We start from the raw sequence: 56796 nt of genomic DNA on the forward strand, positions 1-56796 counted from the left end.
AGCTGTAGACCATACCGACATTCGCGCCGGTAAAATCCAGAGTGTTGATCATGTAAGAGCCCAGGGTAACCAGCCAGCTCCCCCAGATAAAATATTGCAAGAACGACATGACTTTTAAGCGGGACGTAATACCCATTTTTTATTCCTTGCCGTGAGATAAAGCCCCAATACGGGGCCGTAGTCATTGTGTTTAGGCCAGCTTACGTAAAAAGCCGCAAATCAGATTGATAAAGTTCTGCCGGGAAAGTTCAGCCGCCGCCAGCGTTTGCGCATGGGAGAGTTTTACATCGCCCAGCCCTTCCGCCAGATTGGTGATCGCTGAGACGGCAACAACTTTGAGACCACAATGACGTGCGCTAATCACCTCAGGGACAACGGACATTCCGACCACATCGCCGCCAATAATCTGCATCATGCGGATTTCTGCCGCCGTTTCGAAGTTCGGACCCGGATAAGAAACAAATACGCCTTCAGTGAGGGGGAATCCCTCCTCTGCCGCAACGGACTGAAGCATGGCGCGATAATCTGCGTCATAAGCATTAGCCAGCGAGAAGAAGCGATCGCCATAACGATCATCGTTTGGCCCCACCATCGGCGTACCGGGCATCGTATTAATGTGATCGCTAAGCGCAACCAGGCTACCCGGCCCCACTTCCGGACGCAGAGATCCTGCCGCATTGGTGCAGAACAACACTTCACAGCCCAGTAATTTCAACGTGCGAATGGCATCGGTCATCACCGCCATTCCACGCCCTTCATAAAAATGTCCGCGGCCTTTCATACAGGCCACCGGAACACCCGCCAGATGGCCGAGCACCAGTTCACCAGCATGGCCGTGTACGGTGCTGACGGGAAATCCCGGCAATTTCTCGTAAGAAATGGCTACCGCATCTTCGATTTGATCCGCCAGAGCACCCAACCCGGAGCCTAAAATAAACGCGACTCGCGGGGTAAATGCCGGTTTATGTGCATGAATAATATCAATACAATACTCAGGATTATGAGAAAAAAGAGCGTGAGGCATAAGTTTCCTTGTTCTATCGGATTTAATTTGACTCCTTTTTATAACGACCATCGCCCCTTGCTGACCAATACACTTTTCACGTGTCATCAATAGCCATTTAATATCGATAGATTTAGATCGCTTCTGTATTAATACAGAGGGAAAACAGTATTGGTTTTTGCTTGCACTTCATATTAACAATATGCCGCTTTCATATTTATAAATTGCCTCTTTTTAATTAACCCATTAATAATTATCGGCATAGGGAAATATGCTATGAAAAAAATTCTTACTCTGACGCTTTCTTCTTTACTCATTATTCCCGCACTCACCCATGCGGAATTTAAAGGCGGGTTCGCCGATATCGGCCTCCATTACCTCGACTGGACATCAGACACCACGGAAAAAACCAGTAAAAAATCCCATAAAGATGATTTTGGGTACCTGGAACTGGAAGGCGGAGCGAATTTTAGCTGGGGAGAAATGTACGGGTTCTTCGACTGGGAAAATTTTTACAATGGCCGCCACGCTAAACCAGGCAGCGAACAGCGTTACACCTTTAAAAATACCAACCGTATTTATCTGGGCGATACAGGATTAAACCTCTATCTCCATGCCTACGGGACGTACGGTTCACCTCATCGCGCTAATTTCCATGATGACATGTTTCTCTATGGTTTAGGCTATAACTTCACGGGTAACGGTTACTGGTTTAAACCCTTCTTTGCCAAACGTTATACCGATCAGACCTACTACACAGGCGATAATGGTTATGTACTAGGTTGGGTGGCCGGTTATAGCTTCTCGTTGGGTAGTGAGAAATTCAGCGTAACGAACTGGAATGAGTATGAGTTTGACCGCGATGCGTCCTACGCTGCGGGCAATGGCGGGAAAGATGGCATTAATGGCGCAGTAGCGCTGTGGTGGAATGCGACTCCTCACCTGACCGCAGGAGTACAATATCGTTACGCTGATAATAAGTTAGGAGAATCCTTCCTGCAGGATGGCATTATTTATTCCATCAAATACCTGTTTTAACACACTGTCCTGTCAAAAATGGCAGGGCAAGACCGCACCTCACACACGGACAGATAGATATTTATAGCTGATACAGCGGATCTTTCGCCCTCGCGGCGGTTAATTCGCTGGCCTGGGTACGCACCACGTCCCATAACGCCTGCGCCGCCGTGGAGAGCGATCGGTTTTTTCGCCGCGCCAGCATGAGCTGCCTTTCAACTACGGGCGTCAGCCGTTTAACCTGCAAGTGGCTGCCCTGCGGGAGCGGTAACGCCAGCGCGGGCAGCACGCTGATGCCGATTCCCGCTTCCACCATTGGAAAAAGCGTGGCCGGGTGACCAATCTCCTGCACGATATCCGCCTCAATAGCAAAATGGGCCAGCGCCGCATCAATCAGCGGTCGACTGCCGGAAGCATAATCCTGTAAAACCAGCGACGCCTGTTTAAGATCCTGCCAGTTCACCCATTCCTGATGCGCCAACGGATGATCCTGGCGACACAACAGTAAAAAAGGCTCTGATAAGATGGCTTCACACTGTAAATCCACCGCTGCGCCGGGATCGATAACGATGCCAAAATCCACTTCACCCTGGCGGATGCTCTCCAGCACCCACTGCTGCGGACGATCGTGCAATACAAAATCAATAGCGGGATAAAGTGAATTACTTTGGGCAATGCATTGCGGAATAAGATGCGCAGAAATGGTTTGGCTCGCGGCAACGCGCACGGTGCCGGTTAATTGTGTCCCTACTCTGCCTGCATCGCGCAGTATGCTGTTCAGTTCATCAAGCACCCGCTCCAGACGCGTCGCCAGTTGTTGCCCCGCCTCGGTCAGCACCACCTCACGCGTGGTGCGATCCAGCAGTCTGACGCCGGTTTGCCGCTCCAGCTCTTTTACGCTATGACTGACCGCAGACTGGCTCAGTCCAATCCTGTCCCCTGCCCGACTGAAACTTTTGGCCTGGGCGACGGTAATAAAAATACGCAGTTGACGCAGTGAATAGTTCATCGACTAGATTCATATATAGATGCAATAAATCAATTTTATTTCTCAAAGCGAAAAACGCAAAATAGCTGCACCGACTTTCAGGAGTTTTTATGAAACTTTTTCGTATCCTTGACCCTTTCACGCTGACACTTATCACCGTGGTACTACTGGCCTCTTTTTTCCCGGCGGAAGGCAGCTTTGTGCCTGTCGTTGAAGGCATTACGACAGCGGCCATCGCTCTGCTGTTTTTTATGCATGGCGCGAAGCTTTCACGTGAAGCGATCATCGCTGGCGGCAGCCACTGGCGGTTGCATCTTTGGGTCATGTGCAGCACTTTTGTGCTCTTTCCTGTCCTCGGCGTACTGTTTGCCTGGTGGGCGCCTGTCAATGTCGACCCTATGCTCTACAGCGGCTTTCTGTATCTGTGCATTTTGCCCGCCACCGTGCAGTCGGCGATTGCATTTACTTCACTCGCGGGCGGTAACGTCGCGGCCGCGGTGTGCTCAGCGTCTGCGTCCAGTCTGCTGGGCATTTTCCTGTCGCCGCTGCTGGTCGGTCTGGTAATGAATATTCATGGCGCGCAGGGCAGTCTGGAAGAGGTGGGCAAAATTATGCTGCAACTGCTGCTGCCTTTTGTGCTGGGACACCTGTCTCGCCCGTGGATCGGCAACTGGGTCGCGCGCAACAAAAAGTGGATCGCGAAAACAGATCAGACCTCTATTTTGCTGGTGGTCTACTCGGCGTTCAGCGAAGCGGTGGTCAACGGCATCTGGCACAAAGTCGGCTGGGGATCGCTGCTGTTTATCGTCGTGGTCAGCCTCATACTGTTGGCGATCGTCATCGCCATTAACGTCTTTGTCGCCCGTAAATGCGGCTTCAATAAAGCCGACGAAATCACTATTGTTTTCTGCGGTTCGAAAAAAAGCCTGGCCAACGGGATCCCGATGGCCAATATTCTGTTTCCGACGTCAGTGCTGGGTATGATGGTATTACCGCTGATGATCTTCCACCAGATCCAACTGATGGTCTGCGCAGGGCTTGCGCGGCGCTACAAACGCCAGACCGAGAAGTTACAGGCGCAGCAGGAAAGCCGCGCCGCGAAAGCTTAAAGCGGGCGTTTCAGGGGCTGCACCAGTTGCGTCAGCCCCTCGGTTTTAATCAGCAGCGTGATTTGCATCAATTCCCCCAGTTTACCCGCTGGAAACTGATCTTTACGGGCAAACCACAGCAAATACTCTTCCGGAAGGTCGATCAATCGACGTCCCTGATATTTGCCGAACGGCATCACGGTGTTGGCGATTTCAACCAGCTGCTCTTTTTCCATCTCAGGCATCCAGTAAGCGGATCATTTCCGCTTCATCAATGACATTGATGCCCAGTTCCTGCGCTTTGGCAAGTTTGGAACCCGCCGCTTCACCGGCAATCACCAGATCGGTTTTCTTCGATACGCTGCCTGCCACTTTCGCGCCCAGCGCCACTAAACGCGCTTTAGCGTCATCGCGGGACATCTGGCTCAGGCTACCGGTTAGTACCACGGTTTTACCGGCAAACGGGCTATCGATCTCTTGCACATTAATGACTACCGGCGCGGGCCAGTGAACCCCTTCCGCCAGTAGCTGCCCAATCACATCACGATTACTCTCTTCGGCAAAAAAGTTAAAGACGTGCGTAGCGACCACAATTCCCACGTCAGGTACTTTCTGCAACTCGTCAATCGTGGCGGCCTGCAGCGCCTCCAGCGTGCCGAAATAAGCCGCCAGCCCCGCTGCCGTCGCCTCACCCACTTCACGGATGCCCAGCGCATAGAGAAAACGCGCAAAGGTCGTCGCTTTGGCTTTTTCCAGCGCGTTAACAACATTTTGCGCGGACTTTGGCCCCATTCGGTCCAGGCCGGTCAGTTTACCCGCCGTCAGACGGAACAGATCCGCTGGCGTATGGACATACTCCCTTTCCACCAGTTGGTCGATGATCTTATCGCCCATCCCGTCTACATCCATTGCCCGGCGCGACACAAAATGTTTCAGCGACTCTTTACGCTGCGCGCCGCAAATCAGCCCGCCGGTACAACGGGTAACGGCTTCGCCTTCGACGCGCTCTACGTCCGATCCGCACACCGGACAGTGCGTTGGAAACACAATCGGACGCGTCTCTTCAGGGCGTTCGGACAGAACCACGTTGACCACCTGAGGGATCACATCGCCTGCCCGACGGATAACCACCTTATCGCCAATGCGCAAGCCAAGCCGCTCAATTTCATCGGCATTATGCAACGTGGCATTGCTGACCAGCACACCAGCCACCTGAACCGGTTCCAGACGCGCCACCGGCGTAATCGCCCCGGTGCGCCCGACCTGAAACTCAACATCGCGCACAAAAGTCATCTGCTCCTGAGCAGGAAATTTAAACGCCACCGCCCAGCGCGGCGCGCGGGCCACAAAGCCCAGCTGTTCCTGCAAAGCCAGCGAGTTGACCTTAATCACCACGCCGTCGATATCAAAACCGAGCGTGGGGCGATCTTTTTCGACGTTGCGATAAAAATCCAGTACCGCCTGGGGAGAATCGCACAGCGTCACGCGATCGCTGACCGGTAACCCCCACGCTTTAAATTGCAGCAACCGTCCCAGATGCGTATCCGGCAACTCGCCGCCTTCCAGAATACCGACGCCGTAGCAGAAAAATGTTAGCGGTCGCTTCGCCGTAATACGCGGATCAAGCTGACGCAGCGAGCCCGCCGCCGCGTTACGCGGGTTAGCAAACACTTTGCCGCCAGTGCGGCGCGCGTCTTCATTGATCTTTTCAAACCCGGCCTGCGGTAAAAATACCTCTCCGCGAACTTCAAGACGCGCCGGAATGTTATCGCCGTGCAGCTTTAACGGAATGGCGCGAATCGTGCGCACGTTTGAAGTGATATCTTCACCGGTGGTGCCGTCGCCACGCGTCGCAGCGCTCACCAGCACGCCGTTTTCATACAGAATGCTGACCGCCAGGCCATCCAGTTTTAGCTCGCAGCACCAGATGACATTTTCCGTGCTTTTTAGACGATCCTGCACTCGCTTGTTAAACGCCAGGAAGCTTTCTTCATCAAATACGTTATCGAGCGACAGCATCGGTACTTCATGGCGAATCTGGTTGAATGCCGTCAGCGGCGCCGCGCCAACGCGCTGCGTGGGCGAATCCGGCGTGATAAGGTCCGGACGTTGCGCCTCCAGCTCTCGCAGTTCCCGCATCAGGCGGTCATATTCGGCGTCGGGAATCTCCGGCGCATCCATCACATGATACAGATATTCATGATGGCGAAGCGTGGTTCGCAGTTCTGTCAGTTGTTGTTCGATTGGTTCCATATCACACCATCAATGATAAAAAACCCCCGACAGGCGGGGGTTACGTTAAAAATGTCACACCTGCGTTAACCTCAGGCGTTAGCGTCCATCACCTCGCGGATGCGGTCCTGGTATTCGCGCAGTTTCTGCGGCGTCATCATCCGACGCTGGTCATCCAGCACGACGCCGCCGACCTCATCAGCGATATGCTGCGCAGATTGCAGCATCAGCTTGAAGTTCTGCAGCGCATCGCCGTAAGACGGTACCTGCATAAAGATAGTGACGCCAGGCGTAGTGAAGTCCGTCATTTCAGGATCGAACGTTCCCGGATTGACCATATTCGCGAGACTGAACAAGGCCGGGCCGCTGCCGTCCGGGCTCAAATGACGATGGAAAATATTCATATCGCCAAATTTAAAGCCTGACTGCTGAATACTGTTCAGTAACACTTCACCATTAAGCTCGCTGCCATGATGGGCCGCGACGTTCATAATGATGACCGCCTCTTTACGCTGCGGTTTTTCCACAACCGGCGCTTCTTCCACTACCGGTTCCGCCTCAACCACAGGTTCCGCAGGCTGGAAGGTTTGCGCTGATGGCGGCGGCGCGGGCTGCGCAACAGGCTGCGGCGCTTGCGACGGCGGTGCAGGCTGCTGTTGCGGCGGCTGTACCGGCGGCGCAGATGGCTGAACCTGCTGAGGCTGCGGCGCAGGTTGGACCGGTTGCTGAACCGGCTGTTGCATCGGCGCTTGCGGCTGCGGCGGCGCCGCTGGACGCGGTTGCGCAGACGCATAAGGCGGCTGGTACTGGTGTTGCGGCGACTGACGAGGGGCATCATGCTCCTGCGACTGGCCGGGGGCATGATTTACGCGGTGAACACGAACTTCACCCACGCCTTCGTCTTCTTCGACATCGTCGTCATACGAGTCGTCGTCGCGTTTCGATTTCATGCGTTTTAGTGGACGATCGCGGAACATAGAAGATCGTTCTTTACGGCTGGTCCAGAAACCATGTACCAGTAAAGCGATTATGGCGATCGCGCCAACAATGATTAATATCAGACGCAAATCCTGCATCATTATATTCTCTGTTGTTCTAACACCTTGCCACCACGGCAAACATTTACTCACTAAGAGTATTTGCCGATTACGTCAAGTGCAAGTGTACTGTTGGCTTTCGCAGCATAAAGATGAAGGAAAATGTGCTTTTTGCTGTTTTTTCGAACATTTCCGAACTATCCACCGTCTGATAACCGGGTAAGATATCCCACGTTTACCCAGGGCTTTAAGAAAAAGGAGTATGTCCTGAATATGGTTTCATCATCCACAACCGTACCACGTAGCGGCGTCTATTATTTCTCGCAAGGATGGAAGTTAGTCACCCTACCGGGAATCCGCCGCTTTGTTATTTTACCTTTGCTGGTCAACATTGTGCTGATGGGCGGCGCATTTTGGTGGCTGTTTACCCAGCTTGACGCCTGGATACCTTCGTTGATGAGTCATGTGCCGGACTGGCTGCAATGGCTGAGCTATCTGCTGTGGCCGATTGCGGTTATCTCTGTTCTGCTGGTCTTTGGCTATTTTTTCTCTACCCTCGCCAACTGGATCGCCGCGCCGTTTAACGGCCTTTTAGCCGAACAGCTTGAGGCGCGGTTAACCGGCGCCACGCCGCCAGATACCGGCATACTCGGCATCATGAAAGATGTACCGCGCATTATGAAACGTGAATGGCAAAAGCTGGCGTGGTATCTGCCGCGCGCTATTGTGCTGCTGGTTCTCTATTTTATTCCTGGCATTGGCCAAACCATCGCGCCGGTACTGTGGTTTTTGTTCAGCGCCTGGATGCTGGCGATCCAGTATTGCGACTACCCGTTTGATAACCACAAAGTGCCGTTTAAAACGATGCGCGCCGCGTTGCGCACGCAGAAGGTCGCGAATATGCAATTTGGCGCGCTCACCAGCCTCTTTACGATGATTCCAGTGCTTAACCTTTTCATTATGCCTGTCGCCGTCTGTGGCGCGACGGCAATGTGGGTTGATTGCTGGCGTGCTAAACACGCGTTATGGAAATAACGTAAAAATGTATAAATAAGAGATGGCTTATGCTGTCTCTTATTCCATACTGATAACCATTATTTCCCATCAGCATATAGATATGCGAAATCCTTACTTCCCCATATCTGGCTGGAAGGTATGCTGGGAAGGTATCCCAATTTCATACAGTTAAGGACAGGCCATGAGTAAGATTTATGAAGATAACTCGCTGACTATCGGTCATACGCCGCTGGTTCGACTGAACCGTATCGGTAATGGACGCATTCTGGCGAAGGTGGAGTCGCGCAACCCGAGCTTCAGCGTCAAGTGCCGTATCGGCGCCAATATGATTTGGGATGCCGAAAAGCGTGGCGTACTGAAACCTGGCGTGGAACTGGTCGAGCCGACCAGCGGCAACACCGGTATTGCGCTGGCGTATGTCGCCGCCGCGCGCGGTTACAAACTCACCCTGACCATGCCGGAGACCATGAGCATTGAACGCCGCAAGCTACTCAAAGCATTAGGCGCGAATCTGGTGCTGACCGAAGGGGCGAAAGGGATGAAAGGCGCTATTCAGAAAGCCGAAGAAATTGTCGCCAGCGATCCGCAAAAATATCTCCTGCTCCAGCAGTTCAGTAACCCTGCCAACCCGGAAATCCATGAAAAAACCACCGGCCCGGAAATCTGGGAAGACACCGATGGTCAGGTGGATGTGTTTATCTCCGGCGTCGGCACTGGCGGTACGTTAACCGGCGTCACGCGTTATATCAAAGGGACGAAGGGTAAAACCGATCTTATCACCGTTGCGGTAGAACCCACTGACTCCCCGGTTATCGCCCAGGCGCTGGCTGGTGAAGAGATCAAACCGGGCCCGCATAAAATTCAGGGCATCGGCGCAGGCTTCATCCCGGGCAACCTGGATCTGAAACTGATTGATAAAGTGGTTGGCATCACCAATGAAGAAGCCATTTCTACCGCGCGCCGTCTGATGGAAGAGGAAGGTATTCTGGCGGGAATTTCTTCCGGCGCCGCGGTTGCTGCAGCGCTTAAGCTGCAGGAAGATGAAAGCTTTACCAATAAGAATATTGTGGTTATCCTACCTTCATCAGGTGAGCGTTATCTGAGCACCGCGTTGTTCGCCGATCTCTTTACTGAGAAAGAACTGCAACAGTGATGCCAGCATGTTAAAAACGCGTAAAAAAGCACCTTTTTGGGTGCTTTTTTGTGGCCTGCTTCAAACTTTCACCTCACCTGGCATTGATTCACCCTGCCGGAACTGGTATTTAACCAGACTAATTATTTTGATGCGCGAAATTAATCGTTACAGGAAAAGCGTTAGCTGAATCGATTTTATGATTTGGTTCAACTCTTCCTTTCGCGGCATAATGTTTAATGACGAGCGAAACGTCAGCGGCCATAAGTTGCCAGCAACGGATTGCGTAGAACACCTTTTGTGTCGCGTCCCGTTTACGCCGGCGCTAACAATACAGGCTAAAGTTGAGCCGCCAGGCTAGACTTTAGTTCCACAACACTAAACCTATAAGTTGGGGAAATACAATGTTCCAGCAAGAAGTTACCATTACCGCTCCGAACGGTCTGCACACCCGCCCTGCTGCTCAGTTTGTTAAAGAAGCAAAAGGCTTCACTTCTGAGATTACTGTGACTTCCAACGGCAAAAGCGCCAGCGCGAAAAGCCTGTTTAAACTGCAGACTCTGGGCCTGACTCAAGGCACCGTCGTCACCATCTCCGCAGAAGGTGAAGATGAGCAGAAAGCGGTTGAACATCTGGTCAAACTGATGGCGGAACTCGAGTAAGTTTTTTTCCGGGTTCTTTTAAAAATCAGTCACAAGTAAGGTAGGGTTATGATTTCAGGCATTTTAGCATCCCCGGGTATCGCTTTCGGCAAAGCACTGCTGCTGAAAGAAGACGAAATCGTCATTGACCGGAAAAAAATTTCTGCCGACAAGGTTGATCAGGAAGTTGAACGTTTTCTGAGCGGTCGTGCCAAGGCATCTGCGCAACTGGAAGCGATCAAGACAAAAGCTGGTGAAACGTTCGGTGAAGAAAAAGAAGCCATCTTTGAAGGGCATATTATGCTGCTCGAAGATGAGGAGCTGGAGCAGGAAATCATAGCCCTGATTAAAGATAAGCACATGACGGCTGACGCAGCCGCGCATGAAGTTATCGAAGGTCAGGCCACTGCCCTGGAAGAACTGGATGACGAATACCTGAAAGAGCGTGCGGCTGACGTACGTGATATTGGTAAGCGCCTGCTGCGCAACATCCTGGGTCTGGCCATTATCGATCTGAGCGCGATTCAGGAAGAAGTTATCCTGGTTGCCGCTGACCTGACGCCGTCAGAAACCGCGCAGCTGAACCTGCAGAAAGTGCTGGGCTTCATCACCGACGCGGGCGGACGCACGTCTCATACCTCCATCATGGCGCGTTCTCTGGAACTGCCGGCGATCGTAGGTACCGGTAGCGTCACCTCTCAGGTGAAAAACGGCGACTATCTGATTCTGGATGCCGTAAACAACCAGGTTTACGTCAACCCGACCAACGATGTTATTGAGCAACTGCGCGCCGTCCAGGAGCAGGTTGCGACCGAGAAAGCGGAACTCGCAAAACTGAAAGATCTGCCGGCAATCACGCTGGATGGACATCAGGTTGAAGTTTGCGCCAACATCGGAACCGTTCGCGACGTTGAAGGCGCTGAGCGTAACGGCGCGGAAGGCGTTGGTCTGTATCGTACTGAATTCCTGTTCATGGATCGCGACGCGCTGCCGACGGAAGAAGAGCAGTTTGCCGCCTATAAAGCGGTCGCTGAAGCGTGCGGCTCGCAGGCGGTTATCGTCCGTACCATGGACATTGGCGGCGACAAAGAGCTGCCGTACATGAACTTCCCGAAAGAAGAGAACCCGTTCCTGGGCTGGCGCGCCGTGCGTATCGCCATGGATCGCAAAGAGATCCTGCGTGACCAGGTTCGCGCGATTCTGCGTGCCTCCGCTTTCGGTAAATTGCGCATTATGTTCCCGATGATCATCTCTGTTGAAGAAGTTCGCGCGCTGCGCAAAGAGATTGAAATCTACAAACAGGAACTGCGTGACGAAGGTAAAGCATTTGACGAAAGCATTGAGATTGGCGTGATGGTGGAAACACCGGCTGCGGCGACAATTGCGCGTCATTTAGCCAAAGAAGTTGATTTCTTTAGTATCGGCACCAATGATTTAACGCAGTACACCCTGGCAGTTGACCGTGGTAATGATATGATTTCACACCTTTACCAGCCAATGTCACCGTCCGTACTGAACTTGATCAAGCAAGTTATTGATGCTTCTCATGCAGAAGGTAAATGGACTGGCATGTGTGGTGAGCTTGCAGGCGACGAACGTGCTACACTTCTGTTGCTGGGGATGGGTCTGGACGAATTCTCTATGAGCGCCATTTCTATCCCGCGCATTAAGAAGATTATCCGTAACACGAACTTCGAAGATGCGAAGGTGTTAGCAGAGCAGGCTCTTGCTCAACCGACAACGGACGAGTTAATGACGCTGGTTAACAAGTTCATTGAAGAAAAAACAATCTGCTAATCCACGAGATGCGGCCCAATTTACTGCTTAGGAGAAGATCATGGGTTTGTTCGATAAACTAAAATCTCTGGTTTCTGATGATAAGAAAGACACCGGAACTATTGAGATTGTTGCCCCGCTCTCTGGCGAGATCGTCAACATCGAAGACGTGCCGGATGTAGTTTTTGCTGAAAAAATCGTTGGTGATGGCATCGCTATCAAACCAACCGGTAACAAAATGGTCGCCCCTGTTGACGGTACCATCGGCAAAATCTTTGAAACCAACCATGCGTTCTCTATCGAATCCGATAGCGGCATTGAGCTGTTCGTTCACTTCGGTATCGACACCGTTGAGCTGAAAGGCGAAGGCTTCAAGCGTATTGCTGAAGAAGGTCAGCGCGTGAAAGTTGGCGATCCGGTCATCGAGTTCGATCTGCCGTTGCTGGAAGAAAAAGCCAAGTCTACCCTGACTCCGGTTGTTATCTCCAACATGGATGAAATCAAAGAACTGATCAAACTGTCCGGTAGCGTGACCGTGGGTGAAACTCCGGTTATCCGCATTAAGAAGTAATTCTTGCCGCAGTGAAGAATGGCGCCTTTGGGCGCCATTTTTTTTGCCTGTACTTGCGCCGCCATCCGGCGGTGGTGCGGCGCACTGCCTGATGGCGCTACGCTTATCAGGCCTACAAGGTTGCGAACATTTCAGCGCCAATCCACGGGTTACAACTGCGAGGTCACCGGGCGAAAGCACTTCTCGCGCATCAGGATCTTCATCCCATCCGGGCCACTCTCCAGCATCCTGCGTTCGGAATCGGACACTTGCAACTCGCACTGATAGCCGCCAGTGATGCCAAACATCGCTCGCGCCACGCAGATATCTTCCAGCGCGTCCAGCCCGCTCGTTTCAAAATGCCCCACGATACGTCCCTGCTGGCGAACTACCAGCCGATAACTCTTCATCGCGCCTCCCGTGCCGGCGGCAGAATTAACTCATCACAGCCACACTGCTGTGTCCAGGTCATCACCTCCAGCACGCGCTGCGCCGCATCTTTTGCCGCGGTCGTCAGTTTTTTTCCCTGCACAATACCGCTGACCAGCTCGGCGCAGAAAAGATCTCCCGTCCCTTTTAACTCCGTCGCCACCCGCGGATGAGCAAAGACCTCCACGACCTGCGCGGTAACGACGGCAACCGTTATGGTCTCCAGAGATTCGCCCGGCGCGCTGGTGATAACCACCCATTTCAGCGTATCGGAAAGCAGCGATTGCGCCGCCGCCACCGCCTCTTCCAGCGTGCGACACGGTTTACCACTCAGCATCTCCAGCTCAAATACGTTCGGCGTTAGCCCCTGCGCCTGCGGCAACAAATGTGTGCGATAAGCCTGCGGAATCTCCGCCTGCACATACATTCCACTGTCGGTATCGCCAATGACCGGATCGACAAGAATACACACCTCCGGATGCGAAGCCCGGATCGCCATTAGCCACTTCGAAAGCAAGACAATTTGGTCTGCGCTGCCCATGTAACCGGTGGTAATCGCTTTTAATTCACGTAGCGCATCGCGCTCATTCAACGCCGTAAGGTAGCCTGCAAACCACTCGGCGGGAATAATGCCGCCATAAAAGGTTTTATAGTGCGGCGTATTGCTGAACAGCACCGTCGGGACCGCCGTCACGCGTAATCCCTGCGCTTTAATGGCCGGAACAGCGATACTGTTGCCTACGCTGCCGTACACGACCTGTGACTGGACGGCGACGATATCGGTCTGTAATGCCCGATGGTTGTCGTCGAAGAGCACTGACTGAATATCACTCTCTTGTCCCATAAAATTTTCCTCTCGCTGGACAGCAGGCTACCGCCTCATTATCATTGTCATATGCTAAAATTCATTTTGTCATAGGTCAATAATGATCGACGGAAAAACCGCTAACGAAATTTTTGACAGTATCCGTCAACACATTATCGCCGGCACGTTACGGGCGGAGGATTCGCTCCCGCCGGTACGGGAGCTGGCAAGCGAATTAAAGGTGAACCGCAATACCGTCGCAGCGGCGTATAAACGGCTGATAACGGCGGGACTGGCGCAAAGTTTAGGCCGCAATGGGACGGTGATTAAAGGCAGTCCGTCTCCCGTAGCGCTGGAAGGCGGCGATCCGCATACGCCTCTGCACGACCTTTCCGGCGGCAATCCCGATCCGCAGCGTCTGCCTGACCTTAGCCGTTATTTTGCCCGTCTCAGCCGCACGCCGCATCTCTACGGCGATGCGCCCGTTTCCCCTGAACTACACGCCTGGGCGGCGCGCTGGCTACGGGATGCCACCCCCGTCGCAGGCGAAATTGATATCACCAGCGGAGCTATCGACGCCATTGAAAGACTGCTTTGCGCGCATCTGCTGCCGGGCGACAGCGTCGCGGTGGAAGATCCCTGTTTTTTAAGCAGTATCAATATGCTGCGCTATGCCGGTTTTAGCGCCAGCCCGGTCAGTGTGGATAGCGAAGGAATGCAGCCTGAAAAGCTGGAACAGGCGCTAAACCAGGGCGCGCGGGCAGTGATCTTAACGCCGCGCGCGCACAACCCTACCGGCTGTAGCCTGAGCGCTCGCCGTGCCGCTGCGCTGCAAAATATACTGGCGCGTTACCCTCAGGTAGTGGTCATTATCGACGATCACTTCGCCCTGCTTTCTTCGTCGCCCTGGCAGCCGGTTATTGCGCAGACAACGCAACACTGGGCGGTGATACGCTCCGTTTCCAAAACCCTCGGCCCCGATTTACGTCTTGCTATTGTCGCCAGCGACAGCGCGACCTCGGCAAAACTTCGGCTGCGGCTAAATGCCGGTAGTCAGTGGGTCAGCCATCTGTTACAGGATCTGGTCTACGCCTGCCTGACCGACCCTGAGTATCAGCACAGGCTGGCGCAAACGCGGCTGTTTTACGCCACCCGGCAACAAAAACTGGCCCGCGCCCTACAGCAATATGGCATCGCCATTTCTCCCGGCGACGGCGTGAATGCCTGGCTCCCGCTGGACACCCATAGCCAGGCTACCGCGTTTACGCTGGCAAAATCCGGCTGGCTGGTACGTGAGGGAGAAGCCTTTGGCGTAAGCGCGCCGTCTCACGGTCTACGTATCACGCTGTCGACATTAAATGACAGCGAGATCAACACGCTGGCGGCTGATATCCATCAGGCGCTAAATCGCTAACAGGAGAAAATAACGTGCGAGTTCACTTTGTTGTCCATGAGTCGTTTGAATCCGCTGGCGCTTATCTGAAATGGGCTGAAGATCGCGGTTATACCATTTCATGGTCGCGCGTCTATGCCGGAGAAGCGCTACCGCCCAATGCCGATGAGTTCGATATGCTCGTGGTATTTGGCGGTCCGCAGTCGCCGCGCACCACCCGCGAAGAGTGCCCGTACTTTGACTCTCGCGCCGAACAGCACTTAATTAATCAGGCGATTACGGCCCGGCGAATGGTTATCGGCATTTGTCTTGGTTCGCAGCTCATTGGCGAGGCGCTGGGCGCCGCTGTGTGCCAAAGTCCGGAAAAAGAGATTGGCCACTACCCTATTACGCTCACTGAAGCCGGTCTGCGGCATCCGCTTATCGCCCATTTTGGCTCCCCGTTAACCGTCGGCCACTGGCACAACGATATGCCAGGACTCACCGATCAGGCGACCGTGCTGGCCGAAAGCGAAGGCTGTCCACGTCAGATAGTGCAGTACGGCAATTTTGTCTACGGCTTCCAGTGTCATATGGAATTTACCGTCGAGGCGGTTGAAGGATTAATCCAACATTCGCAGCAGGAGCTGGCTGACGCGCAAGGGAAGCGTTTTATCCGCTCGGTTGCCGAGATGCGCGCATGGGATTACCAGCAAATGAATGAAAAGCTGTGGCGTTTTCTGGATGAACTCACGCTGGCGCACTCACAGAAATAACCACACCAGGAGTGCAACTTATTACCCGGCTAACGGTCTGAGGTGCAGTGATTATCGCATGAAAAAGGATTTTACCATGAAGAAAATTGTCTGCGCCGTCGTTGCGCTCCTGCTGACCCTACCCGCCTGGGCGAAGCTAAACGCCCATGAAGAAGCGCGCATTAACGCCATGCTGAATGCGCTGGCGCAGAAAAAGGATCTGACATTCGTTCGTAACGGTGATGCGCATAACTGCGAGGAAGCCGTATCGCACCTGCGCTTAAAACTGGGTAACACGCGCAATCGTATCGACACCGCCGAACAGTTTATCGATAAAGTCGCGTCGTCGTCGTCCATCACCGGAAAGCCCTATATCGTTAAAATTCCCGGTAAAGCGGATGAAAATGCACAGCCTTATTTACATGCGCTTATTGCGGAAACGGATAAAACGCTATAACACACGGGTGCCATACGACGATGGCACCTCGTTTAAATCCCTGCCCCCTGGCTGAAATGCTCTTCACCAAACACGCCGGTAGACAAGTAACGATCGCCGCGATCGCAGATAATCGCCACCACTACCGCGCCGGGCGTGGCTTGTGCGACGCGTAACGCGCCCGCTACCGCGCCGCCAGAGCTGACGCCGCAGAAAATGCCTTCACGAACGGCCAGTTCACGCATGGTGTTTTCGGCATCATTCTGATGAATATCCAGCACCTCATCTACCAGCGAGGCGTTAAAAATGCCTGGCATGTATTCCGCAGGCCAGCGGCGAATGCCCGGAATACTGCTGCCCTCTTCCGGCTGCAGGCCAACGATAGTGACCGGCTTTTCCTGCTCGCGCAGAAAACGCGACACGCCGGTAATGGTGCCGGTCGTGCCCATGCTGGAGACAAAATGGGTGATGCGACCTGACGTTTGCCGCCAGATTTCCGGGCCGGTGGTGGTGTAGTGGGCGTAGGGATTATCAGGATTATTAAACTGATCGAGCAGTTTGCCCTCGCCTCGTTCAGACATAGCGAGCGCTAAATCGCGCGCCCCTTCCATTCCCTGCTCTTTAGTGACCAGAATCAGTTCCGCGCCATAGGCCCGCATTGCCGCCCGACGCTCCTGACTCATGTTGTCCGGCATCAACAGCTTCATGCGATAACCTTTCAGCGCGGCAATCATCGCCAGCGCAATGCCAGTGTTGCCGCTGGTCGCTTCAATCAGGACATCGCCCGGTTTAATTTCCCCGCGCTTTTCCGCCTCGACAATCATCGATAGCGCCGCGCGATCTTTCACCGATCCTGCCGGATTATTGCCTTCCAGCTTGACCCAGATTTCACTGCCGTTATCCGGCCCCAGCCGTTGTAATTTGACCAGCGGCGTATTGCCGATGGTTTGTTCTAATGTATTCACGTTTTCAGCTCGTAAAAAAGCCCGGTATGCGTAGCGCCACCGGGCGATAACTATACAAATTAACCTATCAGGCCGATTGCGCCAGAGCAAGTTCCTCTTCACGCGTTTCAATACGCTGGTCGCCGTTATACAGACGCGCTTTTTGCAGTCCAACAAACAAACGCTCGCCGCGAACCGGAACATCCTCACCCGCCATCACCACCGTCAGCGGATCGTGATACCACCCCAGCGGCTGCACCACTAGCTGTGTATAGTGACCTTTCGGGCTGGCCTCAATGACCTGTACTGGTAGCGGAGAATCCAGGCTGGTGCGGCGGCTAATATCCACCTCCCACGGACGCAGGAACAGATCGACCGGCCCCTGGTACGCGGGCGTATAACCCAGCGGCCAGCGATGCGCGCCAACGTGAAACTGCCCGCCGCGGACGGTGCCTGTCAGGCGGTTCACCTCGCCCATAAACTCCAGTACGAAGCGGGTTGCCGGTTCACGCCACACCCGATCCGGCGCATCAGCCTGTTCGATATTGCCCTGACTCATCACCACTACCCGATCCGCCACTTCCGTCGCCTCTTCCTGATCGTGGGTGACAAAGACGCTGGTGAATTTCAGTTCTTCATGTAGCTGGCGCAACCAGCGACGTAACTCTTTACGTACCTGGGCATCCAGCGCGCCAAAGGGTTCATCCAGCAGTAGAATTTGCGGTTCCACGGCAAGCGCGCGCGCCAGCGCCACGCGCTGTTTTTGTCCGCCGGAAAGCTGGGCGGGGAAGCGATCCGCGAGGTGCGCCAGTTGCACCATCTCCAGCAATTGCGTCACTTTCGTTTTAATCGCCGCCGCAGTTGGGCGGTCGCGTCGCGGCAGCACCGTCAGGCCAAAAGCGATGTTGTCAAACACCGTCATATGGCGAAACAGCGCATAGTGCTGAAACACAAAACCGACTTTACGCTCACGCGCGTGCAGGCGGCTAACGTCCGTACCGTGGAAACGAATATGACCGCTGGACTGATGCTCCAACCCGGCAATAATGCGCAGCAGCGTCGTTTTGCCGGAACCTGACGGCCCCAACAAGGCAACCATCTGGCCGGAAGGAATATCCAGCGAGATATCATTCAGTACCTGAGTGCGACCAAAGGATTTCTTAATTCTGGCGATCTCAATGCTCATGATTTTCCTCCTGTTGCGCGCGTTTTTCCTGATTCTCCAGACGCCATTGCAACATGCTCTTCAAAAACAGGGTAATAATCGCCATTAGCGTCAACAATGCGGCGGCGGTAAAGGAGCCGACGGTGTTGTAGTCCTGCTCCAGTAATTCAATCTGTAACGGTAGCGATAACGTTTCGCCGCGAATCGAGCCGGACACCACCGACACCGCGCCAAACTCGCCAATCGCGCGGGCGTTGGTTAATACCACGCCGTAGAGTAGCGCCCAGCGAATATTCGGCAACGTCACGCGGCGAAACATTTGCCAGCCGGATGCGCCCAGTAAAATCGCCGCCTCATCTTCCTGGCTGCCCTGGCTGAGCATCACTGGCACCAGTTCGCGCACCACAAACGGGCAGGTGACAAAAATAGTGACCAGTACCATCCCCGGCCAGGAGAACATCATTTGCAAATTATGCTCATCCAGCCAGCCGCCCAACGGGCCGTTGGAACCATAAAACAACAGATAAACCAGACCGGCCACCACCGGTGAGACGGCAAAGGGAATATCCAGCAGGGTCAGCAGTAGCTGACGTCCGGGGAAGTTAAAGCGCGTCACCAGCCACGCCAGCAGAATACCGAACACCAGATTCACCGGCACTGCGATCAAGGCAATCAACACCGTCAGCCAGATGGCGTGCAGCATGTCCGGATCGGCCAGATTTTGCAGTACCGGCATTAACCCTTTGCTGAACGCCTGCACGAAGATGTAAATCATCGGCACCAGCAGGATAAAGGCCGAAACGAGCATCCCGACGCCAATCAAAAACCATTTTCCCCAGTTAATACGGGGGACGTCGTATCGCTTCAATTGAGTCACTTCCGCCATTAATGACCTACCACACGTCGACCAAAGCGACTTTGCAGAGTGTTAATTGAGAACAGCAGCAGCAGTGATGCCGCAAGGATCACCGAGGCAATGGCGCTGGCAGCTGGGTAATCAAACTCCTGCAAACGCACAAAAATCATCAGCGAGGTCACTTCTGTTTTCCAGGCGATATTTCCGGCGATAAAAATCACCGCGCCAAACTCGCCCAGGCTACGGGTAAAAGAGAGCGCCACGCCGGCAATCAGCGCAGGCGACAGCTCAGGCAGCACGACTTTGCGAAAACTTTGCAGCCGGGTGGCCCCCAGCGTTTGTGCCGCTTCTTCATATTCCGGCCCCAGCTCTTCCAGTACCGGCTGGACGGTGCGCACCACAAATGGAATGCTGGTAAAGGCCATCGCCACCGCAATACCGAGCCAGGTATAGGTCACTTTGATATCAAACTGCGCAAGAAACTGACCGTAGAAACCGTTCACTGAGAACAGCGAGGCCAGCGTTAACCCCGCCACCGCTGTCGGCAGCGCAAATGGCAGATCCATCAGCGCATCCAGTAACGTGCGCCCTGGAAAACGGTAGCGGGTTAAAATCCACGCCATCAGCAGGCCAAACACGCCATTAAAAATCGACGCCACAAATGCCGCCAGCAGCGTCACTTTATAAGCAGCCACCACCTGTGGGTTGGTCACGACATCCCAGTATTGCGACCAGCTCATCTGTGAGAGCTGCATCACCAGCGCGCTCAACGGCAACAGCAGGATCAGGCAGACAAACAGCAAACTGGTGCCGAGGCTTAACGTAAAGCCGGGCAGCACGCGTCGGGAAGAAACGGCAAGCATTACTTACGCCCCGCCGCCAACAGTTTGTCCAGCTCGCCGCCGCTGGCAAAGTGCGTTTTCATCACCTCAGGCCACGTGCCAAACTTGTCTTCCACGCGGAACAGTTCGGTTTGCGGGAATTTATCTGCTTGCTTGCCCATGATTTCCGGGTTATTCACGCGGTAGTAGTAATTGGTAATGATGGTCTGCGCCTGCGGGCTATACAGCCAGTTCAGGTAAGCTTTGGCGGCTTTTTCTGTGCCGTTGGCCTGCACGTTTTTATCCACCCAGGCAACCGGGAATTCAGCAAGAATGTTCGTTTTCGGGATCACCACTTCAAATCCCTGGGCTTCATATTGTTTGCGGATGTTGTTCACTTCCGATTCAAAACTAATCAACACATCGCCCAGACCACGCTCGGCAAACGTAGTCGTAGCGCCGCGACCGCCGGTATCAAACACTTCGACGTTTTTCAGGAACTGGGTCATAAACTGTTCGGTTTTGGCTTTATCGCCGCCGTCAGCGTTATCCGCCGCGCCCCATGCCGCCAGATACGTGTAACGGGCGTTGCCGGAGGTTTTCGGGTTAGGGAAAATCAGCTTCACGTCTGAACGTACAAGATCGCTCCAGTCGTGAATATTTTTCGGGTTCCCCTTGCGCACCAGGAAGCCCATAGTGGAATAGAATGGCGAACTGTTGTTCGGCAGACGGCTTTGCCAGTCGGCAGGGATCAGTTTGCCTTTATCATGAAGAATCTGTACGTCGGTCACCTGATTGTAGGTCACGACGTCTGCCTTCAGACCCTGCAAAATCGCCAGCGCCTGTTTTGATGACCCGGCATGAGACTGCTTAATCGTCAGCTTATCGCCGCCGTTATCCTTCGCCCATTGTTGCTCAAACGGCGGGTTAAGGGCGGCAAACAGCTCGCGGGAGACATCGTATGAGCTGTTCAGCAGCTCCGTTGCCTGCGCCTGCCCTGCCAGTAACAGCATTGCTGCCAGCGTCAGGGGTCTCTTTTTCAGTAAGTTAACGGCCATTGCGCACCCTTATAAATTTAATGACTTTCTTATGGTCATCATATTTATAACCAGCGCTAAAGGAGTAACGGTTTTATATACCGTTTGATGATTTGAAAGTTGAAAAGGGAATAAGAGAATCCCTCCCCACGCGGCGCGGGGAGGAGACCGGCATCAATCAGACGCCTACGCTTACGCTTTCAGGCAGGGTACTGCCGCCATCAATGACGTTTTGCGTTCCGGTAAGATAGCTGGACTCATCGGAAGCCAGAAATGCCGCCAGTTCCCCTACTTCCAGCGGATCGGCAAGGCGGCGTAGCGGAATGGCTTTTGCCATTTCCGTTAATACCGATTCCGGATCGTCAGGGTTAGACTGACGGGCAATGCTTTCCGCCATCGGCGTTCTTACATAACCGGGGCAAATGGCATTCACGCGAATACCAGACTGCGCATATTCTACCGCCAGCGATTTGGTTAAACCGACAATGGCGGCTTTTGACAGCGCATAGGCCGTTTCACCCGGGTCCGCCACCATATCTCCCGTAACGGAAGACATCATCACAATGCGGCCATCTTTACGTTTGATCATCTCCGGCAGGACGGCTTTGGTGACGTTCCAGACACCTTTAATATTAATATCAATGTGGAAATCGCGATCTTCTTCACTCATATCGAGGAAGTTGCCCAGACGGCACACGCCAGCGTTATTCACCAAAATATCAATTCTACCTTCAGTCTCTTTGGCGCGCGCAACCGCCGCCTGCACCGAAGCAAAATCTCTGACGTCAGCCTTAACGGCAGTACAGCGATGTCCGCGCCCGCCCAGCTCATCCGCCAGCTTTTCAATCTCATCGGAGATATCCAGCAAGATTAAGTTCGCGCCGTGGCGTGCGAATACGCGAGCGATCCCTTCGCCAATGCCCTGCGATGCGCCCGTAATCAATGCTGTCTTGCCCGTGAGTTTACCCATTTTCAATGTCTCCTTTTGAATATGGAGTCTTACACTCCATTAACACTGAAAATACAGTAATAACAAATAAGTGCTGAGGAATAGCTCACTAATTCAGGTAAATATTAGGTAAAAAAATCCCCGCGGAGGCGGGGATGGGCATTTTTATGCTGTTCTGCCTGATGGCGCTGCGCTTATCAGGCCTACCAATCGTAGGTCGAATAAAGCGTTTGCGCTGCCATCCAACAGGGTTTTACCTTATAGCGCTAACAGGCGATCCAGCGACGGCGCAAAATAGTAGCCGCCAGTCACCGGCTTGGTGAAGCGCAGCATTGCGTCGCGTTTACCGTCGGTATCGCCGAACATACTCAGAAGCTGCTGTTCGATATTGTGCAGACGTGCGCAGTAAGCGCAGAAATAGAGACCATGAGTACCGCTGGCGGTGCCGTATGGCAGGCTCTGGCGCACAATCTTCAGCCCTTTGCCATCTTCTTTGAGATCGACGCGGCTCAGGTGAGACGTTGCCGGACGCGCATCGCCGTCAATCTCTTCATTGGCTTCTTTGGTACGCCCGATCATCATCTCCTGATCGTGAATACTCATCCGGTTAAGTTGCTTGAGATTGTGTTCCCAACGCTGCACGAACACATAACTGCCGCCGGCATCCACGCCATCTTTGATCACCGCCACTTCACGGCGCGTCTCTTCGCCCGCCGGGTTCTCTGTCCCGTCGACAAAGCCGCTCAGATCGCGTTCTTCCACCCAACGGAAGCCGTGAACTTCTTCTTTCACGTCGATACAGTCGCCGAAGGCTTCCATCGCCGCCTGAGCAACAGAAAAATTCACATCGTGGCGCAGGGAAAGGATATGGATCAGCACGTCATACTGCGTGGCTGGCGCCAGTCCTTTACCATAAGGAATAAAATCTTTCAGTTCTTCCGCCCCGACGCCGCCGCTCAGGGCGCGCCAGGTGTTGTTGCCAAACGCCACAACGGCCCCAAGATGGGCGTCCGGAAATTTGACTTCGAAGGTCGCCAGTTTATCGGCAAATGTTCTGCTGGCCGCGCGCAGGGCGTCCAGGTCGCCTTTCACATTGGCTTCAATCCAAATTGCCGCACGGCAATGTTCCGGCAAAATGCCACTTTGAACCTGAAACATGATTCCTCCTGAAAATGAGAATGCCACGCAGTCGTGGCATTAATGGAGGCTATTTTACCTTGTTTTTAAGCGAAGCGGTTTGTTCAGGCGCAAATTAACGACGCCAGATAATTTTGCGCACGTCCCAGTTTTTTAAGACGTCATCAGGAGGCATTAAGCCTTCCGGTCCGCTCCACTCGCCGGAGAAAACATAGCTAATATGCTGACTTCCCTCGGCTTTACATTCGACGCTGGTATGGCTATCGCTGGAAACCGGCTCGCAGTGACCAAAAGCTTTGCTGTAAAGGTCGCTAAACGGCGTACCGATTTTGCCCCCCGCGGCGGTTGGGATATCGCTGTTCAGCACATCAATACGGCTCACGGTTCCCTGCTCGCCGTTGATCACCATCGCGACATTGTCGCCCTTCATCGCTTCGAAAAAGCGCACCACGTTGCCGTTATCGGTTTTCATACCGCTACGCAGGCGATAATCGCCATCTAATGCCTCTGCAATAGCCGGCTCTTCCAGCGGCGTGGCGGCGGTCAGCGCTCCCACGCCTTGCTCAGTGACTTCTGTCGAGGAACCAAACCAGTTCCACGGATTTGCGGCAGACCAGTTGACCGAGGAGAGCGTCGAGCAGCCGGTCAGCGCCAGCGGCAGTGCGAGTAAAGTCAAACGCAGCGATTTCATCTCACTTCCTTTCTTTTATTAATTAACGTTGGTTGGAGTGCGGGTTCGCCAAAAAGTGCCGTTATTCTTTCTCAAGGGAAAAACAGGCACGCAAACGTTGATTGGTTAACAGCCAGATCAGCGCGACGATGTCCGCCAGCAGCAGCGCCAGCCCGACGCCGTTGACCGGGTCGCCACCCAGCCACATCACCGGCAGCCAGCACAACGACACCAGTTGAGCAAGGATCAGGAGTCCGCGCAGCCAGCGCCACACACCAGGAACCGCTTCACGCCGCCCGCTGAGTAAAAATGCCACTACCGCCGGAACGCCGGGCAACAGCCCCAGCCAAAAATTGTCATGGTCGGGATAAAAAAAGTTTAACAAAGTATTACCCTGTCCACGGGATGAACCGGCAATGACAAAGAGTACCCAGGCGCGCGCCTGAAGTAGCAGTACGCACCAGAACAGAAACGGCAGGCGTAAACGTCCGTGTACATCATAATCGGCTGGATGAAACTCAGTACTCTTCATCTTCAATCAGGCGTTTACCCAAACTTAGGGCGTCAGAATGCTCATACCCCAGACGTTCATACATGCCCAGCACAACGTCGTTATCATCGCGCACCATAATTTGGATTTTCGGACACCCGCGGGCGATGAGTTTTTTTTCCAGCCGGTTAAGCAACGCATTCGCAATGCCGCGCCCGCGGAACTCCGGGTGAACGCCCAGGTAATACGCCGAGCCGCGATGCCCGTCATAACCGCCCATTACCGTACCGACGACTTCGCCGCTAACTTCCGCAACGAGGAACAAGCTGACATCGTGATTCACCTTGCGTTCAATATCCATTTCAGGATCGTTCCATGGACGCAGCAGGTCGCAACGCTCCCAGAGGGTAATCACCTCTTCGAAATCTTCCTGGCGAAAAACGCGTATTTCCATGGTATTCGTTGCCTTTTCGGGTGGAAAAACCAAGATTATGGCGCAAACATCTGATTCAGCCAATATCTGACGCGATGTAGCGGAAAAAATGGCATAATGGCGATGTGTCACGTATTGAAATGAAAAGTAAAACAATTCTCATCACCAACCGTCGTAACGGATTACGCGATACGATATAACATCTTGAACTTAATTTTCACAACTCAGGCCGTATGAGCACTTTTAAACTCCTAAAAACTCTCACATCGCGCCGCCAGGTACTCAAAACAGGTCTGGCGGCCCTGACGCTGTCAGGTATGTCGCACGCAGTAGCCAAAGAAGAAACGCTAAAAACCAGTAATGGTCACAGCAAACCCAAAACCAAAAAAACCGGCAGTAAACGGCTGGTGATGCTCGACCCCGGACACGGCGGCATCGATACCGGCGCGATTGGCCGCAACGGTTCTCAGGAAAAACACGTCGTACTGGCAATTGCCAAAAACGTACGCGCTATTTTGCGAAATCACGGAATCGATGCGCGTTTAACCCGGACAGGGGATACCTTTATTCCGCTGTACGATCGGGTGGAAATCGCCCATAAGCACGGCGCGGATCTGTTTATGTCCATTCATGCCGATGGTTTTACCAACCCGAAAGCGGCGGGCGCTTCCGTTTTTGCGCTTTCCAACCGCGGGGCCAGTAGCGCCATGGCGAAGTATCTCTCCGAGCGTGAAAACCGCGCGGACGAAGTGGCGGGTAAAAAAGCCACTGACCGGGATCATCTATTACAACAAGTTTTGTTTGATCTGGTGCAAACCGATACGATTAAAAACAGTCTGACGCTGGGTTCGCATATTCTCAAGAAAATCAAACCTATACATAAATTACACAGCCGCACTACCGAACAAGCGGCTTTCGTGGTGCTAAAATCACCGTCAATTCCGTCGGTACTGGTCGAAACCTCGTTTATTACCAATCCGGAAGAAGAACGCCTGCTGGGCACGACGGCGTTTCGCCAGAAAATCGCTACGGCGATCGCCAACGGCATCATCAGTTATTTTCACTGGTTTGATAACCAGAAAGCACACACGAAGAAACGGTAATCATGAAACCCGATGCACATCACGTAAAACAGTTTCTGCTACGCCTGCAGGATGATATTTGCCAAACGTTATCCGCTGTGGATGGCGCAAACTTTGTCGAAGATAGCTGGCGACGCGAAGCGGGCGGCGGCGGACGCAGCCGGGTATTACGCAACGGCGGGATTTTCGAACAGGCGGGCGTTAATTTCTCTCACGTTCACGGCGATGCAATGCCCGCGTCCGCCACCGCGCATCGGCCAGAACTCGCCGGGCGTAGCTTCGAAGCGATGGGCGTATCGCTGGTGGTGCATCCGCACAATCCGTATATTCCCACCAGCCATGCTAACGTGCGCTTTTTTATTGCCGAAAAACCGGGCGCCGATCCGGTGTGGTGGTTTGGCGGCGGGTTCGATTTAACGCCCTACTACGGCTTTGAAGAGGATGCCGTTCACTGGCACCGCACCGCCCGCGACCTGTGCCAGCCGTTTGGCGACGATGTGTATCCGCGCTATAAAAAGTGGTGCGATGACTACTTTTTCCTCAAGCATCGTAACGAGCAACGCGGTATCGGCGGCCTGTTTTTTGACGATTTGAATACGCCGGATTTCGACCACTGTTTTGCTTTTATGCAGGCGGTCGGTAACGGCTACACCGAGGCGTATTTACCGATTGTCGAACGACGCAAAGCGATGGTCTGGGGAGAGCGGGAGCGTACTTTTCAACTTTATCGCCGCGGTCGCTACGTGGAGTTCAATCTGGTATGGGACAGAGGCACCCTGTTTGGTCTGCAAACCGGCGGGCGCACTGAATCTATCCTGATGTCGATGCCGCCGCTGGTGCGCTGGGAGTACGACTGGCAGCCAGAAGCGGGTAGCCCGGAAGCGGCGCTGAGCGAGTTTATTCAGGTACGCGACTGGATTTAACTTATTTATAAAGTAAAACAATGCAAACAAATACGCGGAAAGTAGTAACCAGTGACGCCAAATGGCATCCCCATCTGGGTATAAGTTTTATTGGCTGCCTGCTTGCCATTACGCTAGAAATATATTTTGAAGAAAGAATATTCATCCCTCATAGCGGAGGGGTGAGCTTCGGTCTGATCGTGCTTCTGGTTATCAATATGGTGACCATCCCTGTGGTCATGGCCCTGATAGCATTACTCTGCTTTATTATTCATATTCCGCGTAAAAGCGTTAACTGTATCTTGCTATGCATACTGGCATGTATTTTGACGATAGCCGGTTTGTTTATCGCCTATCCGGTTGGTCGTTGAGTAAAAGCAGGCTCGTAGAAATAAACGAGTTCATTGTAGATAAAGAATTCGGATAACCGCCCGCTGCCGTTATCATTAGTAAAACAGTACAGTAAACACTCGTAGAATTTGCAGTGGAGCACTACCGCATGGACGAGCGTATTCCTTGTAAAAACCCGCAATGCTCACATTTCATCCTGCCAGCAACGGCTGCCCGCACGGAGGGCTATTGCATGCCCTGCGTCCAGGCGCGCTATCGGCAAGAGCAGGAAGAATATATCCGGAAAAACAGAAAAACGATCGACGCGTTCAGTGGCATTACCAACCCTGTTGAAATGCTTAAACTCGTTCATGAACCCCGGGAACACGATCCGTTAATCGAGTGGATTCCCTGCCCCATTCCGACCGATGAGCTTTACAAAAAGCTCTCCGATGATGAAAGCCGCGACATGGTCGATTATGCAGAAGAATTATTTGATTCCGGATGGCAGGAGGAAGCTCAGGAAATTGCGCTGTGCCTGGCGGCATTTACCCAGGCCAATCTGGATAATTTCCTGCGCCAGGTAATAAATGAAGAAGAACTGGAGCTCTCTTCACCCCTACCTTTTCACCGTGCGCCACCTGACGTACGCGACGCGCTTTTGCAGAAGGTGGAAACCGATGACGAAAACCGTGACGGCATTCTTTGCGCCCTGGCCTGGATTGGCGATGAGGTTGTCGTTGAGCATTTTAACCGCTGGCGCCAGGAACCACCTGCGTGGAGTGCTTCACTTCATATCCTCCCTCATCGCTATGCTCACCAGGCGGGATGGGAGCTCACTGAAAATGGCCGCAGGCGCGATCTTTACTTTCCGCAATGTACCCATCTGGTAAAACAGGCACCTGAACAGCCGGCCGTTTTTCGCGCCGTCGCAGAATATGGTGAAAACTGCCCACACTGTTCCCTGCCGCTAATCAATCTGTTTGAGGTTGCGCCGAGCGCCGTCGGCCTCAGCACGCAGGGTTGGCCCGGTCAAATTCGTATTCTGACCTGTCAGTGTTGTACGGCATATAACACCGTTTTCGCCACCGTCGATCCACAAGGCCAGCCGCGATGGTGCGAAAAAAATGCGCTCTCGACGCTGGCGGTGGAGAATTCCTCTGACTGGATAACGCTACCGCTTGATGTTCTGCACCCCGGGGAATCCCGTTTGCCGCTATTCGCTGCTGAAATATTTTTACCCACCACCTTCTCACAGCTCGGCGGCCATCCCGCATGGGTTCAGGATGCAGACTATCCCACGTGCCCAACGTGTGCGCAAACGATGATGTTTCTTGCGCAGCTAAGCTATGAAGATGTCGAGGAAGAGGAATATGCGGAAGGAATGCTTTACGGTTTTATCTGCCCCTCCTGCCAAACAACGGCAACGTCTTATCAGCAAACATAAACGCTCATCCTCATGACCTGATGACAAAACTGTTTTGCACGTTGCGCGCGGTTCCCCGGAGGCGGCGCTGGCGCGCCTTGTCCGGGCTACCAACCACAGACAGCAGCGAATCCGTAGGCCCGGTAAGGCGCCAGCCGCCACCGGGCAATTCCCGACACGCGCACGTTATCAGCAACCGGAGAGCCTACCCATCAATATCAAGCCCACTGCCGCATCCGTTGATGCAGCGTCAACGACGGTTTTTCGGCAAATAATTGCTGATAATCGGTGGCAAATTGCCCCAGATGCCAGAATCCCCACTGCATCGCAGCATCTTTGACCGTGGCGCTCTGCGACCACGGGCTAATCAACTCCCGGCGTACTGCGTTTAAGCGAATACGTTTCAGCCACGCATTGGGGCCAATGCCCAAAATGGCGTGAAACGCATTTTGCAGCGTGCGACGGCTTACGTGTAGCTGGTTACATAAGTCGAGCACCGTCAGCGGCTCCGACATATTTTCCAGCACATATTCCCGCGCCCGCGACAGTAGCCTACGATATCCCTGATGGCTGATGCTCTCAGCGCTATGAATCGGCTTCGCCTCTTCCAGCATCGTGCCCATCGCCAGCAATAAATTATCACTCAAGACCTTACGCACCGCAGGTTGATGCAGGGTTTCAGGACTCTCGCTGAAGGTGGCCAGCGCCTGCTGCACAAAGCCCCACAGCGCCGCTTTATGCTGCTCTTTTACCTCCAGCGCTAGCTGGTTACGCAGCATATGCAGCACCCTTTCCGGGTTATGCAAAAACGTGGCCTGACGGGAAATAACATCTTCCGAGATAACGACGCCCAGAATGGTGTAATCATCCGGCGTGCTCAGTTCAAACTCGGTGCCTCCCGGTCGGGTGGCAATCTCGGCGCTGCCGAGCCCCTGCGCGCCGATAAATCCCTGTTCGCCGCGCGTCGCCGGAATACCAAACCAGAAAGAGTTTGGCCAAACCAGACACGACTGACGCAGCGCCAGGCCGGTGTATTCACGGAACACCTGAATCTCATCAAGCAGGATTTCCGTGAACTCGCCATGAAATTTACCCGGGTGTAACTGATCGTAGATCTGCTGCCAGGCGGTGATAGTCAGAGCATGTTCATAGACATCCGTCGTCCGTCGCTGATGAACATTGTCCACCTCGACTTTGGGCGTAAGTTTAACGTCTTCGGGTAACGCTTCATGATAAAGATGGTGCAAATTCGCTGTACGGGTCTTTTTCATGATCTTCTATGCCGGACGCCCGCCAGGACGCCCGGCCCTCCGACAGATTAATTTTTGATGCGATAGCGACTACTGCGTTTACGCAACGCTCCGTCAGAAAAGAGTTGTTCCAGCACGTTTCTGGCCTGCTCCAGCGGCCAGCCAAAATGCGCGGCCACCTCTCCCGCCGTCATTCCCTGGCGTACTGATGCCAGCAGCGCCAGTAACGCTTCAGCGAACTCAGGCGTTGCGGGTACCTGGGGCGCTTTCTCAGTCGGCGTTGTCGCACGCGCAAACCCGCCAATCAGCCACTGGGTGTCCTCTTCCGGACGACCAATTTCTTTGCGGCTAATCACACGGCCTGTGCGCTGCGCGGCGGCGCTTCCGGCATCCAGCGCCGCACGACACGCCGCCAGATCGCCCTCCACCACCAGCGTTAACCTGCCAGGGTCGAGCACTTGATGACTGAGCAAACGCACGTTGGCCGCTTTCAGCATGGCATCCGCCGCATCGACGGCGGCGACCATTCCGTCCACTTCCAGTAATCCCAGGGCATTGATCATTGGCAGCCTCCGTTACGCACGCTGGACAGGGTTACGGGCGATATCCAGCACGGCGTCGGTAAAGGCGTTGCAGGCGGCTTTACACGCGGCCTGGCTTCCCGTTAAGAACGCGGCCGAATAGTTGGTTTCCGACGGCGGCGGCACGTAAGTCACCAGTTGAACGTCAGCGGATTTCATCGCCGCGTCAATGCCGAATGTCGCTTCCAGCGGCGGCGCCACCAGATAGGCCATCGGATCGCCCAGCGCGATACCTGCGGTAGACGAGAGGTACGAGCCGGTACGCGAAACCACATGCGCCAGGAACGCGGTATTTTCCGCATCGTTCGCCCACTGGAACGCCGCGCCGTTTTCAATGCTGGCGACCATTGCATCCAGACCGGCGCGCACTTCCGCCGGGTTCGGTCCGCCCAGCATAATCAACACCTCACCGGCGGTAGGCGACGGCCCGTGAGCCGCCCCGGCATAGAGGGAGCGGCCATAGACCACTTCCACCATCGCCTGTTTGGTCGCTTCGTCAGCGGCAATATAGGTCACATCATCAGAATCTGCCGTGATGAGTCCGAGACTACGTATATGTGGCGGTAATTTAAGTTCCCGCGCAAAGCCGTCATTCACGGAGGCAATCACGCGCATGGCAGTCACTGAAGGTCGAATCAAATCTAATGCAGGCATGATGTCTCCTTAACGGGTCATGTTGATGCCGGACGCTTTCTGCTCCAGCATCCGTTTGGCCAAATCCACAATCACGGCGGCAGCTTCTACTGGCGGCGTCCCCCCCTGATGAATGTTTGAAATACAGGTTCTGTCGGCCTCGACGGTGGTCGCCACGCGCGGGGAATAGACCGCGTAGCAGGAGAGGCTTTCCGACTGCCCCAGCCCCGGACGTTCGCCCACCAGCAGGATGACGACCTTCGCGCCGAGAATTTCGCCAATCTGATCTTCAATCTTCACGCGGCCATAGCGCACAAAGAACGGCGTGCCGACGTTCAGCCCGGCCTGCTTCAGACCGGCAAGCAGCGGCGGCAGGATCTCTTCATAGTTGGCGGTGATCGCATCCGTAGAGAGGCCATCGGAGACCACTACCTGCACATCCGGGTTCATCACGCACTGCGACTTCAGCGCGTCAATGGCTTCCGGGCTCAGGCGACGCCCCATATCCGGGCGCGTCAGGTACAGGTTTTTGTCGCTGATCTCCGAACGCACTTCCAGCAGCCCTTGCGCTTTTACCCACTCTTCCGGCACTTCTTTGAGCACGGTGTCTTTCGAACGGGAGTGATCCGCCAGGAAGCGCAGCAGCGCCTGGGTACGTGGACGTGGGCCAGCGCGCCCCGTACAGACGCGTGCCGCGGTACTGCGACGCAGTTCGGTCAGCACGTCCGCACGATGCGGATTCTCGACGCCAATCCAGGCTTTTGCCTCTGCGGAACCTAAATCCAGCGCGCAGCTTTCGGTCACCGTCGGCGCGGCGCACTGCGGCTTTGCGCCTGCCTGCGTTGACGGCGCGACGGGCTGCGGTACGTCCTGTCCCATTGACGCCATCACGCTACGTACAATTTCTTCAATCTGTTTTTGATCCATGGTGTTATCCCCGCGTCATCAGAAGAACAGTGACGGATCGCCCGCCCGTTTGGTCAGACGACCGTTTGCCATAATGCCCATCGTTTCCAGCCAGCGTTCAAACTCCGGCGATGGCCGTAAATTCAGCAACTGACGGACGGTGGCGGTATCGTGGAAAGCGGTGGTCTGGTAGTTGAGCATGATGTCGTCGCCGAGCGGCATCCCCATGATGTAGTTACAGCCGGCAGTGGCGAGCAGAATCATCAGGTTTTCGTTAAGGTTCTGGTCGGCGTCGGCATGGTTGGTATAGCAGCAGTCGCAGCCCATCGAGATGCCGCTCAGCTTGCCCATAAAGTGATCTTCGAGACCGGCGCGGATAATCTGCCTGTCGTTGTAGAGATACTCCGGCCCGATAAAGCCCACCACGGTGTTCACCAGGAACGGATCGTAGTGGCGAGCCAGCCCGTAGTTACGCGCTTCCATCGTCACCTGGTCGGCACCAAAGTTCGCGCCAGCAGAGAGCGCAGACCCTTGCCCGGTTTCAAAGTACAGGCAGTTTTCCCCGGCGATGCGGTTGAACTCCGCCCCCACAGCCCGCGCTTCGTCGAGCATCGCCAGTTCCACACCGAACTCTTTTAAGCCCTTCTCGCTGCCGCAAATGCTTTGGAAAATCAGTCCGCCCGGCGCGCCGCGACGAATCGCTTCGATCTGGGTGGTGACGTGCGCCAGCACGCAGCCCTGGGTCGGAATATTGAATTTATCGATAACGCCGTAAACGGTGTCGAGCACGCGGGTCAGGTTCTCCACGTCATCGGTCACCGGGTTAACGCCGATCACCGCATCGCCTGCGCCGAAAGAAAGCCCTTCGTAGATTTGCGCGGCGATACTCTGTACATCGTCACGGGTATCGTTCGGCTGCAAACGGCAGCTAAAGGTGCCCGGAATACCGATGGTGGTATTGGCTTTTTTGATCACCGGCATTTTCTTGCCGCCGTAGATCAGGTCAGCGTTGGAGCAGATTTTCGCTACTGCCGCCACCACTTCGGAGGTCAGGCCTTTGCGGGTAAACGCGATGTCATCCACGGAGGTTTCATCGCTCAGTACGTATTCGCGCAGTTCGCTGATGCTCCAGTTTTTAATCCGGTTATAGGCCGTTTCGTTGACGTCGTCCTGAATCAGGCGCGTCACGCAGTCCTCTTCATAGGCAATCACCGGATTGTTGCGGATATCCGCCACCGTCATTTCCGACAGTACCTGTTTTGCCGCTACGCGCTCCTGCGAACTTGCCGCGGCAACCCCGGCCAGCACATCCCCCGAACGCAGTTCGTTGGCTTTGGCCAGTACCTCTTTTACATCCTTAAACTGATAAACATTGCCGAACAATGTGGTCTTTAGTTTCATAAGTCGTTCCCTCAGGAAGGAAATGCGAGTGATTTCACCGTCACCGGCACAACCGATCCGCCAAAAAGAGGCGTACCAATGTCGATATAGTCTCCCGCCCGCACGACCACCTCATCGATGACCGCCAGCGGAAGTTGCGGTAACTGTGGGCGCAATAACATACCCAGCGCTTTACCAAAATCCTGCTCGGCCACCACCAGCAGGGGATGTGGATTGGGATAACGCGCGACAAAAGCCGTCAGCGCGTTGATGACCGTGAGTAATGCGGCGTAACGCACCGGAAGCGTGGCGGGAAGCGCCAGCACGTAAGCGTCGGTTTGCGGGTCGAGATCAAGCTGGAGAAGCGCCTGCCGCCAGGCGTTCACCAGATCGGCGTCATCCTGCGGGATCGCCACCGGCAGGTTGCGCAGCGGCAGTTGGACGTCTTCCAGCCAGATAGTACTGCCGGAAAGCGAGAGCGTATGGGCCCCCGCGCCAATGACCGTGGCGCGTACGGTTTGCGCCGGAAACTGCACGTTCATCTCGCGCAGACGCGGGTGCTCATGCAGCGCGGTCGCCAGCAGCGGCCCGATATCAGAAAAGCAGAACGGATCGGCAGGTTGGTTGCGGTAGCATTCACCTACCCCACCGGAAAGGGTGATCACCTCCGGCGTAATATTGGCGGGCAGCAGCCCGGTTTGCATCAGCGATTGCGCCAGCGGCGAGAGCGCGCCGGTGATAACCTCGACGATGAGATCCGCCATCCGCCGCGCCACCTGCCCCAACTGTGCGGCAGCTAAGGCGCGAGCATCAGTACCCGAACCGAACACCTCATCGATAATCATCTGCCCCGGCTGATGGGCATAAACCACGCGCCCCTGAGCGTCGGTTTCCAGCAGGCGTCCACCGACGTTAAGGCAGGCGGTGCCGCTGACTTTTCCCGCGTCAAACAGCGCGTAGTTAGACGTGCCGCCGCCGATATCAATATTCAGCACCCGGCACATCCGCTGCTCAGACAAGCTTTGCGCTCCGGCGCCGTGACCGGCAATGACTGATTCCAGATGCGGCCCGGCGCTGGCGACCACAAAGTCGCCCAGCGACTGCGAGAGCGTCATGACCGCCGGACGGGCGTTGCGGGTTTTGGCGCTTTCGCCGGTGATAATGATAGCCCCTGAGTCCACCGATTCAGGCGCGATGCCTGCGGCCTGATACTGGGCCAGAATCAGCGCTTTAAGTTCGGCCTCTTTCAGACCGCCCTGCTTATCCACGGGCGTAAAGAAGACCGGGCTTTGCCAGCTAATGTCGCGTTTGATGAATTCGTAGCGCGGCACCTGCGACACCGCCGCACGGTTAACCAACTCCAGGCGCGAGAAGATCACCTGCGTGGTGGTGGTGCCGATATCGATACCGACGCTCAGTAGCTGGCGAGTGTTCACGATTGCGCCTCCGCTTCGGTTTTCACCTGGGCGGCGTCATCTTTCGGCACCAGCATCATCGCCACGCCAATCGCCGTCACGCCGCCGATCAGCTTGCCGACAATCATCGGGAAGATCATGGCGTTCATGTTGGCAGCGGCGAAGCCTAAATGGTCGCCCAGCGCGAACGCCGCAGAGACGGCAAATGCGCAGTTAATCACTTTGCCGCGGGTATCCATCTGCTTCATCATGCCGAACATGGGGATATTGTTCGCCAGGGTCGCTACCATGCCTGCCGCCGCAATATTATTTACGTTCAGCAGTTTACCGACATTCATCAACGGTTTTTCAAACCAGCGGGTCAGTAACAGCACCATCGGATACGCGCCGAGCAGCACGCAGGAGATAGAGCCGATCACTTCAATGGCGCGCATCACTTCGCCGGGTTTGTCGCCTGGCGCCATAAAGATCGGGTCGAGCCCCGGAATCAACTCCCAACCCAACAGGAATTTAACCACCGCAGCCGCCAGACCGATGGTGATCAGCGCCACCAGAAATTTGGCGAAAATCTGGAAACCGTTGATCATTTTTTCTGGGATGAACTTCAGCCCCAGCGCTACCAGCACCGCGACGATCAATACCGGGATCATGTTCATCAGGATCAGCGCGAAGGTAAACTCCACTGGCTGACCATTGATCTGCACGCCTGAGTACATGGCGATCAATCCCCCCGCAATGCAGCCAATGGGAATGGTGACGATACCCGCCAGTACGCCAAGCGCCAGGTAGCGGCGGTCAGACGGTTCGATAATGCCGAGCGCCACCGGAATGGAGAACACAATGGTCGGCCCCATCATCGACCCAAGTATTAATCCTGAGTATAGCCACGCCGCGACATCACCGCCGGCCAGCTCTTTGGCGAGGAAGAACCCGCCCATATCACAGGCCAGCAGCGTACCCGCGAACATGGATGGGTTCGCGCCCAGCATTTCGTATACCGGGATAATAACCGGCCCCAGTACATGCGCCAGCACCGGCGCCAGCGCGGTCATACCGACCATCGCCAGTCCCAACGCGCCCATCGCCATAAAGCCCTCTTCAAACTGGCCGCCAGACCCCTCGATACTCTTGCCGAATTTACCGAGAAAGCGCGCCGACCCGCCGAACTGTGACAGGATTCTGTCCACGGCGGCAATCAGCATAAAGAACATCATGATGTACATGATGATTTCGTTAATTCCCATAGCCCTTACTCCCTGCCATTTATGATTTGTAGGCCGGATAAGACGTTTACGTCGCCTCCGGCATTAACGCCGTGTTATTGCCGGATGGCGGTGCGAGCACCTTATCCGGCCTACAGGCATTACCCGGCAGCCGCGTACAGGTCGATAATCTGTGCCTGTGTGGCGGTGCGTGGGTTACTGCGCAGACAAATATCCTCCAGCGCGGCTTGCGCCCATGCGCTGTAGTGTTCGGGTTTGGCGCCAGCGTCAGCCAGCCGTTTGCTCTGCCCCACTTCGGCAATCAGCTCGCTCACCGCCGCAATCGCATCGCGATCGTCCGATTTCTTATTGGTTAACGCCCGACCGATTTGACTGAAGCGCTCGCGGCAAACCATCCGGTTAAAGCTCATGACTGTTGGCAGCAGCATGGCGTTGGCCTGGCCGTGCGGAATATGCAGCGCCGCTCCTGGCTGGTGCGCCATCGCATGACACAGCCCCAAACCGGCGCTGGAAAAGGCCATTCCCGCCATACAGGAGGCCAGTAACATATTTTCACGCGCCGCCAGATCGTGGCCGTAACCCACGGCTTTCGGCAGCGATTTGCCAATCATCGCTATCGCGCCAATCGCCAGGCTGTCGGTAAACGGCGTGGCGTTGAGCGCGCTGTAGGCCTCAATCGCATGCGTCAACGCATCGATACCGGTCATTGCCGTCACGTTTGGCGGAACGCCTTCGGTCACGGCAGCATCAAGAATCGCCACGTCCGGCATTAGTGACGCGTGTGCCAGCACCTGCTTGCGCCCGCTGACCGCGTCGATAATCACCGTCACGTTGGTGGTTTCTGAACCGGTTCCGGCGGTGGTCGGCACCGCAATCAGCGGCAGACGCGGGCGTAATGTACTGCGCTCGGTCATGGCGCTCAGCGTCTGGTCAGGGTTAGTCACCAGCAGGGCGACCGCTTTCGCCGCGTCCAGCACCGAACCGCCGCCAAAGGCCACTACGCCGTCGCACGCCGCCTCACGCAGTTGCGCCACCGCCGCGCAGACATCGGTGATGCACGGCTCGCCTGGCGGACACGGCCAGACCGTCATCGCCACGCCTTTCATCGCCAGGCTGCGTGCCAGCGGCGCGGTCATTCCCGCCTGATGCAGAAAGCTGTCGACCATCACAAACAAATGGCTTACGCCTCGCGCTTGCGCTTCCTGGCCGCAGGCGCCGAGCGCCCCAAGTCCGCACAGCGTGACCGGCGGTACGCTGAACGTTTTCACCCGTTGCAGATTCAGGGTGTCGAATGCCTGAAACAGCGCCGTCTGTAGTTCAGCTTGCATAGAGTCCCTCCGCTTTCGCTCTCCCGCTGTTGGCTATCGCCAGCGGGGTCATAAACAGGCTGTGCTGCGGCAAATGCACCTGTAACTCCGGGAAACGCTGGCGAAATAACGCCTCCACGCCCGGCTGCATACAGGAGCCGCCCGCCAGCCATAAATCAGCAATTCCTTGCCCTTCAATGTGGCGAGCAACGATTTCCGCCATCTTTTCGTACACCGGCTTCACTACCGGCCAAATCTCCTGCGCATTGCTGCGCTTGTACTGTTCCGCCTCTTCCAGGGGAATACGGCGGTTGCCCGCCAGCGTCAGGGAGATATGGTGCCCGCCAGTGGCTTCATCGGCGGAGTAAGTCACCTTGCCCTGTTTGACGATGGCAATGCCGGTAGTGCCGCCGCCAATATCCACCACGCCTGCATTATCAAGCGCCAGCAGATCCGCCACCGCCGTCGGTTCATCCAGTACGTGGCTGACTTCTAACCCAGCAGACTCCAGCACGTTGATCGAAATACGCGGGTCGGTGCCCGGCGGGAACGAGGTCGCCGCGTGGGTAAAGCGGCAGCCGAGCTGCTGTTCAAGGGTGTCGAGATGGCGGCGCACGAGGGTGACGGCGCCGAAGAAATCCCAGACGATGCCGTCACGCACAACGTCGGCCCAATCAAGGCACACCGCCACCGGCTGGGCGTTGCCGTCGACCACCATCGACACCACGTCGCAGGTGCCCAAATCGACGCCCAGCCACAGCGGTGTATCGCTGGCGGCGGGCGTCTGGTTACACAGGGCCGCCGCTTTTTGCAGTCTTGGGGTGAGCCAGAGTTGTTCGTCGTGCGCCATGAGTCATCCCTTATACAATGCGAAACGCATCCACCAGCACGCATCGACGCAGCCGCACAAAGGTACGCGCGCTGGTCACGCCTTCGCCGGTTGGCGTGGTGATAGTCATGGTGGTCCAGCCTTCTCCGCCCAATCCAAGCCCGGCAATGCACGGCCCGTTTTTGACGAAAATGCTGGTGTCGATGGCGTTCGCCATCTGGTTCATGTTGTCGATATTGCGCGAGTGCATCGCCGCCGTATGGTGGCAACCGCCTTCAAGCTGAACCGCCAGGGCGATGGCTTCTTCGACGTTGGCGACCCGCACCACCGGCAGTACCGGCATCATCATTTCAGTGACGGCAAACGGATGGTTAGCTGGCGTTTCCACAAATAGCAGGCGCGTTTGATCCGGGACGTTCAGGCCGATGGCTGCGGCAATCTTGCCCGCGTCACGACCGACCCAGTCACGGCTGACGGTGCCTTTGCCGCGCTCATCAATATTCTTCAGCAGCACCGGCTGGAGCTGTTCGGCCTGAGCGGCGGTCAGTTTCACCGCGTGTTGACCTTCCATTAGACGCATCAGCTCGTCGGCGACGCTATCCACCACAATCAGCACTTTTTCGTCGGCGCAGATGATGTTGTTATCAAACGACGCGCCTTTGACGATGGATTGTGCAGCGCGCGGCAGGTCGGCGGTCTCATCCACCACCACCGGGGGATTACCGGCACCGGCGGCGATCAGGCGTTTATTAGTATGTTTGCGCGCCGCGTCCACCACCGCTTCGCCGCCGGTCACCACCAGCAGGCCAATACCGGGATATTTGAACAACCGCTGGGCGGTTTCGATATCCGGGTTCGCCACGGTGACCAGCAAATTTTCCGGGCCACCGGCGGCGACCACCGCCTGATTGAGGAGGGTGATTGCCCGCTGAGAGACCTTTTTCGCCGCCGGATGCGGGGCAAACACGACGCTGTTGCCTGCGGCAATCAGGCTGATGGCGTTATTAATCACCGTCGCCGCCGGATTGGTGGACGGCGTGACCGAGGCCACCACGCCCCACGGCGCATTTTCAATCAATGTCAGGCCGTTATCGCCGGTCAGCACCTGCGGAGATAAACACTCGACGCCCGGCGTGCCGCGCGCCTGCGCCACGTTTTTAGCAAATTTATCGTCAACGCGTCCCATGCCGGTTTCGCTGACGGCAAGTTCCGCTAATTCTCGGGCGTGTTTTTCGCCCGCCTCGCGAATGGCATGAATGGCAAGCTGGCGCATCGCCACGCTCTTCAGCCCCTGCTGGGCCCGTTTTGCTGCCGCCACTGCGTCATCCAGGGAGGCAAAAACGCCCATCTCATGAACAGTGCTGGCCGGCTGGCTGCTGTCTTTCATTTTCAGCAGTACCGCTTTCACCACCTGTTCAATATCCTGTTGATTCATGATGTTCAGTCCTATTTATGGAAAACCACTTTCCCGCCAGCCACCACTTCATCGACGATGCCAATGACGCACAGATCGACCGGTGATAATTCGCTGCGATGCGCCTGGCGTGCGGAACTGCCGCTGACCAGCAGTACCCACTCTCCGGTTCCCGCCCCGATACTGTCGATAGCGACGGCACACTGCCCGTCGGGGTTGCCCTGGGCATCGATCATTTCCACCATCAGCAATTTGTCATGCGCCAGTCCCTGATGGCGGACGGTACATACGATTTGTCCTGTGACGACTGCCAGTTTCATATCCGCCTCCATGGATTGCCCGTTGGGTCGTAGGCCTTGAATCTGCGCACCATCAGGCAATGGCGCGCATTCATGCCGGATGGCGACGCTGCGCGTCTTATCCGGCCTACCATCAAATGTTGCTGTCGCCTTTGAAGCTGATCGGGAACACTTCTTCCAGATCGCCGTGCGGGCGTGGAATCACGTGTACAGAGACCAGCTCGCCAATGCGCTGCGCCGCAGCGGCGCCAGCATCGGTTGCGGCTTTGCACGCCGCCACGTCGCCACGCACCATGGCCGTACACAGGCCACCGCCAATCTGCTTCACGCCGACCAGCTTCACGCGTGCGGCTTTTACCATCGCATCTGAGGCCTCAATCAGCGCAACCAGGCCCCGGGTTTCAATCATTCCTAATGCTTCCATCGTGTTTTCCTCTCATTAAAGGGGTCCAGAACGGGACCGTTCATTCAACCAGTGTGTGTAAGCTGCGTTCGCGGCTCACGTCAGCCTGGCGCGGCACGGCTGCCACCAACGCCAGTTCGATAATTTCCTGCACGCTACAGCCTCGGGAGAGGTCGTGAAGCGGCGCGGCAAGCCCCTGAATTAGCGGCCCAACAGCGCGATAGCCTCCCAGACGCTGAGCGATTTTGTAGCCAATATTGCCCGCCTCCAGCGACGGGAAAATCATCACGTTGGCGCGGCCTTGCAGCGGGCTGTCAGGCGCTTTTTGCGCGGCGACCTCCGGCACGAAAGCGGCGTCAAACTGCAATTCACCGTCCATAAGCAGTTGCGGCGCACGTTCGCGAACGAGCTCTGTCGCCTGCTGCACGTTGGCAACATTGGGGTGACGGGCGCTGCCGTTGCTTGAAAATGACAGCATCGCCACGCGCGGCTCTTCGCCGGTAATGGCCCGCCAGGTGTCGGCGCTGGCGAGAGCGATATCCGCCAGCTGCGCCGCCGTCGGCTGCGGCACTACGCTGCAATCGGCGAACCCTAATGCCGGACCGGCATACTGCGGCAGCATCAGGAAAATAGACGACAATGTTTTGCACCCGGGTTGCAGGCCAATCACCCGCAGCCCTGCGCGCAGCACGTTCGCCGTTGACGACAGGTTGCCTGCGATACACACATCAGCCTCACCGGCGCTCACCATGGCGGCAGCGAACATTAGCGGGTCGCTAAGCTTTTCCACTGCGTCCGGCGGCGTTTTTTCTCCGGCACGGGCAAGCCAGCGTTGCGCAAAACGCTGGCGCATACTCAGGTTGCTGTGTGGGTCGATGACCTGAATGCCATCCATCGCCATACGATGACTCAGGGCAAACTGACGCAGCGCAAACGGACTGGCGACCAGAACGGGGCGAGCCAGACCGCACTGTTGCAGGTAATGCGCCGCTTTCAGCACGCGTTCGTCCAGCGCATCGGGAAAGACGACTCTGGCGGGGGCGCGTACCGCCAGTTCGCGGGCGCGTTCAATGATCATGGCTTCTCTCCCAACCGTTGTTGAATTTGGGCGACCGTCAGCGGATGTTTCGCCACGCTCAAAATCATCATCACGTAAACCGTGCTGGAGAGACGGTTCAGCGCCTGTAAAATGTCCGGGCGCAAGACCTCAAAACTACGGGTAATAAACACTTGTGCGGCGAGGGTTTCTGTTTCACGGACTTTGGTTCGCAGGAGATTAAGCAGCGCCGCATCGCGACCGTGGCTAGCCTCCGGCACCAGGTGATCGTGGTCGAGGTAGCGCAGCGGCTGGTGGGAAAGCCGATGCAGCTCATCCTCGTTGAGCCCAACGATCGCCTGCGCCGCCAGCGGTTCATCTATAGCGTCGGCGCGCATAATGTTGCCCAGCCGCGAGCGGATATCGAAAAGCCACGGCTGCCAGGGTTCCGCCAGTTCGATTTGTAGCCACACGGTCAGTGCGATGGTGCTGTCGAGCGCGGCGCGAAAGCCGAGGCGCGGGTCACTTTTGGCGACCATTTTGTCCGCCGTCAGATGGGTCAGCGTATCGGGCTTTTTCACCACCGGCTGGCGGCACAGTTCACAGCAGGCCTGTGGGTGCGTATCGCTACTGGTTAAGCCATGTACCGGCTGCGGCTGCTGTTCGTCATCATCGACAAACAGCCTGCCTTGCGGATCCAGAAACTTAATGCGCAGGCGGCGACTTTCCAGCAGTTCCCGGGCCGAGGGCGTCAGTCGTGCATCAGCGGGCAGATGGATCTCCGATCCTTCGCTGAGCGTATGATTCGCTCTGAGCCACGTTTCGGTGATGAAATCGTTCATACGGATTGCCAGTTCGCAGGCCAGGCGACGTACAGAAAGCGCACGGACGTTGGCGTGCCAAATTCAATGCTGGAGCCTTTAGGGATGAACATGACATCTCCGGCTTTGGCAATCATGGTTTCGCCTTCATGGCGTACGTGCAATTCGCCCTCCAGCACCATGTCGATTTCGTCGTAGTTCAGCGTCCACGGGAAAAAAGCGTTGTCCCACTGCATAAACCCGGCGGCCATGCTGCTGCCATCCTGCTCTGTAACCAGATCGGTTAAGCCGACGCAGTGCGGTTCGGCGCCGTCGAAGCGGCCAAATTTCACGCTGCTGCCGTCAATGACTTTCACGCCGCCTTTACCCGTGACGGAGGTAAAGCTCGGCTGCATCGTCCCCAGTTCCAGCGACTGCTTTTCCTTGAGCACTTTTTCCATCAACTGCGCCACCAGGCTTTCAGTAAACTGCCCTTCCGGGAGCTGCGCGATGATGGCTTCCCGAATGCGCTGGCTTTCGCTTTTACACGCCTGCGCCGATGTGGATGCCGGGACGGGCTCGTCGCATTCGGTAATCGTGAAGCCCAGTAGTTCCGCCACTTCGCGAGCCTCCGGGGTAATAATGCTGGCGCGCAGCACTACCGACATCGCCTGTTCGCCGCGGGCGTGGGCCGCACGAATATCGTTAGCTGTGATAAGTTTTTTCACCTGCCTCTTCCTCCTGTTCACTGAGAGCCGCCAGATAATCCACCAACTGCCGCACGCTTTGCGGGTCGTGGCCGTTGAGCTCGAAAATAGGCTCCCGGAATCCAATCTCGCAAAGCAACTGCCGCGTAGCGGCGACGTCGGCATCCGGCATGTCCGTTTTGCTGATAACGGCGATATGTCGTTTACGGGTTCCAACATCCAATAACCCGGCAGGTAAGCGACTTTCTTTATCGTTTGCCGCGTGGACATAAATCAGCGTGTCCACATCCTGCAACGTGGTAATTAAGGCGTGATACCAACGGGGATGGCTAAAATATTCACCCGGCGTATCGATATCGCCATGATCATTAAATTCCACGGCCTGCGTTTTTCTGGCGAGGGAATAATTTCCCCGTAACGCGTTAAAAAGCGTTGTCTTTCCGGCGCCGACCGCGCCGACAAAAGCAATACGTTTCATTACCGCCACCAATTAACTTTTTGTTAACTCACACAGGGTGAAGTTTAATAATCGCCCCAGCCCGCTGACCGTCTGTAATAGCGCTTCTTCTACTGCGCCGACGGTGCCATAAATCACCAGCGCGCCGCTAAATCTGTCGAGAAAACCGATGTGTACATCCGCAGCCTTCATCGCTAAATCGCCAGCGATCATCGCCGTTTCCCCCGGCGTTAAGGTCATAATGCCAATCGCACCAGCATCGGGAACGCCGATCTTTTTCGCCAGTTCTTCACCAGGGTGCGCAATGAGATGCGCCAGCGTGACCTGTTTGCCCGGCACAAATTCCTGAATAATGCGTTCTTTATTCATTGCTCACCGTCTCCACTGAAACTGCCGTCATCGTGGCAATTTTTTGTCGGAGTAAATAACAAAATTCGGCAAGGTGATGTAAAAGGTGAGGTAGATCACTAAGAGAAAGAAAATAAAAGGGACTTCTGTCGAAGGTGTTAACGATAAATATCGTGGTGCATCACATTTTCAGGCGTCATTCTGAATTTAAGCTTGTTCCGCAATAAATACCCACCGGCTATTATTTGTATTACTATTATTGATAAAAATAATGCGTATCACTCGATTTGTGCATAGTACAGATTCAGTGAAATAAGTAGGGGTAACGCAATAGGTTCCAGAATATCCCCACCCGAGCCTTTCATACCATGGCGAAGCCCAGCGGCGCATAAAAAAAGCGCAGGAGAACCTGCGCCAGAAGAGAGAGTAATGCGTTATTAAAGCGGCGTGGTTTGCGCTTCAACTACCGCTAACGCCACCATATTCACGATACGGCGTACAGAGGCGATCGGCGTTAATACATGTACCGGTTTAGACACGCCCATCAGGACCGGGCCGACCGTGACGCCTTCGGAACTGGAGACGCGGAGTAAGTTGTAACTAATGCGGGCGGCTTCCATATTCGGCATCACCAGAATATTGGCGGCTCCCTTCAGCGGACTATCCGGCATCCGGTCATTACGAATACTTTCCACCAACGCCGCATCACCGTGCATCTCACCGTCAATCATCAGATCGGGCGCTCGTTCGCGTACCCGCTCAAGGGTTTCGCGCATTTTGCTGGCGGACAGCGAATTTGAGGAACCAAAGTTAGAGTGCGACAACAGCGCGACTTTCGGCTCAATACCAAAGCGGCGAACGGTTTCCGCCGCCATTACGGCGATCTCCGCCAACTGTTCCGGCGTGGGATCTTCGTTAACATAAGTATCGGCGATAAAAGTGTTGCCGCTTGGCAGCAGTAAGGCGTTCATCGCCCCTGCCGTATGCACGCCGTCACGGTAGCCAAAGACGGCTTTCACGACGCTGAAATGCTCATGGTAGTCGCCGATGGTGCCGCAGATCATCGCATCCGCTTCCCCACGCTGCACCATGATCGCGCCAATGGCCGTATGGTTGCCGATCATCGCACGCTGCGCCTGTTCCTGAGTTACCCCGCGACGCTTCATGATCTGGTAATACTCGCTCCAGTACTCTTTGAAGCGCGGATCGGATTCATTATTCACGATCTCGAAATCAACGCCCGCTTTGATCTGTAGCCCCAGTTTCTGGATACGCATTTCGATCACGCTCGGACGCCCGATCAGGATGGGCTTCGCCAGCCCCAGGGTTATCAACTCCTGGGTTGCGTGCAGCACGCGCGCCTCTTCCCCTTCCGGCAGCACTACGCGCTTCGGATCTTTGCGTGCCTGCGAGAAGATCGGCTTCATGAACAGGTTAGTTTTGTAGACAAACTCGGTCAGTTTATCGATATAGGCATCAAAGTCAGCAATCGGGCGCGTCGCCACGCCGGAATCCATTGCCGCTTTCGCGACCGCTGGAGCGATTTTGACAATCAGACGCGGGTCAAACGGTTTCGGAATAATGTATTCCGGCCCAAAGCTCAGGTCCTGATCGCCATAGGCCGAGGCCACCACTTCGCTCTGTTCGGCGTGCGCCAGCTCGGCAATCGCACGGACCGCCGCCAGTTTCATCTCTTCGTTGATCGCCGTCGCGCCGACGTCCAGTGCGCCGCGGAAGATAAACGGGAAGCACAATACGTTGTTCACCTGGTTCGGATAGTCGGAACGACCGGTACAGATAATGGCGTCCGGGCGCACTTCTTTCGCCAGCGGCGGCAGAATTTCCGGTTCCGGGTTAGCCAGCGCCAGAATCATTGGCGCGCGGGCCATTTTCTTCACCATCTCCTGAGTCAGCACTTTCGGGCCTGAACAGCCGAGGAAAATATCCGCGCCGTCAATGACCTCATCCAGCGTGCGCTTGCCGCTGTCGTCTACCGCATAGGCCGCTTTGGTCTCCGCCATATTCGGCTCACGGCCTTTGTAAATAACGCCCTTAGAGTCGCACACCACGATGTTGTGCTTTTGCATCCCCAACGCGACCAGCAGGTTCATACAAGCGATTGCCGCCGCCCCTGCGCCGGAGACGACCATCCGCACGTCGGAAATATTTTTCTCTACGACTCGCAGGCCATTAAGAATGGCGGCCGTACTGATGATCGCCGTTCCGTGCTGATCGTCATGGAAAACCGGGATGTTCATGCGCTCGCGCAGTTTCTGTTCAATATAGAAACATTCCGGCGCTTTAATGTCTTCGAGGTTAATGCCGCCAAAGGTCGGCTCCAGCGCCGCGACCACGTTGATAAATTTGTCCGGGTCAAGCTCATCGACTTCAATGTCAAACACATCAATGCCGGCGAATTTTTTAAACAGAACGCCTTTGCCTTCCATGACCGGCTTGCCGGCCAGCGCGCCAATGTTGCCTAACCCCAGCACCGCTGTACCGTTGGAAATGACCGCGACAAGGTTGCCGCGCGCGGTGTATTTGTAGGCTGCCAGCGGATCTTTTTCGATTTCCAGGCAGGGCGCCGCCACGCCTGGCGAGTAAGCCAACGCCAGATCGCGTTGGGTGGCAAGGGGCTTAGTCGGAGAAACCTGAATTTTACCGGGTACCGGAAATTCGTGGAAATCAAGGGCGCTTTGTTTTAACTGCTCATCCATCTTGTTGTTCCTTTCACGTATCGTTCAAAAAGTGACGCGGCCTGGTGCGCCGCACATTATCACCGTACTGCGCAACACAAACTTTGAAGGTCTGCAAACTATCACGACGCGGCGCAAGAGTTTGTTATCAACTTATAACGGTCATGTTACCTGCTTATACCAGCAATACCATGCCTGTCTGCTATGCTTTTTGGTTATGTAGTGTATCAATCTTTCAGAAGTGTGAATCAACACACTCAACTAACACTTTACTTTTCAAGGAGTATTTCCTATGAACCAGCTAGACGGCATCAAACAATTCACTACCGTCGTCGCCGACAGCGGCGACATCGAGTCCATCCGCCACTACCAGCCGCAGGATGCCACGACAAATCCCTCTTTACTGTTGAAAGCCGCCGGGCTTGAGCAGTATGGTCATTTGATTGAGGATGCGATTGCCTGGGGAAAAAAACACGGCGGTACGCAGGAACAGCAAGTTGCAGCAGCCAGCGATAAACTGGCGGTCAATTTTGGCGCGGAAATACTGAAAAGTATTCCCGGTCGCGTCTCCACTGAAGTCGACGCGCGGTTATCATTCGATAAAGAAAAAAGTATCGAGAAAGCGCGCCATCTGGTGGATCTCTACCAGCAGCAGGGTATTGATAAATCGCGCATTCTGATCAAGCTCGCCGCAACCTGGGAAGGTATCCGCGCCGCCGGGCAGCTCGAAAAAGAGGGCATTAATTGCAACCTGACGTTGTTGTTCTCTTTTGCCCAGGCGCGCGCCTGCGCCGAAGCGGGCGTCTATTTGATCTCTCCGTTCGTGGGCCGAATTTACGACTGGTATCAGGCGCGTAGTCCGCTGGAGCCGTATGTCGTGGAGGAAGATCCCGGCGTGAAATCGGTACGCAATATCTACGATTACTTTAAACAGCATCGCTATGAAACCATCGTGATGGGGGCAAGTTTCCGCCGTACTGAGCAAATCCTCGCGCTAACCGGCTGCGATCGACTGACTATCTCCCCTAACCTGCTTAAAGAGCTGAAAGAAAAAGAAGAACCGGTGATCCGTAAACTGGTGCCTTCCTCGCAGATGTTCCACCGTCCTACGCCAATGACGGAAGCGGAGTTCCGCTGGGAACATAATCAGGACGCGATGGCCGTAGAGAAGCTGTCGGAAGGTATCCGTCTTTTTGCCGTTGACCAGCGCAAACTGGAAGACCTGCTTGCCGCCAAACTATAAACCTTGCATGGAGTGATTTATGTCCCGTAAAGACCTTGCCAATGCGATTCGTGCGCTGAGCATGGATGCCGTTCAAAAAGCCAATTCCGGGCACCCCGGCGCGCCGATGGGGATGGCGGATATCGCTGAAGTGCTATGGAACGATTTTCTTAAACATAACCCCACCGATCCGACCTGGTATGACCGTGATCGTTTTATCCTTTCCAACGGTCACGCCTCCATGCTGCTCTATAGTCTGCTGCATTTAACCGGTTATGACCTGCCGCTGGAGGAGTTAAAAAACTTCCGTCAACTGCACTCTAAAACGCCAGGTCACCCGGAGATTGGCTATACGCCCGGCGTTGAAACCACCACCGGGCCGCTGGGCCAGGGGCTGGCGAATGCCGTCGGGCTGGCGATTGCCGAGCGTACGTTAGGCGCACAGTTCAACCGACCGGACCATGAGATTGTCGACCACTACACCTATGTCTTTATGGGCGACGGCTGTCTGATGGAGGGGATCTCGCATGAGGTGTGTTCGCTGGCTGGTACGCTGGGACTGGGCAAACTGATCGGCTTTTATGATCACAACGGCATCTCCATTGATGGCGAAACCGAAGGCTGGTTTACCGACGATACCGCCAAACGTTTTGAAGCCTACCACTGGCATGTCGTGCATGACATTGACGGGCACGATCCGGAAGCGGTGAAAAAAGCCATTCTCGAAGCCCAGAGCGTAAAAGATAAACCTTCGCTAATTATCTGTCGGACGGTGATAGGTTTTGGCTCGCCGAATAAAGCCGGGAAGGAGGAGTCGCACGGCGCGGCGCTGGGCGAAGAAGAGGTGGCGCTGACTCGCCAGAAGCTGGGATGGCATCATCCGGCGTTTGAGATCCCAAAAGAGATTTACCGCGCGTGGGATGGCCGTGAAAAAGGCGAGAAAGCGCAGCAGCAGTGGCAGGAAAAGTTTGCTGCTTATGAGAAGGCTTATCCTGAGCTGGCCGCAGAGTTTACCCGCCGGATGAGCGGCGGACTGCCGGAGACATGGGAGTCCGCCACGCAAAAATTTATTAACGACTTGCAGGCTAATCCGGTCAAAATCGCCACCCGTAAAGCATCGCAAAATACGCTCAATGCCTATGGTCCCCTGTTGCCGGAACTGTTGGGCGGATCGGCGGATCTGGCGCCGAGCAACCTGACTATCTGGAAAGGTTCGACCTCGTTGAAAGAGGATCCGGCAGGTAATTATATCCACTATGGCGTGCGCGAATTCGGCATGACCGCCATTGCCAACGGCATCGCCCACCACGGCGGCTTTGTACCGTATACCGCCACGTTTCTGATGTTTGTCGAATATGCGCGTAACGCGGCGCGTATGGCGGCCTTAATGAAAGCCCGGCAGATTATGGTCTATACCCACGACTCCATCGGTTTGGGCGAAGATGGCCCGACGCACCAGGCCGTGGAACAACTGGCGAGCCTGCGCTTAACGCCTAACTTCAGCACCTGGCGTCCCTGCGATCAGGTTGAGGCGGCAGTCGGTTGGAAGCTGGCCATTGAACGTCAGCACGGGCCGACGGCGTTGATTCTCTCGCGGCAGAATCTGGCGCAGGTGGAACGCACGCCGGAACAGGTGAAAGCGATTGCCCGCGGCGGTTATATTCTGAAAGATAGCGGCGGCAAGCCGGATATCATTCTGATCGCTACCGGATCGGAAATGGAAATTACCCTCCAGGCGGCGGAAAAATTGACTGGCGAGGGGCATAACGTTCGCGTGGTGTCGTTGCCTTCAACGGATATTTTCGATGCGCAGGACGAGGCATATCGCGAATCAGTGCTACCGGCGCACGTGACCGCCCGCGTCGCGGTGGAAGCCGGTATAGCCGACTACTGGTATAAATATGTTGGCCTAAAAGGCGCAATTATCGGCATGACGGGATACGGTGAATCCGCTCCGGCTGACAAACTGTTCCCGTATTTTGGCTTTACCGTGGAAAATATTGTAGAAAAAGCCCGCCGGGTGCTAAACATCAAAGGCTAAGGCGAGCGTTAGCAACACAGACTTTGCACAGTCTGCAGACCTGTTCTGTAGGCTGTGCAAAATTACTTCGTAGACTCAGGCGCATCTGACTGCCCGATGACGACCTCATCAATGGATTTATGGCACATCAGGCAAAAGGCCTTTTTTTTATGCGCCTGTAATGTTGAATCCCATGCCGCTGATCCGCCTTCTTTATTCACTTTCTCTCTTATCGCCGCCAGCCGATCTATTTCATAATAAGCGCTCAGGCAGCCACAATGGGGGCATAATACGGGGCCATTATTTATTTTCATACTATTTCCTGCTGTGGTGAGGCTATCGGGTAAAGTAACAATCCTACCGTAACGTAGCAATCTCTATACCATAAATGAAACCTCAATAGGTGTATCCCTATTCTGAAAAGGGGATAACAACCAGGATTCAACGCGTGATCCACAGCGTAGGCCAGGCATCCGGCCCGTGCCAGTTATCGCAGCTAGGTTCTTCGGCATAACGTACCAGACGAAAACGATCGCCATCATAACGCCAGCGCGTCTGGATACCACAGTCGGTTAACCCCCGCCCTTTCGCCAACGTCACCAGCTCGCGCGTTTTCTCGTCAAAGAAGGCGTTCATCAACTCCATGTCATTACTTTCGACGCCGCGATTAAACGGCAGCCGCAAACGTACGGCGCGCGAGGCGAGCGTTTTTTTGCGTGAAACTACCCAGGCGAGATCAATAGTGTTATAGGCGCCGGCTTCGCAGTTAACAATCAATAACGCTTTATCATCCGTCAACGCGCTGACCTGCGTCTCGCGACGCAGCGGGTCAAGCGAACAGCGAATGCCGTTTACCCGCCATGCTGCGTAGTCCAGCAGATCGTCGCGTTCTTCCTCACTCAGCGGTACGGGCGTTGGATTAATAACGGCGATCCCCTTTAATGCCGGTGCCGGGGGCACGCTGAGCGGCGGTTCGTTTCCTTTTTCAATCCAGGCGGTTTCGCTGCCCACACGTTTTTGTTGCGCGTCGATAAACAGTAATGCCGCTTTTAATCCCGCCAGCGAAAGCGTCTGAACGCCGTTTTTTAAGGTGATAGCCTGCGCATCCTGAATCGTCTGTAAAAATGCGGTGATGGTGGCAGGATCGCCGGTCATGAGATGCCAGGGCGACACGCGCCAGTGTGGACTGTTGAACGAAAGCGGTTTGCCATCCAGCAATAAGCGAGGCGCAATTGCGGCTTCTTTAGCGTCGGGCGGCGCCAAACCGCCGCGGTCGATACGCAGTACCGCATCGGTACGCGCCCCGGCGCTGCGGCTTAATGTCATCACCAGCCCATGATGTTCGCCAGTATTGCGCGCTACGCAAAAATTTTGGTTATTGCAGGTGACCTGCCAGTCGGAAAAAGTCCGTTGCGCTGGCGCAGCCCACAGTAGCTGGACCGGCAACAGGCCAAACAGACAAAAAAGAATAACGCGGTAGCGCATGAACGGAACAACCCCAGATTCAGAACAACACAGCTAAGGCGGTATCTTCCTTGCGCGCCTCAGGGTTCTCAATCAGATTTATCGGATTGGTCTTTTTTGTGTAAAGAAATATATTTCTTTTTTTTCAGTCCATTAGATGAGACGTCTGTAAATAGTTAAGCAATAACACGGTCTTACCGTCCCGAATCTCACCTGAGCGCACCATTTCCAGCGCCCGGGAAAACGGCAGTTCAAGCACCTCAATCTCTTCGTCCTCCACGCCGCCGCCGATGCTGGCACGCTCGCTATCATGATATTCGGCAATGAAGAAATGAATCAGCTCCGTGACGCCGCCTGGCGACATATACAGCTCAAATATCTTGCGTACCTCACCAACGTCATACCCTGTCTCTTCAATGGCCTCTTTACGGATACAGACCTCCGGCTCGTCGTTATCAAGCAGGCCAGCGCAGGTTTCAATTAACATACCGTCTTGATTACCGTTGACCCATGTCGCCACGCGAAACTGACGAACCAGAAGCACGGTTTTTTTAGTTGAGTTGTAAAGCAGAATGGTTGCGCCATTCCCGCGATCGTAAACCTCACGCTTGTGACGGATAACCTCGCCATTACGACGGGTCAGGTCATAGGTAATGTTGCGCAGAGTAAAATAATTATCAGAAAGAATTTTATCCTTAATAAGCGTAATGGTTTGCGACATGCTGGCTCCAGGGTGTAAAAAGAGCATTAATATTACGCCGTGAGGCCGGTTTTGTCTGCTGAAGGGTTAATCCTTAATGCCGACTGAACGGACGTACAGCCATATTTTTCTGTCACTGCCATGACCATATTCTGCTTCTCCGGGCCGCAGAGTCCATGCTCGCGATATGATTTGACGGCCGGAGTGAGACTGAGGGAATCATCATGAAATTTACTCTCGTTGCGACGGTTCTACTGACGTTTTCCCTTTCAGCTTTTGCCGTTGAGTATCCGGTATTGACCACCGCGAGCCCTGATCAGGTGGGGTTTGATAGCCAAAAACTTCACCGACTTGATGGCTGGATTCAAAATCAAATTGATGCCGGATATCCCAGCATCAATCTTCTGGTGATAAAAGATAATCATATTGTTCTACAAAAAGCCTGGGGCTATGCCAAAAAATATGACGGTTCCACGCTGTTAGCCCATCCCATTCGGGCGACCACTAACACGATGTATGACCTGGCTTCAAACACAAAAATGTATGCCACTAACTTTGCATTGCAAAAACTGGTATATGAGGGAAAAATAGATGTCAATGATTTGGTATCAAAATACATCCCTGGCTTTAAGGATATGCCTGGGGATAAAATAAAAGGCAAAGATAAACTCCGCATTATTGATATTCTTCATCACGTCGCGGGCTTTCCTGCCGACCCACAATATCCCAATAAAAACGTCGCCGGTAAATTATTTTCACAGAGTAAAAGCACTACTCTGGAGATGATTAAAAAGACACCGCTGGAATATCAACCTGGGTCGAAGCATATCTACAGCGACGTGGATTATATGATTCTTGGTTTTATCATTGAATCGATAACGGCAATGCCATTAGATCGCTACGTCGAAACCACCATTTATAAACCGCTCGGATTAAAACATACCGTCTTTAACCCGCTGATGAAAGGCTTCACGCCGCCGCAAATCGCCGCAACGGAACTACACGGCAATACGCGTGACGGCGTAATTCATTTCCCCAATATTCGCACCAATACACTATGGGGCCAGGTGCATGATGAAAAAGCCTGGTACTCAATGGGCGGCGTTTCAGGACACGCCGGACTGTTTTCTGACACCCATGATATGGCTGTGTTAATGCAAGTCATGCTCAATGGGGGCGGCTACGGTAACGTGAAGCTATTCGACGACAAAACGGTTGCGCAGTTTACTCGCCGCTCACCAGAAGACGCTACCTTTGGTCTGGGGTGGCGCGTTAACGGCAACGCCTCAATGACCCCCACGTTCGGGGTATTAGCCAGTCCACAAACGTATGGACATACCGGATGGACCGGAACGCTGACGTCTATCGATCCGGTTAATCATATGGCGATTGTGATTTTAGGTAACAGGCCGCACTCGCCGGTAGCAAATCCTAAAGTGAATCCGAATGTTTTTGTCAGTGGATTATTACCTGCGGCAACGTATGGCTGGATTGTTGACCAGATATATGGTTCCTTAAAATAAAAATTAAGAGCCTGTCCCACCAGGCGTTATTGGCACAGCCAGTTTGGACACGGACAGCGCGCAAAAACCGGAGCGTACACGTAGTACGTGAGGTTTGACTCGCTACGCTCGCCCTTCGGGCCGCCGCAAGCGGCGTTCAAAACGCTAACGCGTTTTGGCGAGCACTGCCCAGGTCCAAAATGGCAAGTAAAATAGCCCTAATGGGATAGGCTCTAAGAAGGGATTCTGATAGCGTCCCTTCCTTCAATTTACACTCTATTTTCAATACTAAGATTGGCCTCATCAGGCCTGTTAAACGTCGACCCGACGGAAAAATGTTTATCGCAGGGCGTCCAGCCCTGCGAGCGTCAACATTTCTGCAAACGGAGTAAGGTTAGCCAATAAGTTTAAGATTTTTTATCACTCAATCATTTAACCGTTCCAGGCCTTAACCGGCCTACAAATACGCTTATTTAGCTAACCAGTCGAGTATCCCCTGCGCAGCATGTCGGCCTTCTGCCATCGCCGTCACCACCAGATCGGCGCCGCGCACCGCATCGCCGCCGGCGAAAATTTTCGGGTTGGACGTCTGGTAACGAAACTCGCTCTCGACGCTGGCGGCAATACGTCCCCAGTTATCCACCTTCACGCCATGCGATTCCAGCCACGACATACCATGCGGATGAAAACCAAACGCCATAATGACCGCATCTGCCGGCATCACGAACTCGCTGTCCGGTACAGGTACCGGGCGGCGTCGCCCCTGACCATCCGGTTCGCCAAGCCGCGTACGCAAAAAGCGAATACCGCTGGCGCGCCCGTGCGTATCCAGCACCAACTCAACCGGCTGAACGTTAAATTCAAAGTTCGCGCCCTCTTCCCGCGCGTTTTTCACCTCTTTTTTCGACCCCGGCATATTGGCCTCATCGCGGCGATAAGCGCAGGTGACGTTGGCAGCGCCATGACGCAGCGCCGTACGTACGCAGTCCATTGCGGTGTCACCGCCGCCCAGCACAACCACGTTAAGGCCCGCAGTATCAATAAACGGCTCGTCAGGCAACGCCGGAAGCCCCATCACCTGTTTGGTATTGGCGATGAGGAATGGCAACGCATCATATACCCCCGGCGCGTCTTCATTCGGTAAATCAGCCTTCATGGAACGATAGGTTCCTACCCCGACAAAGACGGCGTCATAACTCTCCAGCAGCGTCTCCAGAGAAATATCTTTCCCTACTTCGCAGTTAAGCTCGAAACGAATCCCCATCGCGCTGAAGATCTCCCGACGGCGCGCCAGCAGAGATTTATCCAGTTTGAAAGCCGGAATACCAAAGGTGAGCAAACCGCCGATTTCCGGATGGCGATCGTAGACGGTGGCGCTTACGCCATGGCGCGCCAGCACGTCAGCGCAGGCAAGACCTGCCGGCCCCGCGCCGATAATCGCCACGCGCTTATCGCTCTTCTGTACGTCCGACAGGTCGGGACGCCAGCCTTTGCTCAGAGCGCGATCGGAGATATAGCGCTCAATGTTGCCGATGGTAACCGCGCCATACTCATCGCGGAGTGTACACGCGCCTTCACATAGCCGGTCCTGCGGACAAACGCGCCCGGTAATTTCCGGCAGGCAGTTGGTCTGGTGAGAAAGCTCTACCGCCGCATCAATATCGCCAGCTTTCACCAGTTCGATCCACTGAGGAATATGGTTATGCAGCGGACAGGTCCATTCGCAGATACTGTGTTCCCCGCATGTGAGGCAGCGGGCCGCTTCACGCTCCGCCTGCGCGGCGCGAAACGGCAGATAAATTTCCTCAAAGGTGGTTTTACGCGCTTCAATCGCCAGTTTATCCGGTTCGCCGCGCGGCGGCGTCGCCTGCATACGCTCGACTTTGCTGCTTGCTGTCCCACTGTGTTGTGTATCCACGGTATGCCAGGGGCGAATCTCCTGCCGGGCGGTACGCAGCCGTCGCGTTTTAGCCAGACGGGTCAACGAGTCTTCGGTGACCAGTTGCAGCGCATCCGCCGGGCAATTTTCCACACAGGCCGGACCCTGTTCACGTCCCTGACACAGATCGCATTTATGCGCGCTGGCTTTGAACTGGTTTGGCGCGACGGGCGTCAATACCATCTGCATGGTGCCGAATGGGCAGGCGACGACGCAGGATTTACAGCCGATACACTTCTGCGCATTGACCTGCACGCTGTCGTTAATATGCGCGATCGCGCCGTTCGGACAGCTACGGGCGCAGGGCGCATCTTCGCAATGGTGACATGTGACCGCGCTGCGCTGGTGCTGATGTTTAATGACAGTAATTCGGGGCTGATAGCGCTGTGACGTCAGGACATGTCGCTCATCATTGTGAGCCATTACGCAGGCGACCTCGCAGGCATGGCAGCCCAGACACTGCTGGCTATTGGCCATAATAAAACGATTCATGGCATCCTTCTGTTTTGGTTGTAAAAACCTTATTCTTTATATGAGCATTGTTATTAACTGACGAAGGCGGGGTCGGCAATGTTCATCTGCCCAGGAAGCACAACTATCTGTCCAGAACCTGTGGCAGATCAATTTATTTCAAAGCAAATGCAATTGCGATTCAGCTAAATGCGGGGAGTACCAGCGTGACGGTTAAACGCCCGGTCTCAGCCAGTCTGGCTAAGGCTTTTTTCTATATTGTGCTGTTGTCTATTCTGTCCACCGGCAGCGCATTACTGACGCTGACCAGCAGTTTACGGGATGCCGAAGCGATCAATATCGCCGGTTCGCTACGAATGCAGAGCTATCGGCTGGGTTACGATCTGCAAAGCCGTAGCCCGCAGATTAATGCGCATCGTCAACTTTTCCAGCACGCGCTCAACTCGCCGGTACTGCAAAATCTCAACGCCTGGTATGTGCCGCAGGCGGTGAAAACTCGCTACGCGCGCCTGCACGCCAACTGGCTGGAGATGAATAGCCGCCTACAGGACGGCGACATTGCCTGGTATCAGACCAATATCAACAATTACGTCGATCAAATTGATCTCTTCGTTCTGGCATTACAGCATTACGCCGAGCGTAAAGTCATGCTGGTCGTCGCCATATCGCTGGCGGGCGGTATCGGCATCTTTACGCTGGTCTTTTTTACCCTACGGCGTATTCGCCAGCAGGTCGTTCGCCCGCTGAATCAACTGGTCACCGCCAGTCAGCGTATTGAACATGGTCAGTTCGCCCCGCTGCCGCTGGATACCAGCTTACCCAATGAGCTGGGATTGTTGGCGAAAACGTTTAGTCAGATGTCGAGCGAGCTGCATAAACTTTACCGTTCGCTGGAAGCCTCGGTGGAAGAAAAAACGCACGATCTGCACGAAGCGCACCGCCGCCTGGAGGTGTTATACCAGTGCTCCCAGGCGCTGAATACCAGCCAAATCGATGTCCACTGTTTTCGCCATATTTTGCAAATTGTCCGTGAACATGACGCCGCCTGGTATCTGGAGTTAACCGTGGGCGATAACTGGCGGATTAGCGAAGGCACGCAAAGCCCCGACCTGCCGATGCAAATGCTGCCAGTGACGATGCAGGACACGGTCTATGGCGAACTCCACTGGCAAAGCCCCAACGTTAATGCCTCTACGCCGCTGCTGAACAGCGTCTCCACGATGCTGGGGCGTGGTTTGTACTTTAATCAGGCGCAAAAACACTTCCAGCAACTT

The 56796-nt window shown here is 54.8% G+C and carries 58 protein-coding genes (2 of these 58 running past the window's edge); 18 read left to right on the forward strand and 40 right to left on the reverse strand.

Annotation, left to right across the window (positions count from 1 at the left end):
- Positions 1-136: the 5' portion of a nucleoside permease gene (locus ACLJPQ_RS14265; RefSeq protein WP_000513241.1), read on the reverse strand. Its footprint begins 1121 nt before the window's first position; 136 of the gene's 1257 nt are visible here — the first part of the coding sequence; it begins with the start codon at positions 134-136; its stop codon lies beyond the left edge, outside the window.
- A gap of 54 nt (positions 137-190) precedes the next feature.
- A complete protein-coding gene (xapA, locus tag ACLJPQ_RS14270; protein WP_001119748.1) occupies positions 191-1024 on the reverse strand; it encodes a xanthosine phosphorylase in 834 nt (277 codons plus the stop codon).
- A 255-nt stretch (positions 1025-1279) separates the two neighbouring features.
- Here xapA and ACLJPQ_RS14275 point away from each other — a divergent pair, with 255 nt between their 5' ends.
- Positions 1280-2041 (forward strand): outer membrane protein, encoded by a 762-nt coding sequence (locus tag ACLJPQ_RS14275; protein ID WP_000722926.1) that lies wholly within the window; start codon positions 1280-1282, stop codon positions 2039-2041.
- A 61-nt stretch (positions 2042-2102) separates the two neighbouring features.
- On the opposite strand, the gene ACLJPQ_RS14280 is transcribed toward ACLJPQ_RS14275, so the two are convergent.
- Positions 2103-3029, reverse strand: a complete 927-nt coding sequence (locus ACLJPQ_RS14280; RefSeq protein ID WP_001109829.1) for a LysR family transcriptional regulator — start codon at positions 3027-3029, stop codon at positions 2103-2105.
- A gap of 89 nt (positions 3030-3118) precedes the next feature.
- Here ACLJPQ_RS14280 and ACLJPQ_RS14285 point away from each other — a divergent pair, with 89 nt between their 5' ends.
- Positions 3119-4117: a bile acid:sodium symporter family protein gene (locus ACLJPQ_RS14285; protein WP_000765580.1), complete on the forward strand. Its 999-nt coding sequence runs from the start codon at positions 3119-3121 to the stop codon at positions 4115-4117.
- Here ACLJPQ_RS14285 and ACLJPQ_RS14290 read toward each other — a convergent pair.
- The 3 genes from ACLJPQ_RS14290 to zipA form a co-directional block, all read right to left on the reverse strand.
- Positions 4114-4332 (reverse strand): DUF3820 family protein, encoded by a 219-nt coding sequence (locus ACLJPQ_RS14290; protein ID WP_001519708.1) that lies wholly within the window; start codon positions 4330-4332, stop codon positions 4114-4116. The two genes, ACLJPQ_RS14285 and ACLJPQ_RS14290, sit on opposite strands and share 4 nt — an antisense overlap.
- A 1-nt stretch (position 4333) precedes the next feature.
- Complete coding sequence (gene ligA, locus ACLJPQ_RS14295) at positions 4334-6349, reverse strand: NAD-dependent DNA ligase LigA (RefSeq protein WP_000433278.1); 2016 nt, start codon at positions 6347-6349, stop codon at positions 4334-4336.
- Positions 6350-6420: 71 nt separating this feature from the next.
- Positions 6421-7407, reverse strand: a complete 987-nt coding sequence (gene zipA / locus ACLJPQ_RS14300; protein WP_000983126.1) for a cell division protein ZipA — start codon at positions 7405-7407, stop codon at positions 6421-6423.
- A 231-nt stretch (positions 7408-7638) separates the two neighbouring features.
- Between zipA and cysZ the strand changes: the two genes are divergently transcribed.
- The 5 genes from cysZ to crr all read left to right on the forward strand — a co-directional run bounded on the left by cysZ (position 7639) and on the right by crr (position 12502).
- Positions 7639-8400, forward strand: coding sequence for a sulfate transporter CysZ (gene cysZ / locus ACLJPQ_RS14305; RefSeq protein WP_000255008.1), 762 nt, complete (start codon positions 7639-7641; stop codon positions 8398-8400).
- Positions 8401-8563: 163 nt separating this feature from the next.
- A complete protein-coding gene (gene cysK, locus ACLJPQ_RS14310) occupies positions 8564-9535 on the forward strand; it encodes a cysteine synthase A (protein ID WP_000036904.1) in 972 nt (323 codons plus the stop codon).
- A 383-nt stretch (positions 9536-9918) separates the two neighbouring features.
- Positions 9919-10176 carry a phosphocarrier protein Hpr gene (ptsH, locus tag ACLJPQ_RS14315; protein WP_000487600.1) on the forward strand — a complete coding sequence of 86 codons (258 nt, stop codon included), beginning with the start codon at positions 9919-9921 and terminating at the stop codon, positions 10174-10176.
- Positions 10177-10224: 48 nt separating this feature from the next.
- Positions 10225-11952, forward strand: coding sequence for a phosphoenolpyruvate-protein phosphotransferase PtsI (gene ptsI, locus ACLJPQ_RS14320; RefSeq protein WP_000623118.1), 1728 nt, complete (start codon positions 10225-10227; stop codon positions 11950-11952).
- A 40-nt stretch (positions 11953-11992) separates the two neighbouring features.
- The gene (gene crr / locus ACLJPQ_RS14325) at positions 11993-12502 is read left to right on the forward strand and encodes a PTS glucose transporter subunit IIA (RefSeq protein WP_000522253.1); all 510 of its coding nucleotides are present in this window, start codon (positions 11993-11995) and stop codon (positions 12500-12502) included.
- Between the two features lie 149 nt (positions 12503-12651).
- On the opposite strand, the gene ACLJPQ_RS14330 is transcribed toward crr, so the two are convergent.
- Together ACLJPQ_RS14330 and pdxK are read right to left on the reverse strand one after the other, a co-directional pair.
- Positions 12652-12891 carry a hypothetical protein gene (locus ACLJPQ_RS14330; RefSeq protein ID WP_000844541.1) on the reverse strand — a complete coding sequence of 80 codons (240 nt, stop codon included), beginning with the start codon at positions 12889-12891 and terminating at the stop codon, positions 12652-12654.
- Complete coding sequence (gene pdxK / locus ACLJPQ_RS14335; protein ID WP_000529615.1) at positions 12888-13754, reverse strand: pyridoxine/pyridoxal/pyridoxamine kinase; 867 nt, start codon at positions 13752-13754, stop codon at positions 12888-12890. The genes ACLJPQ_RS14330 and pdxK overlap by 4 nt, the downstream gene beginning before the upstream one ends.
- A gap of 82 nt (positions 13755-13836) precedes the next feature.
- On the opposite strand from pdxK, the gene ptsJ reads away from it, so the two are divergent.
- Genes ptsJ through ACLJPQ_RS14350 form a run of 3 tightly spaced genes read left to right on the forward strand, consistent with a single transcriptional unit; the run spans position 13837 to position 16299 of the window.
- On the forward strand, positions 13837-15129 hold the full coding sequence (ptsJ, locus tag ACLJPQ_RS14340) for a transcriptional regulator PtsJ (RefSeq protein ID WP_000565114.1): 1293 nt from the start codon (positions 13837-13839) through the stop codon (positions 15127-15129).
- Between the two features lie 14 nt (positions 15130-15143).
- Positions 15144-15863 carry a GMP synthase gene (locus ACLJPQ_RS14345; protein WP_001263752.1) on the forward strand — a complete coding sequence of 240 codons (720 nt, stop codon included), beginning with the start codon at positions 15144-15146 and terminating at the stop codon, positions 15861-15863.
- Between the two features lie 58 nt (positions 15864-15921).
- Positions 15922-16299 carry a YfeK family protein gene (locus ACLJPQ_RS14350; RefSeq protein WP_076934986.1) on the forward strand — a complete coding sequence of 126 codons (378 nt, stop codon included), beginning with the start codon at positions 15922-15924 and terminating at the stop codon, positions 16297-16299.
- A gap of 32 nt (positions 16300-16331) precedes the next feature.
- Here ACLJPQ_RS14350 and cysM read toward each other — a convergent pair whose 3' ends face one another.
- From cysM to ACLJPQ_RS14400, 10 genes are all read right to left on the reverse strand, one after another.
- The gene (cysM, locus tag ACLJPQ_RS14355) at positions 16332-17243 is read right to left on the reverse strand and encodes a cysteine synthase CysM (RefSeq protein ID WP_080184842.1); all 912 of its coding nucleotides are present in this window, start codon (positions 17241-17243) and stop codon (positions 16332-16334) included.
- A gap of 67 nt (positions 17244-17310) precedes the next feature.
- Complete coding sequence (cysA, locus tag ACLJPQ_RS14360; protein WP_000021076.1) at positions 17311-18408, reverse strand: sulfate/thiosulfate ABC transporter ATP-binding protein CysA; 1098 nt, start codon at positions 18406-18408, stop codon at positions 17311-17313.
- Positions 18398-19273 carry a sulfate/thiosulfate ABC transporter permease CysW gene (gene cysW / locus ACLJPQ_RS14365; protein WP_000852705.1) on the reverse strand — a complete coding sequence of 292 codons (876 nt, stop codon included), beginning with the start codon at positions 19271-19273 and terminating at the stop codon, positions 18398-18400. The genes cysA and cysW overlap by 11 nt, the downstream gene beginning before the upstream one ends.
- Complete coding sequence (cysT, locus tag ACLJPQ_RS14370; RefSeq protein ID WP_000881746.1) at positions 19273-20106, reverse strand: sulfate/thiosulfate ABC transporter permease CysT; 834 nt, start codon at positions 20104-20106, stop codon at positions 19273-19275. Before cysT ends, cysW begins: the two co-directional genes overlap by 1 nt.
- Entirely contained in the window at positions 20106-21122 is a 1017-nt protein-coding gene (gene cysP, locus ACLJPQ_RS14375) for a thiosulfate/sulfate ABC transporter substrate-binding protein CysP (RefSeq protein ID WP_079898279.1), read from the reverse strand. Before cysP ends, cysT begins: the two co-directional genes overlap by 1 nt.
- 157 nt (positions 21123-21279) lie before the next feature.
- Positions 21280-22071, reverse strand: coding sequence for an SDR family oxidoreductase UcpA (ucpA, locus tag ACLJPQ_RS14380; protein WP_000517460.1), 792 nt, complete (start codon positions 22069-22071; stop codon positions 21280-21282).
- Between the two features lie 237 nt (positions 22072-22308).
- On the reverse strand, positions 22309-23208 hold the full coding sequence (locus ACLJPQ_RS14385) for a Dyp-type peroxidase (protein ID WP_080184841.1): 900 nt from the start codon (positions 23206-23208) through the stop codon (positions 22309-22311).
- Positions 23209-23302: 94 nt separating this feature from the next.
- Complete coding sequence (locus tag ACLJPQ_RS14390; RefSeq protein WP_064034515.1) at positions 23303-23878, reverse strand: RpoE-regulated lipoprotein; 576 nt, start codon at positions 23876-23878, stop codon at positions 23303-23305.
- A gap of 61 nt (positions 23879-23939) precedes the next feature.
- A complete protein-coding gene (locus tag ACLJPQ_RS14395) occupies positions 23940-24389 on the reverse strand; it encodes a DUF2919 domain-containing protein (protein ID WP_000842940.1) in 450 nt (149 codons plus the stop codon).
- Positions 24376-24801 carry a GNAT family acetyltransferase gene (locus tag ACLJPQ_RS14400; protein ID WP_000406008.1) on the reverse strand — a complete coding sequence of 142 codons (426 nt, stop codon included), beginning with the start codon at positions 24799-24801 and terminating at the stop codon, positions 24376-24378. Before ACLJPQ_RS14400 ends, ACLJPQ_RS14395 begins: the two co-directional genes overlap by 14 nt.
- Positions 24802-25013: 212 nt before the next feature.
- On the opposite strand from ACLJPQ_RS14400, the gene amiA reads away from it, so the two are divergent.
- From amiA to ACLJPQ_RS14420, 4 genes are all read left to right on the forward strand, one after another.
- Positions 25014-25883 carry an N-acetylmuramoyl-L-alanine amidase AmiA gene (amiA, locus tag ACLJPQ_RS14405; protein ID WP_000102881.1) on the forward strand — a complete coding sequence of 290 codons (870 nt, stop codon included), beginning with the start codon at positions 25014-25016 and terminating at the stop codon, positions 25881-25883.
- Positions 25884-25885: 2 nt separating this feature from the next.
- On the forward strand, positions 25886-26785 hold the full coding sequence (gene hemF / locus ACLJPQ_RS14410) for an oxygen-dependent coproporphyrinogen oxidase (protein WP_080184840.1): 900 nt from the start codon (positions 25886-25888) through the stop codon (positions 26783-26785).
- Between the two features lie 20 nt (positions 26786-26805).
- Entirely contained in the window at positions 26806-27135 is a 330-nt protein-coding gene (locus tag ACLJPQ_RS14415) for a hypothetical protein (RefSeq protein WP_001194342.1), read from the forward strand.
- Positions 27136-27263: 128 nt separating this feature from the next.
- Positions 27264-28541 carry a DUF1963 domain-containing protein gene (locus tag ACLJPQ_RS14420; RefSeq protein ID WP_080184839.1) on the forward strand — a complete coding sequence of 426 codons (1278 nt, stop codon included), beginning with the start codon at positions 27264-27266 and terminating at the stop codon, positions 28539-28541.
- 197 nt (positions 28542-28738) lie between these two features.
- On the opposite strand, the gene eutR is transcribed toward ACLJPQ_RS14420, so the two are convergent.
- The 18 genes from eutR to maeB all read right to left on the reverse strand — a co-directional run bounded on the left by eutR (position 28739) and on the right by maeB (position 46225).
- A complete protein-coding gene (gene eutR / locus ACLJPQ_RS14425) occupies positions 28739-29791 on the reverse strand; it encodes an HTH-type transcriptional regulator EutR (RefSeq protein WP_080184838.1) in 1053 nt (350 codons plus the stop codon).
- Between the two features lie 47 nt (positions 29792-29838).
- The gene (gene eutK / locus ACLJPQ_RS14430; protein WP_000606266.1) at positions 29839-30333 is read right to left on the reverse strand and encodes an ethanolamine utilization microcompartment protein EutK; all 495 of its coding nucleotides are present in this window, start codon (positions 30331-30333) and stop codon (positions 29839-29841) included.
- Between the two features lie 12 nt (positions 30334-30345).
- Positions 30346-31005 (reverse strand): ethanolamine utilization microcompartment protein EutL, encoded by a 660-nt coding sequence (eutL, locus tag ACLJPQ_RS14435; RefSeq protein WP_001111056.1) that lies wholly within the window; start codon positions 31003-31005, stop codon positions 30346-30348.
- Positions 31006-31014: 9 nt separating this feature from the next.
- Complete coding sequence (eutC, locus tag ACLJPQ_RS14440) at positions 31015-31911, reverse strand: ethanolamine ammonia-lyase subunit EutC (protein ID WP_000372344.1); 897 nt, start codon at positions 31909-31911, stop codon at positions 31015-31017.
- An 18-nt stretch (positions 31912-31929) separates the two neighbouring features.
- The gene (gene eutB, locus ACLJPQ_RS14445) at positions 31930-33291 is read right to left on the reverse strand and encodes an ethanolamine ammonia-lyase subunit alpha (protein ID WP_000769990.1); all 1362 of its coding nucleotides are present in this window, start codon (positions 33289-33291) and stop codon (positions 31930-31932) included.
- A gap of 11 nt (positions 33292-33302) precedes the next feature.
- Positions 33303-34706 (reverse strand): ethanolamine ammonia-lyase reactivating factor EutA, encoded by a 1404-nt coding sequence (gene eutA, locus ACLJPQ_RS14450; protein ID WP_001097527.1) that lies wholly within the window; start codon positions 34704-34706, stop codon positions 33303-33305.
- Positions 34703-35929, reverse strand: coding sequence for an ethanolamine utilization protein EutH (gene eutH, locus ACLJPQ_RS14455; RefSeq protein WP_000512359.1), 1227 nt, complete (start codon positions 35927-35929; stop codon positions 34703-34705). The genes eutA and eutH overlap by 4 nt, the downstream gene beginning before the upstream one ends.
- 119 nt (positions 35930-36048) lie before the next feature.
- Positions 36049-37236 carry an ethanolamine utilization ethanol dehydrogenase EutG gene (gene eutG / locus ACLJPQ_RS14460; RefSeq protein WP_080178564.1) on the reverse strand — a complete coding sequence of 396 codons (1188 nt, stop codon included), beginning with the start codon at positions 37234-37236 and terminating at the stop codon, positions 36049-36051.
- Positions 37226-38065, reverse strand: coding sequence for an ethanolamine utilization protein EutJ (gene eutJ / locus ACLJPQ_RS14465; protein WP_000929675.1), 840 nt, complete (start codon positions 38063-38065; stop codon positions 37226-37228). Before eutJ ends, eutG begins: the two co-directional genes overlap by 11 nt.
- 10 nt (positions 38066-38075) lie before the next feature.
- On the reverse strand, positions 38076-39479 hold the full coding sequence (locus ACLJPQ_RS14470; RefSeq protein WP_001075640.1) for an aldehyde dehydrogenase family protein: 1404 nt from the start codon (positions 39477-39479) through the stop codon (positions 38076-38078).
- Between the two features lie 11 nt (positions 39480-39490).
- Positions 39491-39778 (reverse strand): ethanolamine utilization microcompartment protein EutN, encoded by a 288-nt coding sequence (gene eutN, locus ACLJPQ_RS14475; RefSeq protein WP_001522340.1) that lies wholly within the window; start codon positions 39776-39778, stop codon positions 39491-39493.
- Between the two features lie 112 nt (positions 39779-39890).
- Positions 39891-40181, reverse strand: a complete 291-nt coding sequence (gene eutM, locus ACLJPQ_RS14480) for an ethanolamine utilization microcompartment protein EutM (protein WP_000387716.1) — start codon at positions 40179-40181, stop codon at positions 39891-39893.
- A gap of 40 nt (positions 40182-40221) precedes the next feature.
- Positions 40222-41238, reverse strand: coding sequence for a phosphate acetyltransferase (pta, locus tag ACLJPQ_RS14485; protein ID WP_080184837.1), 1017 nt, complete (start codon positions 41236-41238; stop codon positions 40222-40224).
- Positions 41235-42038: an ethanolamine utilization cob(I)yrinic acid a,c-diamide adenosyltransferase EutT gene (gene eutT / locus ACLJPQ_RS14490; protein WP_080184836.1), complete on the reverse strand. Its 804-nt coding sequence runs from the start codon at positions 42036-42038 to the stop codon at positions 41235-41237. The genes pta and eutT overlap by 4 nt, the downstream gene beginning before the upstream one ends.
- Positions 42035-42724, reverse strand: coding sequence for an ethanolamine utilization acetate kinase EutQ (gene eutQ / locus ACLJPQ_RS14495; protein ID WP_000733861.1), 690 nt, complete (start codon positions 42722-42724; stop codon positions 42035-42037). Before eutQ ends, eutT begins: the two co-directional genes overlap by 4 nt.
- Complete coding sequence (eutP, locus tag ACLJPQ_RS14500; RefSeq protein ID WP_000820751.1) at positions 42702-43181, reverse strand: ethanolamine utilization acetate kinase EutP; 480 nt, start codon at positions 43179-43181, stop codon at positions 42702-42704. Before eutP ends, eutQ begins: the two co-directional genes overlap by 23 nt.
- Before the next feature lie 12 nt (positions 43182-43193).
- On the reverse strand, positions 43194-43529 hold the full coding sequence (gene eutS, locus ACLJPQ_RS14505) for an ethanolamine utilization microcompartment protein EutS (RefSeq protein WP_001031445.1): 336 nt from the start codon (positions 43527-43529) through the stop codon (positions 43194-43196).
- 416 nt (positions 43530-43945) lie between these two features.
- Positions 43946-46225, reverse strand: a complete 2280-nt coding sequence (gene maeB / locus ACLJPQ_RS14510) for an NADP-dependent oxaloacetate-decarboxylating malate dehydrogenase (protein WP_000344299.1) — start codon at positions 46223-46225, stop codon at positions 43946-43948.
- Positions 46226-46496: 271 nt separating this feature from the next.
- On the opposite strand from maeB, the gene tal reads away from it, so the two are divergent.
- Complete coding sequence (gene tal / locus ACLJPQ_RS14515; protein ID WP_001072443.1) at positions 46497-47447, forward strand: transaldolase; 951 nt, start codon at positions 46497-46499, stop codon at positions 47445-47447.
- 19 nt (positions 47448-47466) lie between these two features.
- Positions 47467-49467, forward strand: coding sequence for a transketolase (gene tkt / locus ACLJPQ_RS14520; RefSeq protein ID WP_020899072.1), 2001 nt, complete (start codon positions 47467-47469; stop codon positions 49465-49467).
- Between the two features lie 62 nt (positions 49468-49529).
- Here the strand turns inward: tkt and ACLJPQ_RS14525 are convergent, their stop codons facing one another.
- The 3 genes from ACLJPQ_RS14525 to nudK all read right to left on the reverse strand — a co-directional run bounded on the left by ACLJPQ_RS14525 (position 49530) and on the right by nudK (position 51631).
- A complete protein-coding gene (locus ACLJPQ_RS14525) occupies positions 49530-49760 on the reverse strand; it encodes a hypothetical protein (protein WP_000700635.1) in 231 nt (76 codons plus the stop codon).
- 127 nt (positions 49761-49887) lie between these two features.
- Complete coding sequence (locus ACLJPQ_RS14530) at positions 49888-50931, reverse strand: DUF1176 domain-containing protein (protein ID WP_001270668.1); 1044 nt, start codon at positions 50929-50931, stop codon at positions 49888-49890.
- Positions 50932-51055: 124 nt separating this feature from the next.
- Positions 51056-51631: a GDP-mannose pyrophosphatase NudK gene (nudK, locus tag ACLJPQ_RS14535; RefSeq protein WP_000084033.1), complete on the reverse strand. Its 576-nt coding sequence runs from the start codon at positions 51629-51631 to the stop codon at positions 51056-51058.
- Positions 51632-51834: 203 nt separating this feature from the next.
- On the opposite strand from nudK, the gene pbp4b reads away from it, so the two are divergent.
- Positions 51835-53133: a penicillin binding protein PBP4B gene (gene pbp4b, locus ACLJPQ_RS14540; RefSeq protein ID WP_000673293.1), complete on the forward strand. Its 1299-nt coding sequence runs from the start codon at positions 51835-51837 to the stop codon at positions 53131-53133.
- A gap of 448 nt (positions 53134-53581) precedes the next feature.
- Here the strand turns inward: pbp4b and aegA are convergent, their stop codons facing one another.
- A complete protein-coding gene (gene aegA, locus ACLJPQ_RS14545; protein WP_001078942.1) occupies positions 53582-55543 on the reverse strand; it encodes a formate-dependent uric acid utilization protein AegA in 1962 nt (653 codons plus the stop codon).
- A gap of 185 nt (positions 55544-55728) precedes the next feature.
- Here aegA and narQ point away from each other — a divergent pair, with 185 nt between their 5' ends.
- On the forward strand, positions 55729-56796 hold the 5' portion of the coding sequence (gene narQ / locus ACLJPQ_RS14550) for a nitrate/nitrite two-component system sensor histidine kinase NarQ (RefSeq protein ID WP_023215830.1). It continues 633 nt past the right edge of the window; only the first 1068 of its 1701 coding nucleotides appear in the window; the start codon lies at positions 55729-55731; its stop codon lies beyond the right edge, outside the window.

It is taken from the genome of Salmonella sp. SAL04213, from assembly GCF_046550535.1.
Lineage (GTDB): Bacteria > Pseudomonadota > Gammaproteobacteria > Enterobacterales > Enterobacteriaceae > Salmonella > Salmonella enterica.

Coding starts and splice junctions, on each gene's coding strand:
- eutK (WP_000606266.1), bottom strand. CDS start 30,333: ATGATCAATGCCCTGGGATTACTGGAAGTGGACGGAATGGTCGCCGCC.
- ACLJPQ_RS14385 (WP_080184841.1), bottom strand. CDS start 23,208: ATGTTTCAGGTTCAAAGTGGCATTTTGCCGGAACATTGCCGTGCGGCA.
- eutG (WP_080178564.1), bottom strand. CDS start 37,236: ATGCAAGCTGAACTACAGACGGCGCTGTTTCAGGCATTCGACACCCTG.
- eutH (WP_000512359.1), bottom strand. CDS start 35,929: ATGGGAATTAACGAAATCATCATGTACATCATGATGTTCTTTATGCTG.
- ucpA (WP_000517460.1), bottom strand. CDS start 22,071: ATGGGTAAACTCACGGGCAAGACAGCATTGATTACGGGCGCATCGCAG.
- cysW (WP_000852705.1), bottom strand. CDS start 19,273: ATGGCGGAAGTGACTCAATTGAAGCGATACGACGTCCCCCGTATTAAC.
- maeB (WP_000344299.1), bottom strand. CDS start 46,225: ATGGATGAGCAGTTAAAACAAAGCGCCCTTGATTTCCACGAATTTCCG.
- pbp4b (WP_000673293.1), top strand. CDS start 51,835: ATGAAATTTACTCTCGTTGCGACGGTTCTACTGACGTTTTCCCTTTCA.
- eutM (WP_000387716.1), bottom strand. CDS start 40,181: ATGGAAGCATTAGGAATGATTGAAACCCGGGGCCTGGTTGCGCTGATT.
- ACLJPQ_RS14390 (WP_064034515.1), bottom strand. CDS start 23,878: ATGAAATCGCTGCGTTTGACTTTACTCGCACTGCCGCTGGCGCTGACC.
- nudK (WP_000084033.1), bottom strand. CDS start 51,631: ATGTCGCAAACCATTACGCTTATTAAGGATAAAATTCTTTCTGATAAT.
- cysK (WP_000036904.1), top strand. CDS start 8,564: ATGAGTAAGATTTATGAAGATAACTCGCTGACTATCGGTCATACGCCG.
- eutN (WP_001522340.1), bottom strand. CDS start 39,778: ATGAAACTGGCAGTCGTCACAGGACAAATCGTATGTACCGTCCGCCAT.
- xapA (WP_001119748.1), bottom strand. CDS start 1,024: ATGCCTCACGCTCTTTTTTCTCATAATCCTGAGTATTGTATTGATATT.
- cysP (WP_079898279.1), bottom strand. CDS start 21,122: ATGGCCGTTAACTTACTGAAAAAGAGACCCCTGACGCTGGCAGCAATG.
- ACLJPQ_RS14330 (WP_000844541.1), bottom strand. CDS start 12,891: ATGAAGAGTTATCGGCTGGTAGTTCGCCAGCAGGGACGTATCGTGGGG.
- eutT (WP_080184836.1), bottom strand. CDS start 42,038: ATGAACGATTTCATCACCGAAACGTGGCTCAGAGCGAATCATACGCTC.
- ACLJPQ_RS14350 (WP_076934986.1), top strand. CDS start 15,922: ATGAAAAAGGATTTTACCATGAAGAAAATTGTCTGCGCCGTCGTTGCG.
- zipA (WP_000983126.1), bottom strand. CDS start 7,407: ATGATGCAGGATTTGCGTCTGATATTAATCATTGTTGGCGCGATCGCC.
- pdxK (WP_000529615.1), bottom strand. CDS start 13,754: ATGGGACAAGAGAGTGATATTCAGTCAGTGCTCTTCGACGACAACCAT.
- amiA (WP_000102881.1), top strand. CDS start 25,014: ATGAGCACTTTTAAACTCCTAAAAACTCTCACATCGCGCCGCCAGGTA.
- eutS (WP_001031445.1), bottom strand. CDS start 43,529: ATGAATAAAGAACGCATTATTCAGGAATTTGTGCCGGGCAAACAGGTC.
- tkt (WP_020899072.1), top strand. CDS start 47,467: ATGTCCCGTAAAGACCTTGCCAATGCGATTCGTGCGCTGAGCATGGAT.
- ACLJPQ_RS14420 (WP_080184839.1), top strand. CDS start 27,264: ATGGACGAGCGTATTCCTTGTAAAAACCCGCAATGCTCACATTTCATC.
- eutJ (WP_000929675.1), bottom strand. CDS start 38,065: ATGGCGCACGACGAACAACTCTGGCTCACCCCAAGACTGCAAAAAGCG.
- tal (WP_001072443.1), top strand. CDS start 46,497: ATGAACCAGCTAGACGGCATCAAACAATTCACTACCGTCGTCGCCGAC.
- ACLJPQ_RS14470 (WP_001075640.1), bottom strand. CDS start 39,479: ATGAATCAACAGGATATTGAACAGGTGGTGAAAGCGGTACTGCTGAAA.
- eutR (WP_080184838.1), bottom strand. CDS start 29,791: ATGAAAAAGACCCGTACAGCGAATTTGCACCATCTTTATCATGAAGCG.
- ACLJPQ_RS14400 (WP_000406008.1), bottom strand. CDS start 24,801: ATGGAAATACGCGTTTTTCGCCAGGAAGATTTCGAAGAGGTGATTACC.
- cysA (WP_000021076.1), bottom strand. CDS start 18,408: ATGAGCATTGAGATCGCCAGAATTAAGAAATCCTTTGGTCGCACTCAG.
- ACLJPQ_RS14285 (WP_000765580.1), top strand. CDS start 3,119: ATGAAACTTTTTCGTATCCTTGACCCTTTCACGCTGACACTTATCACC.
- crr (WP_000522253.1), top strand. CDS start 11,993: ATGGGTTTGTTCGATAAACTAAAATCTCTGGTTTCTGATGATAAGAAA.
- eutP (WP_000820751.1), bottom strand. CDS start 43,181: ATGAAACGTATTGCTTTTGTCGGCGCGGTCGGCGCCGGAAAGACAACG.
- ACLJPQ_RS14530 (WP_001270668.1), bottom strand. CDS start 50,931: ATGCGCTACCGCGTTATTCTTTTTTGTCTGTTTGGCCTGTTGCCGGTC.
- ACLJPQ_RS14415 (WP_001194342.1), top strand. CDS start 26,806: ATGCAAACAAATACGCGGAAAGTAGTAACCAGTGACGCCAAATGGCAT.
- ligA (WP_000433278.1), bottom strand. CDS start 6,349: ATGGAACCAATCGAACAACAACTGACAGAACTGCGAACCACGCTTCGC.
- ACLJPQ_RS14280 (WP_001109829.1), bottom strand. CDS start 3,029: ATGAACTATTCACTGCGTCAACTGCGTATTTTTATTACCGTCGCCCAG.
- ACLJPQ_RS14395 (WP_000842940.1), bottom strand. CDS start 24,389: ATGAAGAGTACTGAGTTTCATCCAGCCGATTATGATGTACACGGACGT.
- pta (WP_080184837.1), bottom strand. CDS start 41,238: ATGATCATTGAACGCGCCCGCGAACTGGCGGTACGCGCCCCCGCCAGA.
- aegA (WP_001078942.1), bottom strand. CDS start 55,543: ATGAATCGTTTTATTATGGCCAATAGCCAGCAGTGTCTGGGCTGCCAT.
- eutC (WP_000372344.1), bottom strand. CDS start 31,911: ATGGATCAAAAACAGATTGAAGAAATTGTACGTAGCGTGATGGCGTCA.
- eutL (WP_001111056.1), bottom strand. CDS start 31,005: ATGCCTGCATTAGATTTGATTCGACCTTCAGTGACTGCCATGCGCGTG.
- ptsH (WP_000487600.1), top strand. CDS start 9,919: ATGTTCCAGCAAGAAGTTACCATTACCGCTCCGAACGGTCTGCACACC.
- eutB (WP_000769990.1), bottom strand. CDS start 33,291: ATGAAACTAAAGACCACATTGTTCGGCAATGTTTATCAGTTTAAGGAT.
- ptsI (WP_000623118.1), top strand. CDS start 10,225: ATGATTTCAGGCATTTTAGCATCCCCGGGTATCGCTTTCGGCAAAGCA.
- ACLJPQ_RS14290 (WP_001519708.1), bottom strand. CDS start 4,332: ATGGAAAAAGAGCAGCTGGTTGAAATCGCCAACACCGTGATGCCGTTC.
- ACLJPQ_RS14525 (WP_000700635.1), bottom strand. CDS start 49,760: ATGAAAATAAATAATGGCCCCGTATTATGCCCCCATTGTGGCTGCCTG.
- ACLJPQ_RS14275 (WP_000722926.1), top strand. CDS start 1,280: ATGAAAAAAATTCTTACTCTGACGCTTTCTTCTTTACTCATTATTCCC.
- cysZ (WP_000255008.1), top strand. CDS start 7,639: ATGGTTTCATCATCCACAACCGTACCACGTAGCGGCGTCTATTATTTC.
- cysT (WP_000881746.1), bottom strand. CDS start 20,106: ATGCTTGCCGTTTCTTCCCGACGCGTGCTGCCCGGCTTTACGTTAAGC.
- ptsJ (WP_000565114.1), top strand. CDS start 13,837: ATGATCGACGGAAAAACCGCTAACGAAATTTTTGACAGTATCCGTCAA.
- hemF (WP_080184840.1), top strand. CDS start 25,886: ATGAAACCCGATGCACATCACGTAAAACAGTTTCTGCTACGCCTGCAG.